45 protein-coding genes and 1 pseudogene (2 of these 46 running past the window's edge) are annotated in these 57,671 nt (G+C 66.8%); 29 read left to right on the top strand and 17 right to left on the bottom strand.

The annotated features are described in order from the left end of the window. The 12 genes and pseudogenes from IB228_RS06960 to lpxC form a co-directional block, all read left to right on the top strand. Nucleotides 1–697 (top strand): annotated as a pseudogene (locus IB228_RS06960) (penicillin-binding protein 2); its annotated part reaches 995 nt to the left of the window's first position; the annotation flags it as partial. 143 nt (nt 698–840) lie between these two features. Beyond that, nucleotides 841–2,325: a UDP-N-acetylmuramoyl-L-alanyl-D-glutamate--2,6-diaminopimelate ligase gene (locus tag IB228_RS06955; protein WP_192197965.1), complete on the top strand. Its 1,485-nt coding sequence runs from the start codon at nt 841–843 to the stop codon at nt 2,323–2,325. After that, nucleotides 2,322–3,689: a UDP-N-acetylmuramoyl-tripeptide--D-alanyl-D-alanine ligase gene (murF, locus tag IB228_RS06950; RefSeq protein ID WP_192197964.1), complete on the top strand. Its 1,368-nt coding sequence runs from the start codon at nt 2,322–2,324 to the stop codon at nt 3,687–3,689. The genes IB228_RS06955 and murF overlap by 4 nt, the downstream gene beginning before the upstream one ends. After that, a complete protein-coding gene (gene mraY / locus IB228_RS06945; protein ID WP_141455685.1) occupies nt 3,679–4,764 on the top strand; it encodes a phospho-N-acetylmuramoyl-pentapeptide-transferase in 1,086 nt (361 codons plus the stop codon). The genes murF and mraY overlap by 11 nt, the downstream gene beginning before the upstream one ends. Then, on the top strand, nt 4,764–6,074 hold the full coding sequence (gene ftsW, locus IB228_RS19770) for a putative lipid II flippase FtsW (protein WP_203323082.1): 1,311 nt from the start codon (nt 4,764–4,766) through the stop codon (nt 6,072–6,074). Before mraY ends, ftsW begins: the two co-directional genes overlap by 1 nt. Further along, nucleotides 6,071–7,156, top strand: a complete 1,086-nt coding sequence (gene murG / locus IB228_RS06940; RefSeq protein ID WP_203323083.1) for an undecaprenyldiphospho-muramoylpentapeptide beta-N-acetylglucosaminyltransferase — start codon at nt 6,071–6,073, stop codon at nt 7,154–7,156. The genes ftsW and murG overlap by 4 nt, the downstream gene beginning before the upstream one ends. Nucleotides 7,157–7,267: 111 nt before the next feature. Beyond that, nucleotides 7,268–8,737, top strand: a complete 1,470-nt coding sequence (murC, locus tag IB228_RS06935; RefSeq protein ID WP_183639027.1) for a UDP-N-acetylmuramate--L-alanine ligase — start codon at nt 7,268–7,270, stop codon at nt 8,735–8,737. After that, a complete protein-coding gene (locus IB228_RS06930) occupies nt 8,734–9,699 on the top strand; it encodes a D-alanine--D-alanine ligase (protein ID WP_183639025.1) in 966 nt (321 codons plus the stop codon). The genes murC and IB228_RS06930 overlap by 4 nt, the downstream gene beginning before the upstream one ends. Continuing rightward, nucleotides 9,699–10,529: a cell division protein FtsQ/DivIB gene (locus IB228_RS06925; RefSeq protein ID WP_183639023.1), complete on the top strand. Its 831-nt coding sequence runs from the start codon at nt 9,699–9,701 to the stop codon at nt 10,527–10,529. The genes IB228_RS06930 and IB228_RS06925 overlap by 1 nt, the downstream gene beginning before the upstream one ends. Further along, on the top strand, nt 10,526–11,761 hold the full coding sequence (ftsA, locus tag IB228_RS06920; protein ID WP_141455691.1) for a cell division protein FtsA: 1,236 nt from the start codon (nt 10,526–10,528) through the stop codon (nt 11,759–11,761). The genes IB228_RS06925 and ftsA overlap by 4 nt, the downstream gene beginning before the upstream one ends. A gap of 365 nt (nt 11,762–12,126) precedes the next feature. Continuing rightward, entirely contained in the window at nt 12,127–13,356 is a 1,230-nt protein-coding gene (gene ftsZ / locus IB228_RS06915; protein WP_141455692.1) for a cell division protein FtsZ, read from the top strand. A 234-nt stretch (nt 13,357–13,590) separates the two neighbouring features. Next, the gene (gene lpxC, locus IB228_RS06910) at nt 13,591–14,508 is read left to right on the top strand and encodes a UDP-3-O-acyl-N-acetylglucosamine deacetylase (RefSeq protein ID WP_183639022.1); all 918 of its coding nucleotides are present in this window, start codon (nt 13,591–13,593) and stop codon (nt 14,506–14,508) included. 182 nt (nt 14,509–14,690) lie between these two features. Here lpxC and IB228_RS06905 read toward each other — a convergent pair whose 3' ends face one another. After that, nucleotides 14,691–15,164: a DUF721 domain-containing protein gene (locus IB228_RS06905; RefSeq protein WP_183639020.1), complete on the bottom strand. Its 474-nt coding sequence runs from the start codon at nt 15,162–15,164 to the stop codon at nt 14,691–14,693. 8 nt (nt 15,165–15,172) lie between these two features. Here IB228_RS06905 and IB228_RS06900 point away from each other — a divergent pair, with 8 nt between their 5' ends. The 3 genes from IB228_RS06900 (at nt 15,173) to IB228_RS06890 (ending at nt 20,396) form a co-directional block, all read left to right on the top strand. Further along, nucleotides 15,173–16,123, top strand: coding sequence for a M23 family metallopeptidase (locus tag IB228_RS06900; RefSeq protein ID WP_192197962.1), 951 nt, complete (start codon nt 15,173–15,175; stop codon nt 16,121–16,123). Nucleotides 16,124–16,284: 161 nt separating this feature from the next. Continuing rightward, the gene (gene secA, locus IB228_RS06895; RefSeq protein WP_183639016.1) at nt 16,285–19,023 is read left to right on the top strand and encodes a preprotein translocase subunit SecA; all 2,739 of its coding nucleotides are present in this window, start codon (nt 16,285–16,287) and stop codon (nt 19,021–19,023) included. A 416-nt stretch (nt 19,024–19,439) separates the two neighbouring features. Beyond that, entirely contained in the window at nt 19,440–20,396 is a 957-nt protein-coding gene (locus IB228_RS06890; RefSeq protein WP_183639014.1) for a Nudix family hydrolase, read from the top strand. 30 nt (nt 20,397–20,426) lie between these two features. Here the strand turns inward: IB228_RS06890 and coaE are convergent, their stop codons facing one another. The 4 genes from coaE to pilB form a co-directional block, all read right to left on the bottom strand. Next, nucleotides 20,427–21,053: a dephospho-CoA kinase gene (coaE, locus tag IB228_RS06885; protein ID WP_192197961.1), complete on the bottom strand. Its 627-nt coding sequence runs from the start codon at nt 21,051–21,053 to the stop codon at nt 20,427–20,429. Between the two features lie 395 nt (nt 21,054–21,448). After that, complete coding sequence (locus IB228_RS06880; RefSeq protein ID WP_192197960.1) at nt 21,449–22,312, bottom strand: A24 family peptidase; 864 nt, start codon at nt 22,310–22,312, stop codon at nt 21,449–21,451. Between the two features lie 3 nt (nt 22,313–22,315). After that, nucleotides 22,316–23,584: a type II secretion system F family protein gene (locus IB228_RS06875; RefSeq protein WP_192197959.1), complete on the bottom strand. Its 1,269-nt coding sequence runs from the start codon at nt 23,582–23,584 to the stop codon at nt 22,316–22,318. Nucleotides 23,585–23,743: 159 nt separating this feature from the next. Continuing rightward, nucleotides 23,744–25,483, bottom strand: a complete 1,740-nt coding sequence (gene pilB, locus IB228_RS06870; RefSeq protein WP_192197958.1) for a type IV-A pilus assembly ATPase PilB — start codon at nt 25,481–25,483, stop codon at nt 23,744–23,746. Nucleotides 25,484–25,696: 213 nt separating this feature from the next. On the opposite strand from pilB, the gene IB228_RS06865 reads away from it, so the two are divergent. Next, nucleotides 25,697–26,548 carry a glycosyltransferase family 2 protein gene (locus IB228_RS06865; RefSeq protein WP_183639005.1) on the top strand — a complete coding sequence of 284 codons (852 nt, stop codon included), beginning with the start codon at nt 25,697–25,699 and terminating at the stop codon, nt 26,546–26,548. Nucleotides 26,549–26,561: 13 nt separating this feature from the next. Then, nucleotides 26,562–27,731 carry a DegT/DnrJ/EryC1/StrS family aminotransferase gene (locus tag IB228_RS06860; RefSeq protein WP_225562309.1) on the top strand — a complete coding sequence of 390 codons (1,170 nt, stop codon included), beginning with the start codon at nt 26,562–26,564 and terminating at the stop codon, nt 27,729–27,731. On the opposite strand, the gene IB228_RS06855 is transcribed toward IB228_RS06860, so the two are convergent. From IB228_RS06855 to IB228_RS06815, 9 genes are all read right to left on the bottom strand, one after another. After that, nucleotides 27,728–28,924, bottom strand: coding sequence for a hypothetical protein (locus tag IB228_RS06855; RefSeq protein WP_192197957.1), 1,197 nt, complete (start codon nt 28,922–28,924; stop codon nt 27,728–27,730). The two genes, IB228_RS06860 and IB228_RS06855, sit on opposite strands and share 4 nt — an antisense overlap. Continuing rightward, on the bottom strand, nt 28,924–29,622 hold the full coding sequence (locus tag IB228_RS06850; protein WP_183639001.1) for a class I SAM-dependent methyltransferase: 699 nt from the start codon (nt 29,620–29,622) through the stop codon (nt 28,924–28,926). Before IB228_RS06850 ends, IB228_RS06855 begins: the two co-directional genes overlap by 1 nt. Then, nucleotides 29,609–30,568, bottom strand: a complete 960-nt coding sequence (locus IB228_RS06845) for a lysylphosphatidylglycerol synthase domain-containing protein (protein ID WP_343205537.1) — start codon at nt 30,566–30,568, stop codon at nt 29,609–29,611. Before IB228_RS06845 ends, IB228_RS06850 begins: the two co-directional genes overlap by 14 nt. Next, nucleotides 30,565–31,707 carry a glycosyltransferase family 4 protein gene (locus IB228_RS06840; RefSeq protein WP_192197956.1) on the bottom strand — a complete coding sequence of 381 codons (1,143 nt, stop codon included), beginning with the start codon at nt 31,705–31,707 and terminating at the stop codon, nt 30,565–30,567. The genes IB228_RS06845 and IB228_RS06840 overlap by 4 nt, the downstream gene beginning before the upstream one ends. Before the next feature lie 59 nt (nt 31,708–31,766). Beyond that, nucleotides 31,767–33,716, bottom strand: a complete 1,950-nt coding sequence (locus tag IB228_RS06835; RefSeq protein ID WP_183638995.1) for a hypothetical protein — start codon at nt 33,714–33,716, stop codon at nt 31,767–31,769. Between the two features lie 98 nt (nt 33,717–33,814). Next, on the bottom strand, nt 33,815–34,192 hold the full coding sequence (locus IB228_RS20005) for a prepilin-type N-terminal cleavage/methylation domain-containing protein (RefSeq protein WP_183638993.1): 378 nt from the start codon (nt 34,190–34,192) through the stop codon (nt 33,815–33,817). An 852-nt stretch (nt 34,193–35,044) separates the two neighbouring features. Continuing rightward, nucleotides 35,045–35,488: a pilin gene (locus IB228_RS06825; protein WP_183638991.1), complete on the bottom strand. Its 444-nt coding sequence runs from the start codon at nt 35,486–35,488 to the stop codon at nt 35,045–35,047. Nucleotides 35,489–35,980: 492 nt separating this feature from the next. Next, the gene (locus IB228_RS06820; protein WP_183638989.1) at nt 35,981–37,381 is read right to left on the bottom strand and encodes a sigma-54 dependent transcriptional regulator; all 1,401 of its coding nucleotides are present in this window, start codon (nt 37,379–37,381) and stop codon (nt 35,981–35,983) included. Between the two features lie 116 nt (nt 37,382–37,497). Beyond that, nucleotides 37,498–39,120, bottom strand: a complete 1,623-nt coding sequence (locus IB228_RS06815) for an ATP-binding protein (protein ID WP_183638987.1) — start codon at nt 39,118–39,120, stop codon at nt 37,498–37,500. Nucleotides 39,121–39,310: 190 nt separating this feature from the next. On the opposite strand from IB228_RS06815, the gene sucC reads away from it, so the two are divergent. From sucC to IB228_RS06795, 4 genes are all read left to right on the top strand, one after another. Next, the gene (sucC, locus tag IB228_RS06810; protein ID WP_141455713.1) at nt 39,311–40,477 is read left to right on the top strand and encodes an ADP-forming succinate--CoA ligase subunit beta; all 1,167 of its coding nucleotides are present in this window, start codon (nt 39,311–39,313) and stop codon (nt 40,475–40,477) included. 26 nt (nt 40,478–40,503) lie between these two features. Then, nucleotides 40,504–41,376 carry a succinate--CoA ligase subunit alpha gene (gene sucD / locus IB228_RS06805; RefSeq protein WP_141455714.1) on the top strand — a complete coding sequence of 291 codons (873 nt, stop codon included), beginning with the start codon at nt 40,504–40,506 and terminating at the stop codon, nt 41,374–41,376. Between the two features lie 718 nt (nt 41,377–42,094). Then, the gene (locus IB228_RS06800; RefSeq protein ID WP_183638985.1) at nt 42,095–42,478 is read left to right on the top strand and encodes an endonuclease domain-containing protein; all 384 of its coding nucleotides are present in this window, start codon (nt 42,095–42,097) and stop codon (nt 42,476–42,478) included. Between the two features lie 8 nt (nt 42,479–42,486). Further along, complete coding sequence (locus tag IB228_RS06795; RefSeq protein WP_192197955.1) at nt 42,487–44,124, top strand: NAD+ synthase; 1,638 nt, start codon at nt 42,487–42,489, stop codon at nt 44,122–44,124. Nucleotides 44,125–44,970: 846 nt separating this feature from the next. Here the strand turns inward: IB228_RS06795 and IB228_RS06790 are convergent. Next, entirely contained in the window at nt 44,971–45,849 is an 879-nt protein-coding gene (locus IB228_RS06790) for an outer membrane protein assembly factor BamD (RefSeq protein WP_183638982.1), read from the bottom strand. A 109-nt stretch (nt 45,850–45,958) separates the two neighbouring features. On the opposite strand from IB228_RS06790, the gene rluD reads away from it, so the two are divergent. Genes rluD through IB228_RS06770 form a run of 4 tightly spaced genes read left to right on the top strand, consistent with a single transcriptional unit; the run spans nt 45,959 to nt 48,642 of the window. After that, on the top strand, nt 45,959–46,933 hold the full coding sequence (gene rluD, locus IB228_RS06785; RefSeq protein ID WP_183638980.1) for a 23S rRNA pseudouridine(1911/1915/1917) synthase RluD: 975 nt from the start codon (nt 45,959–45,961) through the stop codon (nt 46,931–46,933). Beyond that, the gene (gene pgeF / locus IB228_RS06780) at nt 46,930–47,682 is read left to right on the top strand and encodes a peptidoglycan editing factor PgeF (RefSeq protein ID WP_192197954.1); all 753 of its coding nucleotides are present in this window, start codon (nt 46,930–46,932) and stop codon (nt 47,680–47,682) included. Before rluD ends, pgeF begins: the two co-directional genes overlap by 4 nt. Next, complete coding sequence (locus IB228_RS06775; RefSeq protein ID WP_192197953.1) at nt 47,667–48,221, top strand: DUF4166 domain-containing protein; 555 nt, start codon at nt 47,667–47,669, stop codon at nt 48,219–48,221. The genes pgeF and IB228_RS06775 overlap by 16 nt, the downstream gene beginning before the upstream one ends. After that, complete coding sequence (locus tag IB228_RS06770) at nt 48,211–48,642, top strand: thiol-disulfide oxidoreductase DCC family protein (RefSeq protein ID WP_192197952.1); 432 nt, start codon at nt 48,211–48,213, stop codon at nt 48,640–48,642. The genes IB228_RS06775 and IB228_RS06770 overlap by 11 nt, the downstream gene beginning before the upstream one ends. 266 nt (nt 48,643–48,908) lie before the next feature. On the opposite strand, the gene IB228_RS06765 is transcribed toward IB228_RS06770, so the two are convergent. Further along, complete coding sequence (locus IB228_RS06765) at nt 48,909–51,344, bottom strand: TonB-dependent receptor (RefSeq protein ID WP_192197951.1); 2,436 nt, start codon at nt 51,342–51,344, stop codon at nt 48,909–48,911. 314 nt (nt 51,345–51,658) lie between these two features. On the opposite strand from IB228_RS06765, the gene IB228_RS06760 reads away from it, so the two are divergent. Together IB228_RS06760 and IB228_RS06755 are read left to right on the top strand one after the other, a co-directional pair. Further along, nucleotides 51,659–52,135 carry a DUF3574 domain-containing protein gene (locus IB228_RS06760; protein ID WP_192197950.1) on the top strand — a complete coding sequence of 159 codons (477 nt, stop codon included), beginning with the start codon at nt 51,659–51,661 and terminating at the stop codon, nt 52,133–52,135. Nucleotides 52,136–52,394: 259 nt separating this feature from the next. Then, nucleotides 52,395–53,969 carry a hypothetical protein gene (locus tag IB228_RS06755; RefSeq protein WP_192197949.1) on the top strand — a complete coding sequence of 525 codons (1,575 nt, stop codon included), beginning with the start codon at nt 52,395–52,397 and terminating at the stop codon, nt 53,967–53,969. A gap of 18 nt (nt 53,970–53,987) precedes the next feature. Here the strand turns inward: IB228_RS06755 and IB228_RS06750 are convergent, their stop codons facing one another. Beyond that, nucleotides 53,988–54,245, bottom strand: a complete 258-nt coding sequence (locus IB228_RS06750) for a GIY-YIG nuclease family protein (RefSeq protein WP_183638966.1) — start codon at nt 54,243–54,245, stop codon at nt 53,988–53,990. 116 nt (nt 54,246–54,361) lie between these two features. Between IB228_RS06750 and clpB the strand changes: the two genes are divergently transcribed. Next, nucleotides 54,362–56,953, top strand: a complete 2,592-nt coding sequence (gene clpB, locus IB228_RS06745; RefSeq protein WP_183638964.1) for an ATP-dependent chaperone ClpB — start codon at nt 54,362–54,364, stop codon at nt 56,951–56,953. Between the two features lie 139 nt (nt 56,954–57,092). Beyond that, nucleotides 57,093–57,671: the beginning of a bifunctional diguanylate cyclase/phosphodiesterase gene (locus IB228_RS20055; protein ID WP_192197948.1), read on the top strand. 1,671 nt of this gene lie beyond the right edge of the window; the window shows 579 of its 2,250 coding nt (coding positions 1–579); it begins with the start codon at nt 57,093–57,095; its stop codon lies beyond the right edge, outside the window.

Raw genomic sequence — 57,671 nt, 5'->3', positions numbered from 1 at the left:
CGTGCCCCGCAACAACGGCGTACTGACGGTCACCGGCATCATCACCAAGAGTTCCAACATCGGCTCGGTGAAGCTGGCCGAGAAGCTGCCCAACGACTATTTCTATTCGGTGGTGCGCAGCTTCGGCTACGGCAGCGCGCCCGGCAGCGGTTTCCCCGGCGAAGGCGTCGGCATCCTCGCGCCACCGGCGCGCTGGAACGGCCTGCAGAAAGCCACCATGTCCTATGGCTACGGCCTGTCGGTGACGCCGCTGCAGATCGCGCGCGCCTACGCGGCGCTGGGCAACGGCGGCCGGCTGGTGACCCCGACCTTCGTCAAGGGCGAACACCACGAGGCGCCGCAGGTGCTGGATCCGGCCATCGCCCGCGAGGTCGTGGGCATGATGGAAACCGTGGTCACCCAGGGCGGCGCCAAGCGCGCCGGCGTGCTGGGCTATCGCGTCGCCGGCAAGACCGGCACCGCGCGCCTGGCCTCGGGCGGCGGCTACGCGCGTGGCCGCTATGCCTCGCTGTTCGCCGGCCTGGTGCCGGCGAGCAATCCGCGTTTCGCCGCGGTGGTGGTGATCAGCGACTCGCAGGAAGGCGGTTACTACGGCGGCCTGGTCGCCGCGCCGGTCTTCCACAACGTCATGGATGGCGCGCTGCGCCTGATGGACGTGCCGCCGGACGACATCGAGACCTGGCTGGCCGTGCAGGCCAAGGCCGAGGCGAAGCTGGGCGGCAACAAGCCGGCGGCGCCCGCGGCGATGCCCGCCAGCCTGGACGATGCCACCGACATGACCGATTCGCCCACCTTCGACGCTCCCGCGCCGGTGGCCGTGCAGGGCACGGGAGGCGTGCGATGAGGCGCATGATGGCGCTGGCCGAACTGCTGCCCGACGTGGACGTGCCGCGCGACATCGTGGTGCGCGGACTGGTCCAGGACAGCCGCACGATCGAGCCGGGCGACGCCTTCGTGGCGATCGCCGGTTTCGGCGCGCATGGACTCAACTTCGTCGAGCAGGCCCGGCAGAAGGGCGCCAGCGCGATCCTGTACGAACCCCCCGCACCGCCCGGCATGGACGTACCGCGCGACGCCATCGCCGTGCCCGGCCTGCGCGCGCGCATGGGCGCGATGGCCGATCGCTTCCACGCCTTCCCCTCGCGCGACATGAAGCTGGTCGGCGTCACCGGCACCAATGGCAAGACCTCCACGGTGCAGTTGCTGGCGCAGGCCTGGCATATCCGCGGCACCCGCTGCGGCAGCATCGGTACGCTGGGCGCGGGCATGTACGGCGAAGTCGTGCCGACCGGCTTCACCACTCCGCTGGTGCTGCAGATGCATGCGCTGCTGGCACAGCTGCGCGATGCCGGCGCCAAGGCGGTGGCGATGGAAGTCAGCTCGCACGCGCTGGATCAGGGACGCGTGGACGGCGTGCACTTCGATGTCGGCGTGTTCACCAACCTCACCCGCGATCACCTCGATTACCACGGCGACATGGCGACCTACGGCGCGGCCAAGGCGCGCCTGTTCGCCTGGCCCGAGCTCAAGGCGGCGGTGATCAACCTCGACGACGAGTACGGCCGCGTGCTGTATCCGGATCTGCCCGGCGCGGTGCAGGGCGTGGGCGTCAGCTCGCGCGGACAGGAGTCGGCCACCCTGCGCGCGGACGCATTGCGTCTGGACGCCAGCGGCATCGCGTTCGATCTGGCCACGGGCGGCGAATCCCATCCGGTGCAGTCGCGCCTGCTCGGCCGTTTCAACGTGGACAACCTGCTGGCGGTGGCCGGCGTGCTGTACGCGCTGGGCGAGGCGCCGCAGGAAATCGCCCGCACCCTGTCGCGGCTGCAGCCGATCCACGGGCGCATGAACCGCCTCGGCGGCAGCGTCGACGAACAGGGCCGCCGGCTGCCGTTGATCGTGATCGACTATGCGCATACGCCCGACGCGCTGGAACAGGCCCTGTCCAGCCTGCGCGACCACGCCGGGGGCCGGCTGATCTGCGTATTCGGCTGCGGTGGCGAGCGCGATGCGGGCAAGCGTCCGCAGATGGCCGCGGCCGCCGAACGGTTGGCGGACCGCGTGTTCGTCACCGACGACAACCCCCGGGGCGAGGACGGCGACCGCATCGTCGCCGACATCGTGGCCGGGTTCACCCGGCCGGACGCCGTCACCGTGCTGCGTGATCGCCGCCTGGCGATCGAGCGCGCGGTCGGCGAGGCCGGCGAGAACGACATCGTGCTGATCGCCGGCAAGGGCCATGAGCCGTACCAGGAAATCAATGGCGTGAAGCATCCGTTCGACGACACCGCGGTGGCCCGCCAGGCATTGGAGGCGCGCGCATGAAGCGGCTGCCGCTCTCGCTGCTCGCGCACTGGGCCGGTGGCGAACTCCACGGCGACGATGCCGTGGTGGACGCGATGACCCAGGACACCCGCGCCCTGCAGCCGGGCAGCCTGTACGTGGCCCTGCGCGGCGAGCGCTTCGACGGACACGACTTCGCCTACGACGCGGCCATGCGTGGCGCCGCCGCGGTGCTGGTGGAGCACACCGTCAATGTCGATCTGCCGCAGATCGTGGTGCCCGACAGCCAGCTCGCATTGGCCCGGATTGCCGCGGGCATCCACCAGGATCAGTCCGGGCGCGTGGTCGCCATCACCGGCAGCAACGGCAAGACCTCGGTCAAGACGCTGGTGGTCGCGATCCTGCAGCGCGCCGGCGTGACCTATTTCAACCCGGGCAACCGCAACAACGAGATCGGCTTGCCGCTGGCGGTCATCGACGCACCGGACGACGCCGACTTCGCGGTCTACGAAATGGGCGCCGGCCAGCCGGGCGACATCGCCTACCTGACCGACATCGTCGCGCCCGACGTGGCGCTGGTGAACAACGTCGCCGCCGCCCACCTGGAGCGGATGGGATCACTGCTGGGCGTGGCCGAGACCAAGGGCGCGATCTACGACGCCCTGCCGGCGTCCGGCACCGCGGTGATCAACGCCGATGACGCGTTCGCCGAATACTTCGCCGAGCGGGTCGCCGATCGCCGGATCCTGCGCTTCGGCCTGGAGGCCAGCGCCGACGTGACGGCGCGCGATATCCGCGCCGGTGCGACCGGTTCGGGTTTCACGCTGGTCGCGCCGCAGGGCGAAGTGGCGGTCGAGCTGCACCTGCCCGGACGCCACAACGTGCTCAATGCGCTGGCCGCCGCCTCGCTGGCGCTGGCCTGCGACGTGTCGCTGGCGACGATTGCCGAGGGCCTGGGCGCGGCGCAGCCGGTCGCGGGCCGCCAGGTCGCGCGCACGCTGGGCAACGGCGCGGTGATGATCGACGACAGCTACAACGCCAACCCGGGTTCGCTGGCCGCCGCCATCGATGCGCTGGCCGCCGGCGATGGCGAAGCCTGGCTGGTGCTGGGCGACATGCGCGAACTCGGCGCCGACGCCGAGGCGCTGCACGCCGATGCCGGCCGCCGCGCGCGCACCGCCGGCATCCGCCGTCTCTACACATTGGGTCCGCTCAGCCAGCACGCCGCGCAGGCGTTCGGCGAGGGCGCCCTGCATTTTGAAACACACAAGACCCTGGCCGAAGCGCTGCGCGCCGATCTGCATGCCGGTGTGCGCTGCCTGGTGAAGGGTTCGCGCGGCAGCGCCATGGACAAGATCGTCACGGCGCTGCTGGCCGAAGGGGAGGGGAAATCGCATGTTGCTTGAGCTCGCACGCTGGCTGCAGAGCCTGGAGAATTTCTTCGGGCTGTTCGGCTACCTGACCTTCCGCGGCATCCTTGCCGCGTTGACGGCGCTGTTCCTGTCGCTGTGGTGGGGACCGGCGGTGATCCGCCGCCTGGCGCAGTTCAAGGGCGGCCAGCCGATCCGCCAGGATGGTCCGCAGACGCATTTCTCCAAGGCAGGCACGCCGACCATGGGTGGCGGCCTGATCCTGATGACCGTGCTGGCGGCGGTGCTGCTGTGGGGCGACCTGCGCAACAAGTACGTGTGGACGGTGGTGCTGGTGATGCTGGCGTTTGGCGCCATCGGCTGGTACGACGACTGGATCAAGATCGTCAAGCGCGATCCCAACGGCCTGAAGTCGCGCTGGAAGTACCTGCTGCAGTCGATTTTCGGCCTGGCCGCGGGCCTTTACCTGTACCTGTACGCCGACGTGCCGGCGGCCACGACCTTCTACGTGCCGTTCTTCAAGTCGATCGCGCTGCCGCTGGCCGGCATCGGCTTCGTCGCCATCGCCTATTTCTGGATCGTCGGCTTCTCCAACGCGGTCAACCTGACCGACGGCCTGGACGGGCTGGCGATCATGCCGACCGTGCTGGTCGCCTGCGCGCTGGGCATCTTCGCCTACGCCTCGGGCAACGCGGTGTTCTCCAACTACCTGCAGATTCCGCAGGTCCCGGGCGCCGGTGAACTGGTGATCATCTGCGCCGCCATCGCCGGCGCGGGCCTGGGCTTCCTGTGGTTCAACACCTACCCGGCGATGGTGTTCATGGGCGACATCGGCGCGCTGGCGCTGGGCGCCGTGCTCGGCACCATCGCGGTGATCGTGCGCCAGGAACTGGTGCTGGTGATCATGGGCGGCATCTTCGTCATCGAAACGCTCTCGGTCATGATCCAGGTCGCCTCGTTCAAGCTGACCGGCAAGCGCGTGTTCCGGATGGCGCCGATCCACCACCACTTCGAACTGAAGGGATGGCCGGAGCCGCGCGTGATCGTGCGCTTCTGGATCATCTCGGTGGTGCTGGTCCTGGTCGGACTGGCCACGTTGAAGGTGCGCTGATGAACGACCGCGCCCGCCAGGCGACACGACTGGAGGCCATCGGTGGCCGCTATGACCCGTGGCTGCTGGGCGCGGCGCTGGCGCTCGCCTCGCTGGGCGTGGTGATGGTTGCGTCGAGCTCGATCTCGCAGACCGCCACGCCGTTCTACTACCTGGTGCGCCACCTGATGTTCCTGGCCGGCGGCCTGGGCCTGGCGATCTGGGCGATGCGCACCGAACTGAAGACCGTCGAGCACTACAACCAGCTGCTGCTGCTGGGCTGCGTCGGCCTGCTGCTGCTGGTGTTCGTGCCCGGACTGGGCGTGAGCGTGAAGGGTGCGCACCGCTGGATCAACCTGGGCGTGTCCAACTTCCAGGTGGTCGAGGCGGTCAAGGTGTTCTTCATCGTCTGGCTGGCCAGCTATCTAGTGCGGTTCCGCGACGAGGTCAACGCGACCTGGATCGCGATGCTCAAGCCGCTGGGCGTGGTGGTGGTGCTGGTCGCGCTGCTGCTGATGCAGCCGGACTTCGGTTCGTCATCGCTGCTGCTGGCGATCACCGCAGGCATGCTGGTGCTGGGCGGCGTCAACATGCCGCGCATGTTCGGCCCGGTGCTGGTCGGCCTGCCGGTGCTGGCGGTGATTGCCATCGCCGAGCCTTACCGCATGCGCCGCCTGACCTCGTTCGCCGATCCGTGGGCGGATCCGTTCGGCTCCGGCTACCAGCTGACCAATGCGCTGATGGCGATCGGCCGAGGCGAATGGTCCGGCATCGGCCTGGGTGGTTCGGTGCTGAAGCTGAACTACCTGCCGGAAGTGCACACCGACTTCATCTTCTCCGTCATCGGCGAGGAACTCGGTTTCGCCGGCATCTGCCTGGTCATCGGCCTCTACGCGCTGCTGGTGGGCCGCGCGTTCTGGGTGGGCCTGCGCTGCGTCGAAATGCGCCGCCACTTCGCCGGCTACTGCGCGTTCGGCATCGCCCTGTGGATCGGCCTGCAGAGCTTCGTTTCGATGGGCGTGAACCTGGGCCTGCTGCCGACCAAGGGACTGACCCTGCCGCTGATCTCCTCCGGCGGCTCCAGCGTGCTGATGACCTGCGCCGCGATGGGCCTGCTGCTGCGGGTGTCCTACGAACTGGATCGCGCCCAGCGGCAGGTCGCGCTGCGCGGCGAATTGCAGGCCGGCGCGGAACCGGCACCGGCCGCGTCCGACACTCCGGCGACCGCGCCGTCCGCGACTGCGCCCGCGACGACGCCCGCGCCCGCGGCCGTGCGCGGCACCAGCCGCCTGCGCCAGCGCATCGAACCCATTTTCGGGAGGACCGCATGACCGCGTCGGTCCAGCCCGTGATGATCCTCGCCGGCGGTACCGGCGGGCATATCTTCCCCGCGCTGGCGGTGGCGAAGGTGTTGCGCGCGCGCGGCGTGCCGGTGACCTGGCTGGGCGCCGACGGCGCGATGGAAACCCGGCTGGTGCCGCCGCACGGCATTCCGCTGGATACGCTTCCGATCTCCGCCCTGCGCGGCAAGGGCAAGCTGGCGCTGCTGGGCGCCCCGCTGCGCGTGGGTCGTGCGATTGCCGGCGCAATGGGCCTGCTGCGCGCGCGCCGTCCGCGCGCGGTGGTCAGCTTCGGCGGTTTCGCCGCCGGTCCCGGCGGCATGGCCGCGCGGCTATCCGGCAAGCCCCTGCTGGTGCACGAACAGAATCGCGCGCCCGGTTTCACCAATCGCGTGCTGGCGCGCTTCTCGCGCCGCGTGCTGACCGGTTTCCCGGGCAGCTTCGCCCACGGCGAGGAATACGTCGGCAATCCGGTGCGCGAAGAGATCGCCGCGATCGCGCCGCCCGCGCAGCGCATGGGCGGGCGCGAAGGCCCGCTGCGCGTGCTGGTGCTCGGCGGCAGCCAGGGCGCGCGTGCGCTCAACCAGTCGGTGCCGCGCGCGGTGGCCATGCTGGGCGCGGAAATGCCGGTCGAGATTCGCCACCAGTGCGGCGAGAAGCTGCGCGAGGAAGCGGTCAAGGCCTATGCCGATGCCGGCGTGCCGGCCAGCGTGGAGGCTTTCATCACCGACATGGCCGCCGCGTACGGCTGGGCCGACCTGGTGGTGTGTCGCGCCGGCGCATCCACCCTGGCCGAGGTCTGCGCGGTGGGCGTGGGCAGCGTGCTGGTGCCGTTCCCGCAGGCGGTGGACGACCACCAGACCCGCAACGCCGAATTCCTGGTCGAGCGCGACGCCGCGATCCTGCTGAAGCAGGACGCCTACCTGGCCGAGCGCCTGCATGGCGTGCTGAGCGATCTCGCCCAGCACCCGGACAAACGAAAAGCCATGGCCGAGGCCGCGCGCGGCCTGGCCAAGACCGATGCGGCCGACCGCATCGCCGACATCATTCTGGAGGAAAGCCGTGATTCGTGATTGGGCAATGGAGATTCGCAACAGCAACGCCACCGGCACAGGCCGGCGGCGCGAGCAAGCGTGCACGAATCCCCAATCCCGAATCGCCAATCCCGGCCCGGGAGGCGCCGCATGATGGCCGCCGCACGCGAACGCCGCCTGCAGCACACCGGCAACCTGGCGCGCGAATTCCGTCGCGTCCACTTCGTGGGCATCGGCGGTTCCGGCATGAGCGGCATCGCCGAGGTGCTGTGCACGCTGGGCTATGAAGTCTCCGGTTCGGACAACGCCGACAATGCGGCGACCCGCCGGCTGGCCTCGCTGGGCGCGCGGGTGATGCGCGGCCACAACGCCTCCAACGTGCTCGGCACCGACTGCGTGGTCGTGTCCAGCGCGATCAAGCACGACAATCCGGAACTGATGGAAGCGCGTTCGCAGCGCATCCCGATCGTGCCGCGCGCGGCGATGTTGGCGGAACTGATGCGTTTTCGCCGTGGCATCGCGGTGGCCGGCACCCACGGCAAGACCACCACCACCAGCCTGACCGCGGCGGTGCTGAGTGAAGGCGGGCTGGATCCGACCTTCGTCATCGGCGGCCAATTGCTGGCCGCCGGCGCCAACGCCAAGCTGGGCGATGGCCAGTGGTTGGTGGCCGAGGCCGACGAGAGCGATGGCAGCTTCCTGCGCCTGAACCCGCTCATCTCGATCGTCACCAACATCGACGCCGATCACCTGGAGAACTACGGCAACGATTTCGAACGGGTCAAGGCCGCGTTCGCGGAATTCCTCCAGCGCCTGCCGTTCTACGGCCTGGCGGTGCTGTGCATCGACGACGCCGAAGTGGCCGCGCTGGCCGCGGAGACGCCGCGCCACGTGATGACCTACGGCTTCGCCGACAACGCCGACGTGCGCGCCGAGGACGTGGAGCAGGAAGCCGGGCGCATGCGTTTCACCCTGCGCCTGCCCGAGGACGTCAGCATCCCGGTGACGCTGGCACTGCCGGGTCGCCACAACGTGCAGAACGCGCTGGCCGCCGCCGCCGTTGGCTGGCAGCTCGGCGTGTCGCCGGAGAACATCGCCGCCGCGCTGGAGAAGTTCGCCGGCATCGGGCGCCGCTTCAACGATCTGGGCGAAGTCGCCACCGCCGCCGGCGCGCGCGTGCGCCTGGTGGACGACTACGGCCATCACCCGAAGGAACTGGCCGCGGTGTTCGCCGCGGCACGCGGCGGCTGGCCGGACAAGCGCCTGGTGGTCGCGTTCCAGCCGCACCGCTATAGCCGTACCCGGGACCAGTTCGATGCATTCGCCGCGGTGCTGTCGGAAGCCGACGCGCTGGTGCTGAGCGAGGTGTATCCGGCCGGCGAGGCGCCGATTGCCGGTGCCGACGCCAAGTCGCTGGCGCGCGCCATCCGCGCGCGCGGCCGCAACGAGCCGGTGGTGGTCAGCCAGGTCGCCGATCTGATTGACGTGCTGCCGGACGTGCTGCGTGACGGCGATCTGCTGCTGCTGATGGGTGCCGGCGACATCGGCCACATCTCCCAGCAGATCGCGGCGCACGGTTTCGTGGACCCCAACGGCGCGAAGGCGCAACAACACTCATGAGCAAGTTTTCGTTCCCGCCACCGCGCGTCACCGACCCGGCCCGTTTCGGCCGCGTCGCCGTGCTGCTGGGTGGTACTTCCAGCGAAGCCGAGGTTTCGCGCGACTCCGGCCGCAACGTGCTGGACGCGCTGCGTGCGCGCGGCATCGACGCCACCGCCGTGGATGGCATTCCCGCCCTGGCCGAGGCGCTGGTGCAGCGCCGCTTCGATCGCGTCTTCAACATCCTGCACGGCCACAAGGGTGGCGGCGAGGACGGCGTGGTGCAGGGCCTGATGGAAGCCTTCGGCATGCCGTACACCGGTTCGCCGGTGCTCGGCTCGGCCCTGAGCATGGACAAGGTGCGCACCAAGCAGGTCTGGCTGTCGCTGGGCCTGCCGACGCCGCGCTACGTGCGCCTGCTGAAGGGCGACGACGTGCACGCCGCAGCCCGCGAGCTGGGCCTGCCGGTGATCGTCAAGCCGGCCAACGAGGGTTCCAGCGTGGGTGTGACCCGGGTGTTCCAGGACAGCGATCTGGATGCCGCCGTGGAGCTGGCCATCCGCTACGACGGCGAACTGCTGATGGAGCAGCTGATCGAAGGTGACGAACTGACCGTGGGCATCCTTGGCGGGGTCGCGCTGCCGTCGATCCGGATCGTGCCCAAGGGGCAGTGGTACGACTACCACGCCAAGTACGTGGCCGAGGACACCCAATACCTGTGCCCCGGCCTGGAGGGCGACGACGAGAGCGAAATACGCCGCATCGCGCTGGCGGCGTTCCAGGCGGCCGGTTGCCGCGGCTGGGGCCGCGTCGACGTGATGCGCGATCGCGCCAGCGGCCGTTTCTACCTGCTGGAAGTGAACACCGCGCCGGGCATGACCAGTCATTCGCTGGTGCCCAAGGCGGCGGGGCAGGCTGGCCTTGATTTCCAGGAACTGTGCTGGCGCATCCTGGAACAGACGCTGCCGGAGGTGGTCGGCTGATGAACGCCGTGCTGCGCATCCTCGCCTGGCTGCTGGCCGTCGCGCTCGTCGCGCTGCCGGTGGTGGCGGTGGTCAACGGCTGGATCGGCGCCGATCGCTGGCCGCTGACCCGGCTGCGCGTGCACGGCGAGTTCGAGCGCGTGGATCCGGCGCAACTGCGCGCGGTGGTGCTGCCGTACGCCCAGCGCGGGTTCTTCGCGGTGCGGTTGCAGGAAGCGCAGGACGCGGTGGAACAGCTGCCCTGGGTCGAGCGCGCGGAAGTGCGCAAGCGCTGGCCCGACGTGATGGAGATCAGCATCGTCGAGCACCGGCCGTTCGCGCGCTGGGGCAAGGATCGCCTGCTGTCCGAGCACGGTCGCCTGTTCCCGACGCCGAAGGCCCTGCAGGACCTGAAACTGCCGCAGCTTGGCGGGCCGGATTCGCAGGTCAGGGAAGTAGTGTCGCTGTACAACGAAGCCCGCCAGTTGTTCGCGCCGCTCGGCTTGAACGTGGAAACGCTGACCATGGATCGGCGTGGCAGCTGGACCCTCACCCTGGGCAACGGCACCGAAGTGGTGATTGGACGCGCCGACGCCCGTCCGCGCCTGAGCCGCTTCGTGCGCATGCTCCCGCAGATCCTCGCCCGCCAGGGCCAACCGCTGCTGCGCGCCGACCTGCGTTACACGAATGGTTTCGCGCTCAGCTGGGGCGCCGTGAAGCCGGGATTGGAGATTGGTGATTCGGGATCACGCGTAGCCAATCCGCCCTTGGCGGTGCGCCGACGCGCCGGGTCGCTTTTCGCTTTCTCCAATCCCCAATCCCCAATATCAAATCTCGGTTTTCCAACATGAATCGCAAGGGCGACAAATCGCTGATCGTCGGTCTCGACATCGGCACCTCCAAGGTCACCGCACTGGTGGGCGAGTACGCCCCCGGCAATCCGATCGAGGTGATCGGCATCGGCTCGCACGAATCGCGCGGGCTGAAGCGGGGCGTGGTGGTCGACATCGAATCGACCGTGCAGTCGATCCAGCGCGCGGTCGAGGAAGCCGAGCTGATGGCCGGCTGCGAGATCCGCTCGGTCTACGCCTCGATCTCCGGCAACCACGTGCAGTGCCGCAACTCGCCCGGCATCGTGCCGATCCGCGACGGCGAGGTGACCTGGGGTGATCTGGACCGCGTGCTGGAAGCGGCCAAGGCCGTCGCCATCCCGGCCGACCAGAAAATCCTCCACGCCATCCCGCGCGAGTACAAGCTGGACAACTCGCAGGAAGGCATCCGCAATCCTGTGGGCATGACCGGCGTGCGCCTGGAAGTGGACGCGCACCTGGTGTTCTGCGCGCAGTCGGCCGCCGCCAACATCAGCAAGTGCGTGCAGCGCTGCGGCCTGCAAATCGACGACCTGATCTTTTCGTCATTGGCGTCCAGCGTCGCCGTGCTGACCAGCGACGAGCGCGAGCTCGGCGTGGTGCTGGTCGACCTGGGTGCGGGCACCACCGACCTGGCGGTGTTCATGCAGGGTGCGATCTGCCACACGGCCTCGCTGCCGATCGCCGGCGACCAGGTCACCAACGACATCGCGCACATGCTGCGCACGCCGACCCCGGAAGCCGAGCAGATCAAGGTGCGCTATGCCTGCGCGCTGGCCCAACTGGCCACCGCCGAGGAAAGCATCCAGGTGCCGAGCGTGGGCGACCGTCCGCCGCGCCGCCTGCCGCGCCATTCGCTGGCGCAGGCGGTGCAGCAGCGCTACGAGGAAATCTTCGAGATGGTCCAGGCCGAACTGCGCCGCTCCGGCTTCGAGGAGCGCGTGCGCGCGGGCATGGTCCTGACCGGCGGCGCTTCAAAGATGGAAGGCGTGGTCGAACTGGCCGAGGAAATGCTGCAGATGCCGGTGCGCGTGGGCATCCCCCAGCACGTCACCGGCCTGGGCGAAGTCGTCGGCAACCCGGTCCACGCCACCGGCGTCGGCCTGCTGCTGATGGGCAGCCAGATCGAACACCCGCGGCGGCCGTCACTGCCCACGGGCAAGGCCGGCAGCTGGTTCAAGAAGATCCAGAACTGGTATCGCGGTGAGTTCTGAAGACCGGGATTCGGGAATCGGGATTGGGGATTCGCAAAAGCGACTAAGAGCAAAGAGCGGAAAGGTGGAAAGAAAGCGGCAGGTGCGGACGGTTTGCAGTAGCGATACGAACAAGCGCAAGGGCGCAAGTGTTCGCGGGTCTGGGCAGGGCGAAGGGAAACGGAAGGCACGCTTTTCCGAATCCCCAATCCCGAAATCCCGGCAACAAGCGGCAGGTAGAGACGAATTGCGGTAGCGCGGTACGCAACAACCACTAAAACACAACAACTCGCTGGTAGAGGACGAGGGCTGAAGGAACTGGAAGGCAATGCTTTCCGAATCCCCAATCCCGAATCCCCAATCCCAGCTCAAAGAGGACAACGGACATGGCACATTTTGAACTGGTTGAAAAGATGGCTCCGAATGCGGTGATCAAGGTCATTGGCGTGGGCGGCGGCGGCGGCAACGCGGTGGCGCACATGGTCAACGGCAGCGTGGACGGCGTGGAATTCATCACCGCCAACACCGATTCGCAGGCGATCAAGAACTGCGGCGCCAAGCTGCAGCTGCAACTCGGCGGCAACGTCACCAAGGGCCTGGGCGCGGGCGCGAATCCGGAAGTCGGCCGCCAGGCCGCGCTGGAAGATCGCGAGCGCATCATCGAGGCGCTGGACGGCGCCGACATGGTGTTCATCACCGCCGGCATGGGCGGCGGCACCGGCACCGGCGCCGCGCCGGTGGTGGCGCAGCTGGCCAAGGAGATGGGCATCCTGACCGTGGCCGTGGTCACCAAGCCGTTCCCGTTCGAAGGCCGTCGCCGCATGCAGGTGGCGCTGAAGGGCATCGAGGAACTGAGCCACCACTGCGACTCGCTGATCACCATCCCGAACGAAAAGCTGATCACCGTGCTGGGCCGCAACGCGACCATGATCCAGGCGTTCCGCGCCGCCAACGACGTGCTGCTCGGCGCCGTGCAGGGCATCGCCGACTTGATCGTGCGTCCGGGCCTGATCAACGTCGACTTCGCCGACGTGCGCACCGTGATGAGCGAAATGGGCCTGGCGATGATGGGCACCGGCCACGCCCGCGGCGATGACCGCGCGCAGGCCGCCGCCGAGAGCGCCATCCAGAACCCGCTGCTGGACGACGTCAACCTGTCCGGCGCCAACGGCATCCTGGTCAACATCACCGCCGGTCCGGACTTCACCATGGCCGAGTTCGACGAAGTCGGCCGCACCATCGAAGGCTTCGCCTCCGAGGACGCGACCGTGGTGGTCGGTACCGTGCTGGATCCGGACATGCAGGACGAGGTCCGGGTGACGGTGGTCGCCACCGGCCTGAACCGCGCCGTCGCCCGCCAGCCGGTCGGCCGTGGCCTGGACCGCGAGCCGGTGCGCGCGCCGATCAAGCTGGTCCGCGACGCGACCACCGGTCTGCCGGCGTTCGACGCGATGGCCAATGTCGATCCGGTGGCCGACGCCGTCGGCGGCCTGGGCCTGCGCCGTGGTTCGGCGGCTCCGGCGAGCGCGCCGGCCGCGTCGTCCGCTCCGGCGGCGGCCGACCTGCCCGCGGACTACCTGGACATCCCGGCGTTCCTGCGCCGGCAGGCGGACTGACCTCCGCCTCCTGAAACACCCTCCCGCCGGTCCGGGGGAGGCGCGGTACCGTCATGTCTCTTCGCTGCCGGGCCTGCCCGGCCCGGCAGCCCTTTCCGTCCCCGTCGGGAAATCGGACAGGTTCGCGCGGCATTGTTTCAGCCGTGGGACAAAGCAATTCTTCCGTTAAGATTCAGCTAATTGCGTGCTATTCTCGCCGCTCTTGGTCAGCACCTTCACCTCGGTCCCCCTCCGATGGCCCAGCAACGCACCCTCAAGAACGTGATCCGCGCCACCGGCGTGGGCCTGCACAGCGGCGAAAAGGTCTACATGACGCTGCGTCCGGCCCCGGTGAACACCGGCGTCGTGTTCCGGCGCGTGGATCTGGAGCCGGTGGTGGAAATGCCGGCCAGCGCCGAACTGGTCACCGAGACTACGCTGTGCACGGGCCTGAGCTGCGACGGCGCCAAGGTGCAGACGGTCGAACACCTGATGTCCGCGCTGGCGGGTCTGGGCGTGGACAACGTCTACGTCGAGCTGTCCTCGGCCGAACTGCCGATCATGGACGGTTCCGCCGGCCCCTTCGTGTTCCTGCTGCAGTCCGCCGGCATCGCCGAGCAGAATGCGCCCAAGCGCTTCATCCGCATCAAGTCGCCGGTGGAAGTCACCGAGGGCGACAAGGTGGCGCGCTTCGATCCCTACGAGGGCTTCCGGGTGGGCTTCACGGTCAAGTTCGATCACCCGATGATTCCGGCCTCGCAGTCGCGCGCCGAAGTCGAGTTCTCCACCGGCGCCTACATCAAGGAAGTCGCGCGCGCGCGCACCTTCGGCTTCATGCGCGACCTGGAGTACATGCGCGAGCGCAACCTGGGCCTGGGCGGTTCGATGGACAACGCCATCGTGCTGGACGAGTTCCGGGTCCTCAACGACGACGGCCTGCGCTACGCCGACGAATTCGTCCGCCACAAGATCCTCGACGCCATCGGCGATCTCTATCTCGCCGGCCGCCCGATCCTGGGCGCCTACGAGGGCTACAAGTCCGGGCACGCCCTGAACAACAAGCTGGTGCGGGCCCTGCTGGCCCAGCCGGAGGCGTGGGAAGAGGTCACTTTCGAGGATGCCCGCCATCCTTCGCCGGTGCTGTACGGCACCCCCGCCACCGCGGCGGCCTGAGTCCCACCCAACTCCCTCCGATCGCTTTCCGGTGAAACCGTATTCGAAAGGATGCGGCGTCGCCGCATTGTCATTTGTGTGATTCAGGTCAAATTTCGGGCCTGAATTTAACTAATTATTAACTTTCAACTAACGACCCGGGTCGCCATGCCCGGTACCATGCCTTGCCTTCGCGTCGCGGGCTAGCGCTTCCGCCCGCCGCGCCGGTTGTCAGGAGCAGTACCTCCTCCGGCGGAGTCCGGAGATTCCAAGGATGCCAGGACAGCCGCCAGCGCCTTGCGTGAGGCTTCCGGAACAGGTGGTGCCGTTGTTTCTGCCCGAAGATTCGGGTGGAGCGGGGCGGTTGTTGTTTTGACGGTCACCTCGGTCACCGTCAGTCCGACGGATCGGGCGGCATCAAGCAGTTCGACGGAGGCGAGCCGGAGTTTGGCGCGCCACACGGGGGAGTCGACGATAAAAACGAGCCGTTCGCCGGCCACATTCGCCAAACGGCAATGGGGAGCCAGGGCGGGCGGGAGACAGGGGCGAAGTTGCTGTTCAAGGGCGTCGAGCCAGAGGGCACGACGCACCGGGTCGGCGGCAGCATCCGTCAGCGCGGCCTGGAGGGCCGGTTGCGGAGTGCTTGCGCCACGCGGCTTGGACTTCGAATCAGACATCGGTATCTATGGCTTTTCAAAACATCGTAAACAATTCGCGCGCCTGGTTGGCCAATCATCTCGCCGGCCCCGCCTACAAGGCGCGCAGTCTGGTCCACGCAAGACCGCTCACCACCGCCGCCTGTCTGCTCGCCGTTGGCCTGGTCGCCGGCCTGGCCGGACGTAGCGCGATGGGCATGGCCCAGGTCTCGCTCCTGCAGGCCAAGACCGAGCGCCAGGACACCGAACTCGAGCAGGTCCGCCGCGGCGCCCAGCAGGAAATCAACGCCATGGCCGCGCGCCTGGGCGAACTGCAGGCGCAGGCCAACCGCCTCAACGCGCTGGGCGACCGCCTGACCCGCATGGGGCAGTTGCAGGACGGCGAGTTCGATTTCGAGGAGCCGGTGGGCGTCGGCGGCAACGATGCCGTCTACGACATGTCGCCGTCCGAACTGGACAAGGGCGTCAGCCAGCTCGAACGCCAGTTCGCCGCCTCCGGCCAGCAGCTGTCGGTGCTCGAAGCGCTGCTGTTCAACCGTGAGCTGGACAAGAACGCGACGCCGTCGCGCATGCCCATCGCCAACAGCTACATCACCTCCGGCTTCGGTGGCCGCGCCGATCCGTTCGGCGGCGGTGGCCAGTACCACAAGGGCATCGACTTCAAGGCCAGCGTGGGCGACCCGGTGCTGGCCGTGGCCGACGGCGTGGTCAGCTTCGCCGGCATCAAGGGCGGCTACGGCAACGTGGTCGACGTTGATCACGGCAACGGCTACGTCACCCGTTACGCGCACAACTCCCGCCTGGTGGTGAAGTCCGGCGACCTGGTGCGGGTCGGCCAGGAAGTGGCCAAGGCCGGTTCCACCGGCCGCTCGACCGGCGCCCATGTGCACTTCGAAGTCTGGGAAAACGGCCGCGTGGTCAACCCGCGCAAGTTCCTCGGCGACGGTCCCACCCCGGTCGGCAAGATCAAGCGGGGCTGAGCTTCGGGAGGGGCTTCCGGCAGGGTTGATTCCCCCGGGGGCGCCCCAAGCTACAATACGGTGTTGCCAGACAGGGCGCAGTGCGCCCTGTTTCGTTTTGGGGTCCCGCTCGCCGGCCTGTTCGCGACGGCCCCGACGCTCATTTCCAACCGGTTCCTTACATGATCAACAACTTGCTTACCCGTGTCTTTGGCAGCCGCAACGAACGCCTGCTGAAGCAGCTCCAGCGCAGCGTCGGCAAAATCAATGCCCTGGAACCGGAGATGGAGAAGCTCTCCGACGACGAGCTCAAGGCCAAGACCCCTGAATTCCAGAAGCGCGTCGCCGACGGCGAGTCGCTGGACAAGATCCTGCCCGAAGCGTTCGCCGTCTGCCGTGAAGCCAGCCGCCGCGTGCTGGGCATGCGCCACTACGACGTGCAGCTGATCGGCGGCATGGTGCTGCACCTGGGCAAGATCGCGGAAATGCGCACCGGTGAAGGCAAGACCCTGGTCGCGACCCTGCCGGTCTACCTCAACGCGCTGGAAGGCAAGGGCGTGCACGTGGTGACCGTCAACGACTACCTGGCCCGCCGCGACTCGGCCTGGATGGGCCGCCTGTACAACTGGCTGGGCCTGTCGGTCGGCGTGGTCTACCCGGGCATGCCGCACAGCGACAAGCATTCGGCGTATGCCGCCGACATCACCTACGGCACCAACAACGAATTCGGTTTCGACTACCTGCGCGACAACATGGCGATGGCCAAGGAGGACCGCTTCCAGCGTGGCCTGCACTACGCCATCGTCGACGAAGTCGACTCCATCCTGATCGACGAGGCGCGCACCCCGCTGATCATCTCCGGCCCGGCCGACGAATCCCCCGAGCTGTACCTGCGCGTCAACCAGATCGTGCCGAAGCTGGTCAAGCAGGAAAGCGAGGAAGGCGAGGGCGACTTCTGGGTCGACGAGAAGGGCAAGCAGGTCCACCTGTCCGAGGCAGGCATGGAGCACGCCGAGGCGCTGCTGCTGCAGGCCGGCATCCTGAAGGACGAGGAAGACAGCCTGTACGGCGCCAACAACCTCACCGTGGTGCACCACCTCAACGCCGCGCTGCGCGCGCACGCGATCTACCAGCGTGACGTGGACTACATCGTGCGCGACGGTGAAGTGGTGATCGTCGACGAGTTCACCGGCCGCACCCTGCCGGGCCGCCGCTGGTCCGACGGCCTGCACCAGGCGGTGGAAGCGAAGGAAGGCGTGCCGGTCCAGCGCGAGAACCAGACGCTGGCCAGCATCACCTTCCAGAACCTGTTCCGCATGTACAAGAAGCTGTCCGGCATGACCGGTACGGCGGACACCGAAGCCTACGAATTCCAGAGCATCTACGGCCTGGAAGTGATCGTCATCCCGACCCACCGCCCGACCGTGCGCAAGGATTCGCCCGACCAGGTGTTCCTCAACCGCAAGGGCAAGTTCAACGCGGTGCTGGCCGACATCCAGGACTGCTACCAGCGCGGCCAGCCGGTGCTGGTCGGCACGACCTCGATCGAAACCTCCGAGATGCTGTCGGAGTTCCTGACCAAGTCCGGCGTCCCGCACGAAGTGCTCAACGCCAAGCAGCACGAGCGCGAAGCGCACATCGTCGCGCAGGCGGGTCGTTCCGGCGCGGTCACCATCGCCACCAACATGGCCGGCCGCGGTACCGACATCGTGCTGGGCGGTTCGCTGGAAGTGGAACTGGAGCAACTGCCGGAAGACGCCACCGACGCCGATCGCCAGCGGGTCAAGGCCGAATGGCAGCAGCGCCACGAAGCGGTCAAGGCCGCCGGCGGCCTGCACATCATCGGCACCGAGCGCCACGAATCCCGCCGCATCGACAACCAGCTGCGTGGCCGTTCCGGCCGCCAGGGCGATCCGGGTTCGTCCCGCTTCTACCTGTCGCTGGAAGACAACCTGATGCGCATCTTCGCCTCGGACTGGGTCCAGAAGGCGATGAAGCTGATCGGCATGAAGGAAGACGACGTGATCGAGGATCGCCTCGTCAGCCGCCAGATCGAAAAGGCCCAGCGCAAGGTCGAGGCGCACAACTTCGACATCCGCAAGAACCTGCTGGATTTCGACGACGTCAACAACGACCAGCGCAAGGTCATCTATTCCCAGCGCGACGAACTGCTGGAAGCCGATTCGGTGAAGGACAACATCGACGGTATCCGCGGCGACGTTGTCGCCGAGACGGTGGGCCGCTTCGTGCCGCCGAACTCGGTGGACGATCAGTGGGATCTGGCCGGCCTGCAGCGCGAGCTGGAAGAGGAAATGGCGCTGGCCCTGCCGGTCACCGCCTGGCCGAAGGAAGCCGAGGAACTGGACGCCGAAGCGATCGAGCAGCGCGTGCAGGACGCGATGAACCGCCACTTCGACGAGAAGGAAACGGTCATCGGCGGCGAGACCATGCGCGCGCTGGAAAAGCACATCATGCTGACCGTGCTGGACAAGAACTGGAAGGAACACCTGGCGCGCATGGATTACCTGCGGCAGGGCATCCACCTGCGCGGCTACGCGCAGAAGCAGCCGAAGCAGGAGTACAAGAAGGAAGCCTTCGAGCTGTTCTCGGACATGCTGGAGCGGGTCAAGCGCGAAGTCGTGACCCTGCTGGCGCGCGTGCGCATCCGCACCGAGGAGGAAGTGGCGGCGCTGGAAGCGCAGGAGCGCGCGATGGCCGAAGCGCAGGCCCGGCAGATGCAGTTCCAGCACGCCGATGCCGGCGGCTACAGCGCCGACGAGGAAGCCGAGCAGGCCCAGGCCGCGCAGGCCGGCCGCCCGGTGGCGATGCCGGCCGACGCCGGTCCCAAGGTCGGCCGCAACGATCCCTGCCCCTGCGGCAGCGGCAAGAAGTTCAAGCACTGCCACGGCCAGTTGGCCTGATACGACGGCAGTCGGTGAAGAAAAACAGGCGCCTCGAGGCGCCTGTTTTTTTTTGGGGGGTGTCGGGGTTGCCCCCATCCGCCTTCGGCACCTTCCCCCGCGTGCGGGGGAAGGGGGCAGGGGCAGATCGCGAGTGGGGAGTCGGGGAGAGGCGGGTCGGCAGGTATCGTTGGCTTCCGGCTTCCGGCTTCCGGCTTCCTCCCGACTCCCGACTCCCGACTCCCGACTCCCGACTCCCGCGACCGCTGGCCGCTGGCCGCTGGCGCTCCCGAGTGAAGTCTCCCCGCCCCCGAAGTCGTCCCAACCCCTCCTTCCCCCGCCTGCGGGGGAAGGTGCCGAAGGCGGATGGGGGCAAGCCCTGAAACCGTGACCCACCGCATTTGCATTTGCGCGGAAATACCCGGCAAGCTTCGGCCATGTCCTCCGAACCTCTGCGATCCATCCATGTCGTGGCCGGCGTCATCAGCGACGCCCGCGGCCGCATCCTGCTGGCCCGCCGCACCGAGGGCCGTGATCTGGCCGGCCGCTGGGAGTTTCCCGGCGGCAAGCGCGAGGCCGGCGAGACCGAGGCCGAGGCGCTGATTCGCGAACTGCAGGAAGAACTCGGCATCACCGCCGAAATCGGCGAACCCATCATCAACGTGCCCCAGCAGTACCCCGACAAACGCCTGCGCCTGGACGTGCGCCGAGTACTGTCCTGGAAGGGCAATCCGCGTGGACACGAGGGACAGGCGCTGGCCTGGGTGGCGCCGGAGAAACTTCCGCGCTACGTGATGCCGCCGGCCGACCGCCCGGTGGTGGCGGCGCTGCTACACCCGGATCGCTACCTGGTCACCCCGTCGCCGGCGGACGTCGACGACGAGACCTGGCTCGGCGCGTTGCAACGGGCGCTGGAGTCGGGCGTCCGCCGCCTGCAACTGAGGATGCCCGGGGTCGATGCGGAACGCCGTCGCCGACTGGCGCGCGCGGCGGTGGAGGCCAGTCAGCGGGCGGGCGTCGAGGTGCTGATCAATTCCGACATCGGCCTGGCACGCGAGCTGGGCGCGGGCGTGCACCTGCGCGCGGCGCAACTGCCGGAACTGTCGGTGCGGCCGCTGCCCGATGCGCAGCCGGTCGCCGCGTCCTGCCATACCGGCGAGGAACTGCGCCGTGCCGAGGACCTGGGCTGCGATTTCGCGGCGCTGGGCAGCGTGCGGGAAACGGCCAGCCATCCGGGCGGCAGCGTGCTGGGCTGGGAGGGATTCGCGCGCCTTCGCGAAGCGGTGTCGCTGCCGATCTACGCCATCGGCGGCCTGCAGCCGGACCATATCCTGGAAGCCCGCCAGCATGGCGCGCAGGGAATCGCCGCCATCCGCGGACTCTGGGCCGACTGAAGAAGTATCGGGGCGCGCTCGGCGCCGGCTCTAGGCAGATTCGCCGACGGCGGCGGCCAGGCGGCGGTAGCGGGCATCCAGTTCCGCCACCGCGGCCTCCAGGCGGTCGATATGACCGTCGTTGACCACGATGTCGTCGGCCAGCGCCAGACGCTGGTCGCGATGCGCCTGTGCGTCCAGCATGCGTTCGGCCAGCGCGGCATCGATGCCGTCGCGCTGCATCAGGCGCGCCTTCTGTACCGTGCGCGGCACGTCGACCACCAGGATGCGGGAAAGCCAGGGATAGGCGGCGCGGCCGCCGCCTTCAGTCAATAGCGGAATGGTGGCGATGGCGTAGGGACTCTCCGCCGCCTGGCAGAGCGCCTGCAGGCGTTGGCGGATGCGTGGGTGGAGGATGCCTTCGAGCACCCGGCGCTCGCTTTCGTTGCCGAACACGCGTGCGCGCAGGACCGCGCGATCCAGCCGGCCATCGGCCTGCAACACTTCCTTGCCGAACCGGGCCGCGACTTCGGCCAGCGCGGGCTGGCCTGGCTCGACGATTTCCCGCGCCACCCGGTCGGCATCGGCGATGCCCACGCCGCGCGCGGCGAAGGCCCGCTCCAGCGCGCTTTTCCCGGACGCCACACCGCCGGTCAGTCCGATCACGTATTCGCTCATGCGCCCATTATTGGCCGGAACCACCACGTTGTAGAGCGGAGCATGCTCCGCTGTCGTCGCCCCCCAGCCGAGCAAGCTCGGCTCTACACGCTGCGTCCTTCCCCGCCTGCGGGGGAAGGTGCCCGAAGGGCGGATGGGGGCAAGCGGGAAGGTCAGACTCGAACGCCCAGCCGAGCAAGCTCGGCTCTACACGATGCCCCCTTCCCCCGCCTGCGGGGGAAGGTGCCCGAAGGGCGGATGGGGGCAAGCGGGAAGGTCAGACTCAATCGCCCAGCCGAGCAAGCTCGGCTCTACACGCTGCGTCCTTCCCCCGCGCGCGGGGGAAGGTGCCCGAAGGGCGGATGGGGGCCAAGCGCGAAATCAGGCCGAATCGACCCAGCCGAGCAACCCCGGCTCTACCGGAAGCCGGCGAAACGCAGATAGGCGTCGATCAGATCCTGGCCCCAGAAAAACACCACCCAGCCGGCGATGGCCAGATAGGGACCAAACGGAATGGGCGTGGCGCGGTCGCGGCCCTTCGCCGCCAGCCAGACCGAACCGATGATGGCGCCCACCAGCGAGGACAGCAGGATGGTGGGCAGGACGCCCTTCAGGCCAACCCAGGCGCCGATGGCCGCCAGCAGCTTGAAATCACCATGGCCCATGCCTTCCTTGCCGGTCAGCTGCTTGAACAGCCACCACACCGACCACAGCGACACGTAGCCGGCAATCGCGCCCAGCACCGCCGCCTTGGGCACCATGTAGAGATTTTCCAGGCTGGCGATCAGGCCCAGCCACATCAGCGGCAGGGTCAGTTGATCGGGCAGCAGGCGGGTACGCAGGTCGATGCCCGACAGCGCCACCAGGAAGCAGCTCAGCAACGAGGCCCCGAATCCCTGCCAGCCAAAGCCGAAGCGCCACACCGACGCGACCACCAGCAGGGCGGTGAGCAGTTCCACCAGCGGATACTGCACGGAAATCGGCGCCTTGCAGTGGCGGCACCTGCCGCGCAGGGCGAGCCAGCTGATCAGCGGGATGTTCTCGAACCAGGCCAGCTTGTGCTTGCAGTGCGGGCAGTGCGAACTCTCGACCACGATGCCGGGTGGCGGCGGGTCGTAGATTTCCGGTTCCTCGAGGATCTCGCGCGCATCGCGCCGCCATTGCCAGTCCAGCTTGCGCGGCAGGCGCAGGATGACCACGTTGAGGAAGCTGCCCACCAGCAGGCCCAGGCCGGCCGCGACCGGAAAGCCGAGGCCGGGGTGTTGATCGAGGAATGCCACGAATTATCCGACCGTCATCGCCAGCTTGAAGATGGGCAGGTACATGCCGATCACCATGCCGCCGACCAGGACGCCGATGACCACCATGATGAAGGGCTCGATGAGGCTGGAGAGGGCATCGACGGCATTGTTCACTTCCTGCTCGTAGTATTCGGCCACCTTGAACAGCATGGTGTCCAGCGCGCCGGCCTCTTCGCCGATGGCGGTCATCTGCACCACCATGTGCGGGAACAGCGCGGTCTGCTTCATCGCCATGTTCAACGGGTAGCCCACCGCCACGTCGTCGCGCATGCGGTGCACGGCCTTCTCGTAGACCGTATTGCCGGTGGCGCCGGCCACGGTGTCCAGCGCCTCGACCAGCGGCACGCCGGCCTTGAAGGTGACCGCGGTGGTACGGGCGAAACGCGCCACCGAGGAATTGTGCATGATCTGGCCGACCACCGGCACCTTCAGGATCATGCGGTCGACGAAGTGCTGGAAGGCCGGGGACCGCTTGAAGCTGAAGACCGTCACCACGATGCCGACCAGCGCGATCAGCAGCAATGCCCACCACCAGGCCACCATGAAGCGGGACGCGGCGACGATCAGCTTGGTGAAGGCGGGCAGATCCGCGCCGAAGCTCTTGAAGGTCTCCTCGAACTGCGGTACCACGAACACCAGCAGGATGGCGCTGACCAGGATCGCCACCGCGATCACCATGGCTGGATAGAACAACGCCTTCTTGATCTTGCCCTTCAGCGCTTCCAGGTTTTCCTTGTAGCTGGCGATGGTGTCCAGCACCGTCTCCAGCACGCCGGCGCCTTCGCCGGCCCGGACCAGGTTGCGGTAGAGCTCGTCGAACTGGACCGGGTGCCTGGAGATCGCCTCGGTCATCGAGGAGCCGCCCTCGATGTCCGCTCGCACCTGATCCACCATCTTCTTCATGCGCGGGTTCTTCTGCCCGCCCGCGATGATGTCCAGCGAGGTCACGATCGGCACGCCGGACTTCATCATGGTCGCCATCTGGCGGCTGAAGAAGGCGATTTCCTTCGGGCTGATGGCCCGTCCCGCGGCGCCGAACAGCGGCTTGGGCTTGACCTTGACCACGTTGGGGGTGATGCCCTGCTTGCGCAGTTCGGCGCGCAGCATGTTGGCGTTCTTGGACGCCTGCTCGCCCTTCATCTTGACGCCGCGCTTGTCCACGCCTTCCCAGACGAACAGGCTGAGCGGGTTTTCGCGCGGGCCCGCGGACGTGATGGCGGTCTTCTTGGCAGCGGATCGGCTGATGGACATCGGCATTTCCCCGTCCGGTTTCCCCGACCGGACTTCATTCCGCATGGTAGCGGTTTACGGCCGGAAGGGAACTCCCCCGGCCTGTGACGCGGGGCAGGGTTTGGGATCCTGCCCCGCCGGGCGCATGAAAAGCGGCGGAGGTCGGGCCACCCGCGCGGGTCAGTCCTTGGTGACGCGGTTGATCTCGGCCAGGCTGGTCACGCCGTTGCGGACCTTCATCAGCGCCGACTGGCGCAGGTCCCGCACCCCCGCCTGCTGGGCGGCTTCGGCGATCTGCAGGGCGTTGCCGCCTTCCAGCACGATGGTGGCGATTTCTTCGCTCATCGGCATCACCTGGTAGATGCCGGTGCGGCCCTTGTAGCCGCCGGTGCATTCGTCGCAGCCGACCGCGTCGTAGAGGGTGAAACCCGCGCCGATCTCCTCCTCGCTGAAGCCCTCGGCCACCAGGGCATGGTGGGGCAGTTCCACCGGCACCTTGCACCGCGAGCACAGCCGGCGCGCCAGGCGCTGGGCGATGACCAGGGTCACCGAGCTTGTGATGTTGTAGGGCGCGATGCCCATGTTCATCAGGCGGGCGATGGTCTGCGGCGCGTCGTTGGTGTGCAGGGTGGACAGCACCATGTGGCCGGTCTGGGCCGCCTTGATGGCGATCTCGGCGGTTTCCAGATCGCGGATTTCGCCGACCATGATGATGTCCGGATCCTGGCGCAGGAAGCTGCGCAGCGCGGCGGCGAAGGTCATGCCGCGCTTGGTGTTCTGCTGCACCTGGTTGACGCCCGGCAGGCGGATTTCCACCGGGTCCTCGACCGTGGAGATGTTGCGGATCTCGTCGTTCAGGATGCCCAGCGCGGTGTACAGCGACACCGTCTTGCCCGAACCGGTCGGACCGGTGACCAGCACCATGCCGTAGGGCTTTTGGATGGCGTCCTCGAACAGCTTCTGCTGGTCCTTCTCGTAGCCCAGCTTGTCGATGCCCAGCTTGGCCGCGCTGCCGTCCAGGATACGCAGCACCACCTTCTCGCCGAACAGGGTGGGCAGGGTACTGACGCGGAAGTCGATCTGCTTGGTCTTGCTGAGGTTGAGCTTGATGCGGCCGTCCTGCGGCACGCGCTTTTCGGCAATGTCCAATTGCGCCATCACCTTCAGGCGGGCGGCGATGCGCTGGCTCAGCTTGACCGGCGCCTTGGCCACCTGCTTGAGGATGCCGTCGATGCGCAGGCGCACCCGATAGTCGGTTTCGTAAGGCTCGAAATGGATGTCCGAGGCGCCGCGCTTGATGGCGTCGACCAGCACCTTGTTGACGAACTTGACCACCGGGGTGTCGTCGCCCTTGGCGTCGACGCCGCTGTCGGCGCCGGCCAGCTCGTCGTCGTTGCCGACCTCCAGGTTGTCCAGGCCCTCCTCGTCGTCGCCGCCGAAGGCGCCGGAGAGGTTGCTGTTGGCGTTGATCCACTGGTCCAGAGCCCGCCGCAGCGAATCGTCGTCGACCAGGATCGGCTCCACCACCAGGTTGGTGTGGAACTTGATCTCGTCCAGCGCATGCATCTTGTTGGTGGGGTCGGAGACCCCCACGAACAGCTTGCTGCCGCGCTTGAACAGCGGCAGCACCTGGTGCTTCTGTAGCAGTTCCTCGCTGACCAGCTTGACCGCGTTGTGGGCCGGGTCGAAGCTGGCCACGTCCAGCAGCGGCATGCCGAACTCGATGGCGTTGGCCGCCGCCATCTGCGAGGCGGTGACCAGTTTCTTCTCGATGATCCACTGGGCCAGCGGCAGCCGGGCCTCGGTGGCGCTGGCCATCGCGGCGCGGGCCGCGCCTTCCTCCAGCGCGCCATCCTGGACGAGGCGGCGGGCGATACCGGTGATGCCTACCAGGTTTGCGGTGTTGACGACGGCGCTCATGTGCAGGGTTCCCGTGGTGACAAGGGGGCGCCGCAAGAAGCGGGCCAGCACGAACTTTACCGCAAGCGCCTCCGCATACGCGTGGCCGGACCTCCGGCCCGGAACGACCTGCGTCACAAGCTGACGCGATACGGCAATGGCGTGAGGGCGAGACCTGCCAGTCCCGAATGTGATTGAAGTAAGCTGGGCAGGGGAAAACAGACTGGGGCGGTAATGAGGATCAGCGTCGTATTGCCGGCCAAGAACGAGGCGGGGGGACTTCCGCGGACGCTCGAACGGTTGCGCGAGACGCTGCCGGAAGCCGAAGTCATCGTGGTGGACGACGGATCCACGGACCAGACCGCCAGCCTGGCAGCCGCCCTGGGGGCCCGCGTGCTGACCTCGCCCTATTCGATGGGCAATGGCGCGGCCATCAAGCGCGGCGCGCGGGTGGCCACCGGCGACGTCATCGTGTTCATGGATGCCGATGGCCAGCACGATCCCGCCGATGCCCGTCGCCTGCTGGAGAAACTGGGCGAGGGTTACGACATGGTGGTCGGAGCCAGGAACTGGGAGGGCCAGGCGGGGGTCAGCCGTGGCTTGGCCAATACCTTCTACAACTGGCTGGCCAGCCGGATGACCGGTTTCCAGGTCAAAGACCTGACCTCCGGGTTCCGGGCCGTACGCGCGGACAGGTTCCGGGAATTCCTGCACCTGCTGCCCAACGGATTTTCCTATCCGACCACCAGCACGATGGCTTTTTTCCGCAGTGCCTACGCCGTGGCCTATGTGCCCATCCCGGTGGCGCGTCGCATCGGGACCAGCCACATCCGTCCCATAAAGGACGGTATCCGGTTCCTGCTGATCATCTTCAAGATCGCGACCCTGTATTCGCCGCTCAAGCTTTTCGTACCGACGGCGGCGCTGTTCTTCCTCACAGGGCTGTTCTATTACCTTTTCACCTACCTGACGGTCGGCCGGTTCACCAACATGAGCATGCTGCTGTTCAGCGCATCGGTCATCATTTTCCTGATCGGATTGATCTCCGAGCAGATCACGGCACTCACTTTCCGTCGCGAGTCATAACGCGAAAGGCAGCATGCGGATGTCAGATGAACTCCCTTTCATTGTCTTCGGAGCGCCTTCCATAGGGGAGGACGAAATCGAGGAGGTTGTTGCCTGCATGCGTTCGGGCTGGCTGGGAACAGGGCCGCGCGTCGCCAGGCTGGAGAGAGAATTCGCCGACTACAAGGGCGTCGGCGCCCGCGCGGTTGCGGCAGTGAACTCCTGCACGGCGGCACTGCATGTCAGCATGGTGGCCTCCGGGCTGGAGAAGGGCGCGGAGGTCATCACCACGCCCATGACCTTCTGCGCCAGCGTCAACGCGATCATCCATGCGGGCATGAAGCCGGTATTGGCGGATGTGGATCCTGCGACCCAGTGCATATCCCCGGAAGCCATCGAGGCCGCCATCACTCCGCGCACCCAGGCGATCCTTCCGGTGCATTTCGCAGGCCGCCCCTGTGAAATGGATCGCATCATGCAGATCGCCAGGAAACATGGCCTGCTGGTCATCGAGGATTGCGCGCACGCCATCGAGACGGAATTCCATGGGCAAAAGGCCGGGACGTTCGGTGATTTCGGGTGTTTCAGCTTTTATGTCACCAAGAACGTCACGACCGGCGAAGGCGGCATGATCGTGGGCAGGGACGAAGAGTTGGTGGCCCGTGCCCGGGTGCTCGCGCTACATGGAATGAGCAAGGATGCATGGCATCGCTTCGGCGACAAGGGATATCGGCATTATCAAGTGGTCGATACCGGCTTCAAGTACAACATGATGGACATACAGGCTGCCATCGGTATTCACCAGCTCGCCCGTGTCGAGGCCAACTGGAAAAGAAGAGAGCAGATCTGGGACGCTTACATGTCCGCGTTCAAGGATCTTCCCGTTGTCCTGCCGTCCGCAATCGCACCCGATACCCGGCATGGCTATCACCTTTTCACGATGATGATCGAAGAGGCCCGTTGCGGCCTGTCGAGGGATGAGTTTCTGGACAGGATGAATGCGGCGAGGATTGGTACCGGCGTGCATTACCTGTCCATCGCGGAACATCCCGTGTACCAGGAATTGTTCGGCTGGCGGCCGGAAGCGTGGCCCAACGCCCACGCGATCGGTCAGACGACCGTCAGTCTCCCGCTGTCGGCGGCACTCACCGAAGGCGACCTGGATCGAATCGTGACCACGACCTTGGGAATGCTCGCGAACTAGCGCCCGTTCGGCAGGACCTTGCGGAGGTTCCGGGCGATCCAGCGGCTCTTCACTTTGGGAAGGCGGCTGCCATAGATGGGAATGACCATTTTGCCGCGCACGCCACGCGCCAGCGCCCGGAGGGTCTCCATCCGGGGACTGTCACCGGTGGCCAGGCTGAGGAACATGCGCTCGGGTTGAATCCAGTGGCATTCGGTGAAGGCCGGTTCCTGGATCGAGAGTGCCTGCCCATGGACGGCTTTCAACGTGTCCAGGATCAGGGGACAGCCGCTGGCCTCCACCAGTTCGAACTGCAACCAAGGGCGACAGTTGAGCTCCAGCAGCTTCGGGTTGCCCTGTTCGTCCTCCAGGAACGACATTTCGCAGACGCCACGCAGATCGATGGCTTCGGCAATGGCGAACGCCGCAGGGAGCAAGTCCGTATCACGTGAACTGCTTACCCAGGCCGCGCTTCCTCCCATGCGGGGATACTTGAGTCGCTCGACAATCTGATACCCCCGCATCTCCTTGCCGGAGCGGATGACACAGGCGCTGCGCTCAGCCTGCCGGATGGGGCGGAGGCGGGGTTGGGCGATCCAGCCGTCGCAGTTGTTCCAGGCATTTTCCAACGCGCGTTTGACATCGGTCAAAGCGGGAAGGCGGCCTCCGACCGTGATGACCTTGTTTCCCGATTCGTCGAGCGTGCGTCCCCATGGCTTGTGGATGGGCTTGATGACGAGGTCATGTCCTAGTCTGGCGGCAAGCCGGAGACTGTCTTCCGGCGAGTCCAGACGAAAAGTGGGAGCGAGTACAGACGCCATGCCGGCCTGTTCCAGATGCTCGAACAGTTCCGCCTTGTCCAGACCGCCCATGCGCAGGCTTTCTCCCCGCGAGAAACACAGGACGAGGTCATTCCGGAGGTGCAGGCGGGAAAGCAGCAGCAGGCTGTCGTCCTCGGTCGCGAAGACGGTCGTGGAACCTTCCCCACCGCCGATGCTGGCTATTGCCACGGCGAGAAGATCGCAGGCTTCCTCCAGGCCCGCACCCGCCAGGTTCAGCTCATGGAAGCTGTGGCAATGGGGCGCGTCCCTCAGCAGGCTGTCAGGGACCAAAGAAATGACCGAATAATCGATGCCCGCATCGATGAGCCGCTCGGCGACGGCCACGGATACCGTTTCCGCGCCGCCGGAGAGGATGATGACCGCGGCTGTCATCACGCGCGCTCGAAGACGAAGACGACGTTGTGATAGGACCAGCGGGGCGCGCGCTTCCGGCGAGCCATTCTGCGCAGTTCCCAGTTCGCGATACGGTCAAACCATTTTCTTGGCACCAGGCCATACCGGATGAGGTAGATGACGGGCCAGCGGCTGGAACGGATCGCGATGCGTTCGCGCAAGCGAAGTCCCTGCCGCTGGAAAAATTCCACGAACCAATCCTCGGCAACATAATCGGCGTGGTCGCGCCGGATGTTGTCGAGCACGATCAGCCTTCCTCCCTTCGAAACGACGCGCGCCGCATCGGAGCAGCAGTCGAGCAGGCCAAGCAGGTGCAGGGGCCTGGCGACATTGAGAAGAAACACCAACGGAAACGACTGGTTGCCAAAGGGCAGCTCGGGAAGCTTTCCCACGCACCAGTTGGCATCGGCTTCGGACTGATTGAGCGATGCGTACCTCAGAACGCGCAAGGAGGGATCCATGCCCGTCATTCGATAGCCCAACGTGGCGAGGCGCGAGGTCATTCTTCCATACCCGCATCCGAGGTCGAGCGCAGGGCCGCTTCCGCGACCGACGATTCGTTCCAGGGCGAGTTCCTGCAATCTCGAGATGTAATCGGTCTTCAGGCCCCGCCGGTCATGCGGGTCGGCGAGATTGATGCCAGCATCATCGAAAACAGGAAGTTCAACCTGGTTCATTCGCGGTGCCATGGAAGGGAAGGAACAATAGGCTCAAGAACAAATCGATCAACAGCAGCGAGACGCGTCCGACGAGCACTCCATAAGCCAGTTCCGAGGGACTGAAAGCGCCTCCCATGGCCATGAAAGCTCCCTCCCGCACGCCTATGCCGGAAGGGGTCACCAGGGTGATGTAGCCGACGATCCAGGCAAGGTTGTAGTGGGCGCACATCAATATTCCGTCGCCCGCCCCCATGCTGGCAACCGCGAGTCCATAGAAGGCCCATGCCAGGAAGTACACAAGCCAGCTGAGCATCATCCAGCCCATGATGCGCAGATGGTCGCGGGCTTCCAGCCGGGCCACGGAAGATGCCAGGCTCCGGGCCAGGCCAACAAATCGACCCTCGAGCCTGGATGATTTGCCTGCCAACCTGTGCAGAAGCGGACTACGCAAGACGGCGAACCAGCCAAGCACGCCGAGGACAACGACCAGCGAGGCGGTTACCGGATATCGGGACCAGAGGAGCACGCCGGCGGATACGATGCACGCCGTATAGAGAGTCAACAGGATGTGCAGTGCATTGGCCGAAATCCAGGCACTGGATGACGCTTCATTGCCCGCGCCGATCTGGTAGGCGATGCCGAATACCCGACCGGGGAGATGTTTGAGCATCTGTCCGGTGAAATGGAGATGGCCCAGCCGGCCGAACGACATGGGAGTGTCGAGCATCGGCGATAGGATTCTTGAAAAGGACAGGAACCCCGACAGGGTGGCCAGGGCCCCCAGGCCGAGGCCCGCGAACATGAATCCCATATCGATACGGGAAAGCTGCAGCAGGATCTCCTTGCCGGATCTACCCAGCAGATAGACCACGATGGCCATGCTGCCGATCGATATCAGTACCGTGGCCCAACGCGGAAACCAGCGCCGTCGTCCGCCTTGACCGGCTGTGGATGAGGTGGTCACGGCGCCTGCACCAGCAACATGAGGGCGGGAACGACGGCATGTTCGTTCGAAAAGCGGCGGGCCATCTCCTGCAGGCCCGCTTCGTAGCGCCCAGGCCCGTTTGAAAGCGCGCTAGTCATCGCCCGGGCGAAGGCTTGCGGAGTGACGTCGGCGGCGCACACGCCGGTTCCTTCCGCCACCAGTACGGGAAGGTCGCCAACCGGCATGGTGATCACCGGGCAACCGAACTTCATGGCATCGGAGAACACGACGGGTATGCTTTCGATGCGTGATGGAATCAATACGAAGTCCGCGTCCGCCAACGCCCGCTCGGACTGATCCTTGGCAAGGTATCCGTGCGCGCGGACGGGATGCAGGACAGCAAGCTCTCCCGCGCGCCGGCGGACGTCAGCTTCGAGCGGACCGCCGCCATAGATGTCGACCGATTCAATCCGCGACCAGGTTTGCACATCGAGCAAGGACAAGGCATCCAGCAGCAGATCAACACCCTTGTTCTCGTGCCAGCGTCCGATGAACACCAGCCGATATGGATCGGTATGGCGGATAGGTTCGGCTCTGCTGGTGGTGATGTTCCGCGTGCTGGGCAGGAATGTCACCGGCGCCTTGCAGATTTCCCGGGTGTCCTCCAGCAGCTTGAGGCCATCGGAAAAGCGTTGTCCGGCGTCGGCCAGGACGCTGGCCAGGACGCCGCGGACGACGGGGATTCTTCCCAGCGACCAGATATCGCTGCCAAGCGTCCAGACAGAATAGGAAACTCCCGCTTGCCTGGCGGCGCCGCGCGCCCAGTAGCCGGAGGGCAATGCCCAGAGGGCCAGCACATGCGCCGCGCCGTTCCGGACCGCATGGCGCGTGACCCTTGAGCCGGCGCGCAGCACCTTGAGAATCCGCCAGACATCCCGCGGATGCCACGGCCGCAAGGTCGATAGCGCCTGGGCAGGAGCCGGATAGCGATGAACCGATAGACTCCCGCTCCATTCCTCCACCCGCTCATCGGTGCCCGGGGCCACAACGACGACGGGTACCCGCAGGCTGAGGCTCATCGCCAGATCCGCCACGAATCCGCCCGCCGCTTCGCTGCCGTCCCGGCTGATGGGGAACGATGTGGTGACCAGGATGAAGGGACGCCCTTGTGGCTTCATTTGCGATGGCGAGCGGACGGCAGGCTTTAGGATAAGGAAAATCGCCCAAGGCATCCGGCTCAGGGCGATCGGGGTCTCGAGCCTTCGGCTTCGTAGGCGGCGCGCGCGGATTCGATTTGTTCCCGCAGCCACACCAGGCCGGACTGATCGGCGGTGTTGCCGGGCTCCGCGCGTTCCGCCGCTTCCCGCCAGGTCCGCTCGGCGCCGTCGACATCACGCGTGCCCAACTGTGCCAGGACCAGCGGCATCGCGATGCCGGCTTCCGCGCCGTCTTGCCAGGCGAGTCGCGCCGGTCGCAGTGCGTGGTCCCAAGACCTTGCGCGGACGTGGAACTGCGCCGCGAAATACCGCATGACGATTTTCGGCCGGGTGTTGTCCGGCTGGCCCGAGGCCCGATCCGCCACGGCACTCAGCGCCGCGCCAATCTGATCGTCGGTGACCGAACCGCAACGCTTGCGCTCCGACGCGGCATAAAGAAACCGGAGCGGCACCGTTTCCGCCAGTGTCAGCGGCGTTGGAGTCTCCTGGCTGAAAGCCTGCAGGTCGTCGAGGCTCGCCTCCCCGCGCATCAGGCAGGACGCATAGAAGCGATAGAGATGGCCCAGCGAACGATGCCGTGGCTGTGGCGAAGCGAGCAGGTTGTCGACTACCTGGTCGACCCGCGTCCGGTCGTTGCGGGCGATGGCCGCGGAAAGCACGGCGGCATTCGCACGAAGGGAGTGGGGATGCGCGATGAGGCTCGACTCGGCGATGAGCAATTCGCTCTGCCAGACGCGCGCGCGCCCGTGTGTTCCCGCTGCCAGGACGATCAGGATGCCCGCGAACATGGGTACACCGATGAGCGCCGGGCGCAGCTCCATCCGGGACAACCAACGGCCCGCCGCGACGGCCAACGCGACGCCCGCGACGATGATGCCCACCGAAGGAAGATAGTTCCGGTGCTCGAAATAGAGCTCAAGCGGAATCGGGCTGGCTTCCAGCGCATGCGCGGCCAGGAAGAAGAACCAGCCGAAGAAGACGGAAGGAAGTTGCGCCCGCCAGCGCCACGCCGCGATGCTCAGGGCCAACAGGAACAGGATGGCCAGGGCGGTGACCGGAGGGGTGAGCAGGCCCGTCGAGGCGATGAAATCGTCCGTGTACACGCCCATCGTGGGCGGATTGGGAACCAGAAGCTTCCACAGATAGTCGCAAAGCGCCCTGCCTTGGCTGAGCATCCGTTCCGCCATGGTGAAGTCGCGGCTGCTGTACCAGCTGACGATGGTCTGGTACTTGACGGCGAACAGGGCGAGACCCGCCACAAACGGGACGATCACATAGGCGATCAGAAAGAACCGCGCCGGCCAGGGACGCCGGCCCGTGCGGAAATAGGCCAGTTCGACGACGGTGCAGAGCAGCGGGAGCAGGATTCCATTCTCCTTGGCCAGGAAGGCCAGGAACGTCATGCAGGGAATTCCCAGCAGCAACACCCACGCCGCGCCAACCGGCTTTCCCTGCTCCAGGCGCTCGCGCTGGGACACGTAGAGCCACAATCCCAGCAGGATGACCAGCATGGAGAGCTGTGCCATGCGCTGGACCACGTAGAGCACGGTGCTCGCATGCAGCGGATGCAACAGCCAGATCGACGCCACCAGCGCCGCCCACAAAGGGGCCTCGGACGCGAGGTTGGGATCGCGTCGCAGCAGCCGCTGGACTAGGACAAAGATGATCAAGCCACACAGCAGGTGGATGATCAAATTACCGATCTTTAAGGACGTCGGTGTATAGCCGCTCAACCAAGCATTGAAGGCGAAAGAGGCCATCGACACCGGCCTGCCGAAAGTGCCAGCGCCACGTTCGAAAAGCAAAGTACTCAGTGCAAGTCGATTCTCGAGCCATGGGCCAATTGCCGCTAGATTGGCCGCGTCATCAAGCATATAGGGGCCGTTGAGACCAGCCCAATATGCGATGAGGGTGATGAAAAAAGTAGCGAAGAGCAGGATGGCAACGCCGCGCGCAATCGGAGAAATCATGGAATCGTTGTGCAGAGATAGCCAAAATAGAAAAAACCCCGGCATAGCCGGGGTTTTAGAACGTAGGCCGAGGACAGAATGTCCCGGTACGTCTGCACTTACTGGCAGGCTTCCGGAGTCTGCGAAGCGGTCGGCGCAGCGCCGTCGTAGGTTGGCGCGCAATCCCACTCAATCCGGCCGTTGGCCGTGTTCGGAGCCAAAGTGACCGAGGCGCCATCGTAGGTGCCGGTCAAAGTGCCAGTGGTGCAGGCACCCGTCTTCGTGATGCCATCACACAGTGCGGCGCCGGTCTTACCCGCACCCAAGTTCTCGCCGACCTTGATCTTCTCGCCGGCGACGGAGCCGATGGCGTTGGTGATCTTGGCCTTGACGGTGTAGTCACGGTACAGCGGCAGTGCGATGGCGGCCAGGATGGCGATGATGGCGACCACGATCATCAGTTCGATGAGGGTGAAACCCTGCATGTTCTTCTTCATGAACTTTCCCCTTTCAGGATTGGCTTGGATGGTTAAGGACACTCCAGCCCCCGCGTCCTTAAGCGTTGGACCGTGGGCGCCGTGCAAGACGACGCACGTGCTTTAAGTCACGTGCAGGATGTGTGCCAACTGTAAGCGCCCCTCTCCCCGTCCCCGATGGTTCGCGGGAAAGACCCCAGACACCTAAGTCGAGATAACTATGACATCAATCTCGTTGGACCGGTATCGGGAAAAAGGGGATCAACCGCGGGAATGATCACAATCTGACAATTTGGCCCCGCGCGGGTCGCTCTCCAGGCAAGGGGAATGAAGGTGAAAATATTGGGCATAAAGTGACAATTTGCGTCACTTTTCGAGTCGAAAGATTGACGTTGAGCGGGCGGCGTAACGGCAGATGGACAGTCCTGCCGACGGGACCAAGACGGCACCCGCCTGTGTGTCTGTCAAAGGACCGCCTTAGCAGGGGGGCTTTGTGCTCTGAGGTCACGGCGAATTGCCGTCTGAGGTCTACGGGGCGACGTTCCGCTCTGGTCGAGGCAGTACAAGGTGTTCGCCCAGCTGAAATGCCCACGCCAAGTGCCCGCTGGAAGCGCTTATTTAGATCGCTTTGCGAAGGGACGCACCTTCAACGCAGGACAGGCACTTCGATTGATAGGCTGCCCATACCATTCGGGACTGGATGGCCAGAAGCACCGTATCCGGGAAGCCGAACGGAGCCCGCGATTGTCAAATGGCCGCGACAGTCTATTCCGACAAACCCCGCTGAAGCGGGGTTTGTCGGTTCGATGCAGCTGCCGCACAAACTACAGTCCGAAGCGGCCTTGCGGGAGCGTTGTTCACTATCTGCCTGAACTACGGCGACGGACTAGGACCACCACCACCACCAGTCGGGGGTTGTTGACCACAGCCAGCAGGCGCGTACTTTTCAGCGATGTTGGTTTCGCATGTCCATTTTCCACTGTCGGAGCGGATGAGGTTGAGGTTTTTACCTGCGAACTCGGATGCACCGTTCTTGGTGACGCACTTGATGCCTCCTCCCAGCGTGACCGCGCAGTAGCGCCCTTCCTGGATATTGATGTAGCCCGCTAACTTGTCATCCATTGAAGGCGTGTGGCCATTGGTTAGAGCGAGCTCGTAGCCGGTCTTGCCAGGGGCTATCTCGGCCAACGCGGCAGTCGCCTGGGAGCGAATGGTGTAGTCCTGATAGATGGGCACGCCGATGGCGGCCAGGATGGCGATGATCGCCACGACGATCATCAGTTCGATCAGAGTGAAACCTTGCATGTTCTTTTTCATGTGACACGTCCCCGTGTTGCTTTGCTTGGTGGGCGGAGGCGCACCCGTCCGGCTCCCGCGTCAGCGGAAGGTGCTCGTCAGGGGACACTTGCCCATCGGAAACATCGAACGGATGCCGCTTTCAGCGCCGACGCCGTATCCGTGGAAAGTGAAAGGTTCGGGATACGAACGTTCGGCGCGGGGCGCACGATATCGACGGCATGCCGGCGCGATGGGCGGGCATGGTCACACTCTTTTCCAGAGTGATGGGGGTCATGCGGTTGACGACAAATTGCGTCAATCGGGGGGCGTATGCTTCGTGTAGTGGGTGGGATTGGATGGGGGGGATCTTGAGGGGGATGGGGTTCTCTCGGCATCGCGCGCGAATCCCCCGTCACCCGCTTGCGCGGGTGCCCGCCCCCTTTTTCAAAGGGGGCTATTGGATTCAAGGACTATCGGGGGCGTGAAGCATTGCGGGAATGGTTCACGCGTGGCGCGGCGGTCGGCCGTGCGCTACTCCATGCCGAGCTTTTTCAGCTTGTAGCGCAGGGCGCGGAAGGTGATGCCGAGCTGGGCGGCGGCGCGGGTCTTGTTCCAGCGGTTTTCTTCCAGCGCCTTCTGGATGGCCGCGCGTTCGAGTTGTTCGATGTAGTTGGGTAGCGGGCCGCCGGCGGGATCGATGTCGATCGGGGGCGCGCCGGCGGCGGGGGCGGCGCCGGGAACGGCGTCTGTCATCGCGCGCGGCGTGGCGGAGCCCTGGGGCAGGTAGAGATCGCCGATCTCGATGCTGTGGCCGTCGGCCATCGCCAGCGCGCGTTCGAGGATGTTCTCCAACTCGCGGACGTTGCCCGGGAACGGATACCGGCGCAGTTCGGCCATGGCGTCCGGCGACACCGAAGGAGCGTTGCGGCCGTGCTGGTCGGCCAGTCGGTCGAGGATGGCGCTGGTCAGCTGCGGCAGGTCGCTGGCGCGCTCGCGCAGCGGCGGTACCCGCAGCTCGATGACGTTGATGCGGTAATACAGGTCGTGGCGGAAGCGGCCGTCGCTGGCCAGTTCGCCGATGTCCTTGTGGGTGGCCGAGAGGATGCGAACGTCCACCTGCACTTCCTGCGAGGCGCCGACCGGGCGCACGGCTTTTTCCTGGATGGCGCGCAGCAGCTTGACCTGCATGGGCAGGGGCAGCTCGGCGACCTCGTCCAGGAACAGGGTGCCGCCATTGGCGGCCTGGAACAGGCCGGCCTTGTCGGCATGGGCGCCGGTGAAGCTGCCCTTCTTGTGGCCGAAGAATTCGCTTTCCATCAGCTCGGCGGGAATCGCGCCGCAGTTGACCGGCACGAACGGACCGCTGGCGCGGGCACCCTGTTCGTGGATGGTGCGGGCGACCAGTTCCTTGCCCACGCCGGACTCGCCGCGGATGTAGACCGGGGCCTGGCTGCGGGCGACCTTGCCGATGGTGTCGCGCAGGGTGGCCATGGCCGGGGAACTGCCCAGCAGCCGGCTGGCCTGCTCGGGCGGTGGCGGCGGGGCCGGCGCGCGCTCGGTGTTGTTGAGCTCCAGCGCGTGCTTGACCAGCCCGCGCAGCACCGTGAGGTCCACCGGCTTGCTGACGAAATCGAAGGCGCCGGCCTTCAGCGCCTCGACCGCCAGTTCGATATTGCCGAACGCGGTGATCATGGCGACCGGGGTGCGGGGGTAATTGCGGGAGATCTCGCCGACCAGTTCAATGCCGTTGCCGTCGGGCAAGCGCATGTCGGTGAAGCACAGGTCGTAGCTGTTGCGTGACAGGAGTTCACGCGCCTCGCCGAGGTTGGCCGCGGTATCGATGCGCAGGCCCATTCGGCCCAGGGTCAGTACCAGCAGTTCGCGGATGTCGCGTTCGTCGTCGACGATAAGGGCGCTACGGTTTTCGCTCATGGATCCCCCTTCAGCCCCTGTCCGTTCAGTGTACCGGCTGAACAGGAGTGGTCGCTAGTGTGAGGTCTCAAACATGAAGACTGCGGCACGGAATGGCCCGGGTCCGGTCGGATGGCTCAGGCGGGCAGCAGCGCATGCGGGCCGGGCAGGGTGATGCGGAAGCAACTGCCGCCACCGGGAACCGGGACGTACTCCAGGGTCGCCTGGTTGGCCCGGCACAGCTCGCGGGCGATGTACAGGCCCAGGCCGGTGCCGTGCTCGGACGTGGTGAAGAAGGGCCGGAACAACTGCGCGGCCACCGCTTCGGGAATGCCGGGACCCCGGTCCATGACGTCGATCATCGGGCGGTGGTCGGCCTGGAACACCCGCACCCGCACCCGCGCCGGTTCGCCCGGCAGGCGCCCGTAGTTCATCGCGTTCTGCACCAGCACGGTCACGATCTGCTGGAGATGGCGCTGATCGACCAGGGCCGGGACCGGGCGCGGACCGATCACCGCCTCCAGGGTATCGGTCTCGATCGACAGCGATTGCTGGTACTCGTCGATGAAACGACGGACGAAGGTATTGAGGTCCAGGTGCTCCGGGCTGGCGCGCTCGCGCCGGGCCAGGCCCAGCACGCTCTCGACGATGCCGTTGGTGCGCTGGCACTGCTGGTGGATGATCTGCAGCAGGCGGCGGTCGCCGTCGACGATCTGGCGGGATTCTTCCAGCAACTGCACCGCGTAGTTGATGGCCGCCAGCGGGTTGCGGATCTCGTGGGCCAGGCTGGCGGAAAAACGGCCCAGCGCGGCCAGGGTCAGCGATTCGGCGCGGCGCGAGACCACGGTGGCGTCATCGAGGAAGATCAGCGAGGTCTCGCTGTCGGCCAGCAGGCGGGCGAAGCGCGGCTGCACTTCGGGCTGGTCGGGCGACAGCTGCATCGGGGTGTCGTCGGCCTGCCAGCCGTTGCGCCAGCGCTGCAGGCGGCGGGCCAGCTCCGGCGCGGTGTGGGTCAGCAGGACGCCGAGCCCGTCGCTGGCGCCCTCGCCACCCTCGCCGTCGCCGAGCAGCAGGCTGGCGGCCTCGTTGGCCAGCTTGATGTGGTTGTCCGCGTCCACCACCAGCACGCCGGTGCGCATGCGGCGGATGATCAGTTCGTTGATTTCCACCAGGTTGGCGACTTCGGCGCCGCGCTGATCCGCCAGCGCCTCGCTGCGGCGGGCGCGCTGGCCGGCCTGGTGGGCCAGGTAGCCGACGGCCAGGTAGCTGATGGCGAACATCACCACCTCGGCGATCGAACGGTCGGTGCCGCCGTCGTGGAAGAAGGTCCAGCCGTACTCGGCAAACAGCATGGCCACGGTCAGGCCGATCATCGCCAGCGCCCAGTTGCGCGAGGGCAGCAGCAGCACCCCGGCGGCGACGTTGAACAGCAGCATCATCGCCACCCCGGCGGTGGTCGCCGGCAGGGCATGGGTGATGACCGCGGCCGCGACGATGTCCACGGCCAGGCCGACGACCACGGTGAGGGTCATCCAGCGGGGACTGCGCACCAGCAGCAACAGGACCGAGGCAACCAGGTAGGCGATGGTGACCGCCAGGCCCAGTTCCGGGTGCCGCTGGGAACCCAGCATGCCCGAAAGCGGGCTGAACACCAGCCCGGCCAGGATCGCCGCTTCCAGCGTCCGGTACAGGGCGAAGAAATACAGTTCGCGCCGCGGAGCGGATTCGATGCGTCCCAGGATCGAATGGCTTTGCGGCAAGCGCGGACTCCCCCCGTCGGCGATGGCACCAGTATAGGCAGGCCGGGCCCGGGCGGCTGATTTTGCGCCGTCCGGCCCGCTGGGCGACAATAGGGGGCTGGCTGGCGCCCGCCGGGCGGCCTTCGCACGTCCAAACGCGCTTTTCCCGGACGTCCGGCCTCGCTTACCTGTTCCCTACCCACGGTGACGCATGAATTTCCACGAATACCAGGCAAAACAACTGTTTGCCGAATATGGCATTGCAGTTCCGGCCGGGCGCGTCGCGCGCACGCCGGAAGAAGCGGTTGAAGCCGCGAAGTCCATTCCGGGCGACCTCTGGGTCGTGAAGGCCCAGATCCACGCCGGTGGCCGCGGCAAGGCCGGCGGCGTCAAGCTGGCCAAGACCCTGGATGAAGTGAAGCAGTACGCCGCCGCGATGCTGGGCACCCGCATGGCGACCTACCAGTCGGCCGGCGTGGCCCTGCCGATCGATGCGGTGCTGATCTCCGAAGGCACCGACATCGCCAAGGAACTGTACCTGTCGGTGCTGGTCGATCGCGCCACCAAGGCCGTCACCTTCATCACCTCCAGCGAAGGCGGCGTGGAGATCGAGAAGGTCGCCGCGGAAACCCCGGAACTGATCCACCAGCTGGACGTGAACTTCGTCCAGGGCCTGCAGCCGTACCAGTGCCGTGACATCGGCTTCAAGCTGGGCCTGAACGCCAAGCAGGTCAACCAGCTGACCAAGATCATGATGGGCCTGTACAAGCTGTTCAACGAGAAGGATCTGGCGCTGGTCGAACTGAACCCGCTGGCGATCCTCACCAACGGCGATCTGGCCGTGCTGGACGGCAAGGTCAACTCCGACGACAACGCCTCGTTCCGCCATCCGGACCTGGTCGCCATGCGCGACAAGGCGCAGGAAGACGAGACCGAAGTGCTGGCCTCCGAGCATGACCTGAACTACGTGACCATGGACGGCAACATCGGCTGCATGGTCAATGGCGCAGGCCTGGCGATGGCCACCATGGACGTCATCAAGCTCAACGGCGGCGAGCCGGCGAACTTCCTGGACGTCGGCGGCGGCGCCACCAAGGAGCGCGTGACCACCGCGTTCAAGCTGATCCTGTCCAGCGACAAGGTCAAGGCGATCTTCGTGAACATCTTCGGCGGCATCGTCCGCTGCGACATGATCGCCGAAGGCATCATCGCCGCGGTCAAGGACGTGGGCGTCAAGGTGCCGGTGATCGTGCGCCTGGAAGGCACCAACGTGGAAGCCGGCAAGGCGCTGCTGCGCGATTCCGGTCTGGCCATCATCCCGGCCGACGACATCAACGACGGCGCCAAGAAGGCCGTCGCTGCGGTCAAGGCCGCCTGACCCCACGACGAGACTAGGAATAATTCATGAGCGTTTTGGTCAACAAGAACACCAAGGTCCTCGTCCAGGGCTTCACCGGCCAGCAGGGCACCTTCCACGCGACCCAGATGGTCGAGTACGGCACCCAGGTGGTGGGCGGCGTGACCCCCGGCAAGGGCGGCACGACCCACATCGATCTGCCGGTCTACAACACCATGCGTGACGCGGTGCAGGACACCGGCGCCGATGCTTCGGTCATCTACGTGCCGCCGCCGTTCGCGGCCGACGCGATCCTGGAAGCGGCCGACGCCGGCATCAAGGTGATCGTGGCGATCACCGAGGGCATCCCGGTGCTGGACATGCTGCGGGTCAAGAACACCCTGAAGGGCTATCCGGGCGTCACCCTGATCGGCCCGAACTGCCCCGGCATCATCACCCCGGGCGAGTGCAAGATCGGCATCATGCCGGGCCACATCCACCAGCCGGGCAAGATCGGCATCGTCTCGCGTTCGGGCACGCTGACCTATGAAGCGGTCAAGCAGACCACCGACGTGGGCCTGGGCCAGAGCACCTGCATCGGCATCGGCGGCGATCCGATCAACGGCCTGAACTTCGTCGAGGCGCTGACCCTGTTCAACAACGATCCGCAGACCGAAGGCATCATCATGGTCGGTGAAATCGGTGGTTCGGCCGAGGAAGAAGGCGCCGAGTACATCGCCAAGCACGTCAAGAAGCCGGTCGTCGGCTTCATCGCCGGCGCCTCGGCCCCGGCCGGCAAGCGCATGGGCCACGCCGGCGCCATCGCTTCCGGTGGCAAGGGCACGGCGGAAGGCAAATTCGCGGCGATGGAAGCCGCGGGCGTGACCACGGTCCGCTCGCCGGGCGACCTGGGCGCGGCGATTGCCGCTCGCCTGAAGTAAGTCGTTTCCGCGTTTGCGGGATGGATGAAAGGCCGCCTTTGGGCGGCCTTTTGTTTTGGGTGGGTTGGCTGGCTTCGGCTTGCCTCCACCCCGGCCCTCTCCCGCGAGCGGGGGAGGGAGATTCGTGCGGCGATTGACGCAGGTTTCACGAAATGGTTTTTGCGTTTGTGGTGTGAACGGAAGCCGCCTTCGGGTGGTTTTTTGTTTTGGGTGGGTTGGATGGCTTCGGTTTGCCCCCACCCCGGCCCTCCCCCGCGAGCGGGGGAGGGAGATTCGTGCGGCGATTGACGCAGGTTTCACGAAATGGTTTTTGCGTTTGTGGTGTGAACGGAAGCCGCCTTCGGGTGGTTTTTTGTTTTGGGTGGGTTGGATGGCTTTGGTTTGCCCCCACCCCAGCCCTCCCCCGCGAGCGGGGGAGGGGGATTCGTGCGGCGATTGACGCAGGTTTCACGAAATGGTTTTTGCGTTTGTGGTGTGAACGGAAGCCGCCTTCGGGCGGTTTTTTGTTTTGGGTGGGTTGGATGGCTTTGGTTTGCCCCCACCCCAGCCCTCCCCCGCGAGCGGGGGAGGGGGCTTGAGAGCGAGGGGAAGGTATCTCAACGAATTGTCCTGATTTGTCGGTTTGCCGTCGGGTGCGGCTTCTGGCCCCTTCCCCCGCTTGCGGGGGAAGGTTGGGATGGGGGCAAGATGCCAACCCACCCAAGCACAGGACGTGCGCATGCGACAGGGACAGAAGCGGAACAGGGCGCGCGAACTTCGCAAGGACATGACACCGGCCGAACGCCGCCTGTGGACGATCCTGCAGCGACGCCAGCTCGAAGGCTTCCATTTCCGCCGGCAATGCCCCATCGGCCCCTACATCGCCGACTTCGCCTGCCTGGAGGCGCGATTGCTGATCGAAGTGGACGGCGGCCAGCACATGGACGACGCGATGGATGCGCGGCGGGGCGCCTTCCTGCGGCGGAAGGGCTTCCAGGTCCTGCGCTTCTGGAATAATGAGGTGATGACGAACCTCGAGGGTGTTCGCGCGCTGGTCGTTTCGCGGCTGCCGGGCACCGCCCACGTCCCGCTTTCCCGCGCAGCGGTGAAGGCTCGAACCTGAAGACCGACATGTCCCAGACCCTCCGCATCGCCCTGGCCCAGTTCGATTTCCCCGTGGGCGACGTCGCCCGGAATGCCGAGCGCATCGCCGCGCAGATCGCCGAGGCGCGCGACGAGTACGGCGCGGATATCGTGCTGTTCCCGGAACTGGCCATCAGTGGCTATCCGCCGGAAGACCTGCTGCTGCGGCCGCGCTTCCTGGCCGATTGCGAGACCGCGTTGCGCCAGCTGGCCGCCACCACCCACGGCATCGTCGCCGTGGTCGGCTGGCCCGAATCGGCCGGCAGCGTGGTCTACAACTCGGCCAGCGTGCTGCGCGACGGGCGCCTGGAGGCGACCTACCGCAAGCGCGAGCTGCCGAACTACGCGGTGTTCGACGAGCGCCGTTATTTCGATGTGGATCCGAACGGCGAGACCTGCGTGTTCGAGGTCAAGGGCGTGCCGGTCGGGCTGATTATCTGCGAAGACCTGTGGTTTCCCGAGCCGCTGGCCGCGACCGCGCGCGCCGGTGCGCGGATGGCGCTGGTGCCGAACGCCTCGCCGTTCGATCGCGACAAGCATGCCCAGCGCGACGCGCTGCTGGCCGAGCGCACCCGCGATACCGGCCTGGCGCTGGCCTATCTGAACGTGGTCGGCGGGCAGGATGCGCTGGTGTTCGATGGCGCTTCCGTGGTGGCCGACGGCGACGGCACCGTGCATCCGGCCGCGGCGGCGTTCACCGATCAATGGCTGGTGGTGGATTACGACCCGGAGGGACGCCGCTTCAGCCCGGTGCAGTGGATGGACGACGGCGACGAGAGCCGCGACGCGCTGGCCTGGCGCGCGATCGTGCGCGGACTGCGCGACTACTGCGGCAAGAACGGCTTCCAGAAGGTCTGGCTGGGCCTGTCCGGCGGCATCGACTCGGCACTGGTGCTGGCGCTGGCAGTGGACGCGCTGGGGGCGGAGAACGTCACCGCCGTGCGTTTGCCGTCGCGCTACACCGCCGGGCTTTCCAACGATCTGGCGGCCGAGCAGTGCCAGGCGCTGGGCGTGCGGCTGGAGACGATTCCGATCGAGGCGCCGTTCAAGGGTTTCCTGGAGACGCTGGGACCGCTGTTCGCTGGATTGCCGGCCGACACCACCGAGGAAAACCTGCAGTCGCGCAGCCGCGGCGTGATCATGATGGCGCTGAGCAACAAGTTCGGCGGCCTGCTGCTGACCACCGGCAACAAGAGCGAATATGCGGTCGGTTACGCGACCATCTATGGCGACATGTGCGGCGGCTATGCACCGATCAAGGATCTGTACAAGACCGAGGTGTTCTCGCTGGCGCGCTGGCGCAACACCGTTGGCGGCGCGCCGGTGATCCCGCCGGCCGTCATCAGCCGCCCGCCGTCGGCGGAACTGCGCGAGAACCAGACCGACCAGGATTCGCTGCCGCCGTACGACGTGCTGGACGCCATCCTGTTCCGCTACGTGGATCTGGAACAGTCGCGCGACGAGATCGTCGCCGCCGGTTTCGACGCTGCCACCGTGGACCGGATGCTGCGGCTGGTCCGGATCAACGAGTGGAAGCGCCACCAGGCCGCGCCGGGCCCAAAGATCTCGCGCCGTGCGTTCGGCCGTGAACGGCGCTATCCGATCACGAACAAGTACGGTAGTTGAGCGATACGGGGAGCGTTGGTCCGGTCGGGCGCTCTGGTTTTGTTTCTTCCCGGTTGGATGGGGCTGGCTGGCTTCGGCTTGCCCCCACCCCGGCCCTCCCCCGCAGGCGGGGGAGGGAGCCATGTGGTCTCCTGACGATCCGTGCTTCCGCCCCTCCCCCCGCTTGCGGGGGAAGGTTGGGATGGGGGCGGGAAGTCGGTTTCGCGAGACAAATGAAATGCCGTCTTTGGTGGCGGCGCTTTGATTGAAGCTGGTTGGCTTCGGTTTGCCCCCACCCCAGCCCTCCCCCGCAAGCGGGGGAGGGAGCTGTGCCTGTCGCCTGACGGCCCCGTGCTTCCCCCCTTCCCCCGCTTGCGGGGGAAGGTTGGGATGGGGGCGGGAAGTCGGTTTCGCGAGACAAATGAAATGCCGTCTTTGGTGGCGGCGCTTTGATTGAGGCTGGTTGGCTTCGGTTTGCCCCCACCCCGGCCCTCCCCCGCAAGCGGAGGAGGGAGCTGTGCCTGTCGCCTGACGGCCCCGTGCTTCCGCCCCTTCCCCCGCTTGCGGGGGAAGGTTGGGATGGGGGCGGGAAGTCGGTTTCGCGAGATAAATGAAATGCCGTCTTTGGTGGCGGCGCTTTGATTGAGGCTGGTTGGCTTCGGTTTGCCCCCACCCCAGCCCTCCCCCGCAGGCGGGGGAGGGAGCCAAGCATTCATCAGGCGGGAGAGGGAGCCCGGTGGTCGCTGATGATCTGTGCTTCTGCCCCTTCCCCCGCTTGCGGGGGAAGGCTGGGATGGGGGCGCCTTTCAAAACGCCCAACAAAAAAAAGGGCCTTGCGGCCCTTTTTTCATGCGCGATGCGCGCGGCTCAGTCCTTCTTGCGGACCGCGGCGCCGCTGGCCGGCGATTTCTCGCCCGCGAACGGGTTGAGCTTGCGGATCGCCCAGGGATACTTGGGCCACTCGCCGGTCAGCCAGGGGTGCTGCGGCTCGTTCAACTGCAGTACGCGGCGGGCATCGTCGGCCAGGGACTTGTTGCCCAGCTGCGTGTAGGCCTCGCCGAGCACGGCCACGGCGTCGTACTGGTACTCGCTCTGCGGATAGGTTTCCAGCAGGTAGCGGGCGCGGGTGGCGGCGGAAACCCAGGCGTCGCGGCGCAGGTAGTACAGCGCGGTGTCCATTTCGTGGCGGGCGAACTGGTTGCGCAGGTAGACCATGCGCTGGCGCGCGTCGGCCGCGTAGCGGCTGTTCGGGTAGCGCTCGGCGACGATGCTGAAATCGTTGTAGCCCTGCATCGGCGTGGACAGGTCGCGGCGGCTGGCATCCAGCTTCCACACCCGCTGCAGGAACACCGCGTCGCGGGTCGAGTTGGACAGGCCGCGCAGGTAATACATGTACGGCACGTTGCGGTGGGTCGGATAGGTGCGCAGGAACTTGTCGATCGAGGAGACCGCGTCGTCCAGCTTGCCGGCCTTGTACTGGGCGTAGGCCGATTCCATCAGCGCCTGCTCGGTGTACGGGCCGTACGGATACTGGGCCACCAGCGCGCGGAAGTTGGTCTGGGCGCGTTCCCAGTTCTCGTTCATCATCGCCTGGTGGGCGGTCTCGTACATCTGCTCGACCGGCTGGACTTCCACTTCCTTCTTGCGCTTGAACATGCCGCAGCCGGTACCGGTGGCGACGATGACGAGCAACAGCAGGCCGGTGCGGGCGACGGCGGTGAAACGGGTGGAAGCACGCTGGGTCATGGGCTGGCGGCAATGCCGCGGCAGGGAAACAGGCTGTCGATGATAGCCTAGGCGGTGCCCAAGCCATGAACAATCGGCGAACATCCCCGGTTTCCGCCGCCTCACCCCGATGACCGATACCCTGCCTACCGAGGCGCCGCGCACCGCGCGGGTGCCTGAATCCGCTGCCGGACGCCGTTTCGACGCCGTGCTGGCCGAGCTTTTCCCCGAATTCTCCCGTTCCCGCCTGGCCGAGTGGATCAAGTCCGGCGACGCCCGCCTGGACGGCCAGGCGGTCAAGCCGCGCGACCCGGTGCGCGGCGGCGAACTGGCCAGCCTGGCCGTGGTGCTGGAGACCCAGACCCACGCCGAGCCCGAAGACATCCCGCTGGACATCCTTTACGAGGACGAGCACGTCTTCGTGCTGGACAAGCCGGCCGGGCTGGTGGTCCACCCCGGTGCCGGCAACCCGACCGGCACCCTGGTCAACGCGCTGTTGCACCGGGATGCATCGCTGCACACCCTGCCGCGCGCCGGCATCGTCCATCGCCTGGACAAGGACACCTCCGGGGTCATGGTGGTGGCGCGCACCCTGCCGGCGCAGACCGCGCTGGTCGAGCAGCTCTCCTCGCGCGAGGTACATCGCCAGTACCTGGCGGTGGTGGTCGGCGCGATGGTGTCCGGTGGCACCGCCAATGCGCCGATCGACCGCCACCCGCGCGACCGCCTGAAGATGGCCGTGCGCGACGATGGCCGCGACGCGGTCACCCATTACCGCCTGCGCGAGCGCTTCCGCGCCCACACCGCGCTGGAGTGCCGCCTGGAAACCGGCCGCACCCACCAGATCCGCGTGCACATGGCGCACATCCGCTATCCGATCGTCGGCGACCCGCTGTACGGCGGCCCGCTGAAGCTGCCCAAGGGCGCCAGCGAGGAACTGGTGGCGGCGCTGCGCGGCTTCCGCCGCCAGGCGCTGCACGCCGAGACGCTGGAGTTCCGCCATCCGGTCGGCGGCGAGCCGATCCGGGTGTCCGCGCCGGTGCCGGCGGACATGCGGGAGCTGATGGCCGCGCTGCGCGCCGATACCGAGGCGCAGCGCGGATGAGCGCGACCCTTCCGGCCGACTGGCCGGCCCCGCCCGACGTGCGCGCGTTCACCACGCTGCGCCATGGCGCGGGCCGCTCGCGGGCGCCGTTCGACAGCTTCAATCTCGGTACCCGCTACGGCCAGTACCGCGATGACCCCGCCGTGGTCGAGGCCAACCGGGCCGAACTGATCGAACGATTCGAACTGCCGTCGCCGCCGCGCTGGCTGCACCAGGTCCACGGGACCGGTGTGGTGCGGTTCGGGCAGGAAGCGGCGGGGGACGAGCCGGATGGCGACGCCGCCGTCACCGCCGAGCCCGGCGTGGTCCTGGCCATCCTCACCGCCGATTGCCTGCCGGTGGTGTTCGCCAGCGATGATGGCCGGGTGATCGGCGCGGCCCACGCCGGCTGGCGCGGGCTGGCCGGCGGTGTGCTGGAGCGGACGGTGGAAAGCATGCGGGTGGCACCGGAACGGCTGCTGGCCTGGCTGGGCCCCGCCGCCGGGCCACAGGCCTACGAGATCGGCGAGGAAGTGCACGAGGCCTTTGTCGGCACCGACCCGCGCGCCGCGTCCGCATTCGAGCCGACCCGTCCCGGCCACTGGCGCGTGGATCTGTACGCGCTCGCGCGGTTGCGGCTGGAGGATGCCGGGGTGACCCGGATCCACGGCGGCGGCCTGTGCACGATCACCGACGCGCAGCGGTTCTATTCGCATCGCCGCGACGCGCAGACCGGGCGGATGGCGACCCTGGTATGGATGCAGCCGTAACGGCTGGCGCGGAGACGGCCCGGCCCCTGTTCGCCCGGTTGCTGGGAGAGGATTTCGCGGCGCTGCCCGACGTGGTGCGCCGGTTGCACCTGCGCGCCGGCCCGGCGCGATACCTGGGCGAGGTGGACGTGCGTCGCGGCCATGGCCTGCTGTCGCGCCTGTGCGCGGCGGCGACGCGACTGCCGCCGGCGGGAAATGGCGCCATCGCGGTCGACATCGACATCCAGCCGAATGCCGAGCGCTGGATCCGCCACGTGCGGGGACACGCGATGGCCTCGCGGCTGTGGCGCGAGGACGGCCTGCTGTGCGAGCAACTGGGACTGGTGCGGTTCGGATTCCGTCTGCGCGTGCGCGATGGCGGCATCGAATGGACGGTGGAGCGCGTGCGCGCGCTGGGCGTTCCGTTGCCGGCGCGCTGGTTCAGCGGGGTCCGCGCGCGCGAGTCGGCGCAGGGGGAACGCTATGCGTTCGACGTGCAGGCCGCGTTGCCGGTGATCGGCCCGCTGGTGCATTACCGGGGCTGGCTGGATGTCGCCTGAGGTGGATGTGGACACGGGCGCCGATGCCGGCGAGGCCGTCGTCGTGTTCGACGGCACCTGCGTGCTCTGCAATGGCTGGGTGGATTTCCTGCTTCGCCATGATCGACGCCGCCGCTATCGATTCGCCGCGATGCAGGGAACCGCGGGACGCGCGCTGCTGGCGCGGCATGGCCTGGATCCGGACGACCCGGCGTCGTTCCTGTTGCTGGAAGGCGCGCATGCGTGGACGGACACGGATGGCATCCGCCGCGTCCTGGCCGGACTGGGAGGGGGCTGGACGCTAGCGCACCTGATGGTGCTGGTGCCGCGCCGCCTGCGCGATGCGATCTATCGGAGGCTCGCGCTCAACCGATATCGCTGGTTCGGCACCACCGCATGCCGGATTCCCGATGAAACCGAGCGCACGCGATTCCTGGATTGAGGATTCCCTGTCGTCATCATTCCAGCGAAAGCCGGAATCCATGGGATGCCCGATGCGGGAACGTCGGGCAGGAGCACGACGGGTCCCGGCGTTCGCCGGGACGACGCAAGGTCGTGAGGCACAAGGGCTGATCGGGCGGACGCCCCGTCCGCGACTCCGGCCAGCCAGCTTTCGTCGCGGACGTGCGGTTGCCGCGCGGTCCCGTACCGCGGCGCCCGCCCGGTCAGTGGGTGGGCCTCCCGCGTTGCAGCGGGAGGCCGGCGGCTTCAGAAGCTGTAACGCACGCGCGTGTAGTAGTACGCGCCGTTGCTGCCGATCGGGGACAGCACGTCGTAGGGCAGGTTGCCGAAGTAGTAGATGTCCTGGTTCGACAGGTCCGGATACTCGTCGGTCAGGTTGAGGCCGCCCAGCGCCACGCTCCACTTCGGGCTGAAGCGGTACTCGACTTCCGCGTCCAGCTGCCACTTGGCCGAATAGGTCTGCTCCGGCTCGAAGCCGCCGCCGAAGTTGAAGATGCGCTTGGCGCTGCCGTGCCGGGTCGCCCGGCCCAGCAGCGACCACCTGTCGTTGTTCCAGTTGGCGCTGAGCACGCTGCGCGTGCGCGGCGCGGCGTCGGTCAGGGTGTTGCTCTCCTCGATGCCGAACAGCACGTAGGAGGGATCGATCGCCAGCAACTGCTCGGGCGTGGCGGTGATGCGCTTGATTTCGGTCTTGGCGTAGCTCCAGGTGCCGGTCAACTGCAGTTGTCCGCCGCCCAGGCCCTGGCGCCAGTTGGCGACCAGTTCGCCGCCCTCGGTGCGGGTGTCGGCGGCGTTGATGAAGAAATTGACGCTCTGCACGCCGGGCACCCCGAAGTTGTCCTGGACGAATTCGGTCAACGCGTCGCCGCTGATGCGTTCGGTCAGCGCCACGCGGTCGTCGATGTCGATGCGGAACACATCGAAGGACAGATCGAAATGATCGCCGATGCGGCTGGTGAAGCCCAGGCTCAGGTTGACCGACTTCTCCGGCTGCAGATCCTGCGCGCCGAGCGCGCGCGCGATCGGGTTGTTGACCGACAGCAGGCGGCCCTGCAGCAGCTGGCCGGAGGCGTCGTAGCCGGTGGAGGTGGATTCGAAGCCGATCTGGCTCAGCGACGGGGCGCGGAAGTTGTTCGACACCGAGCCGCGCAGCGCGAAGGCAGGCACGAACTCGTAGCGCGCGGCCAGCTTGCCGGTCAGTTCGCCGCCGAAGTCGTCGTAGTGCTCGTAGCGGGCCGACACGTCGGTGAAGAACTTCTCGCCGAACTGGCTGCTCAGGCTGGCGTACACGCTGGCCACGTCGCGGCTCAGGTCGGCGGTGTCCTGCGGGGTCAGGCCGCCGCCGGCCTGCGAGCCGGTCGGGCGATCGGTGTACGGGCCGGCCGCGTAGGAGGCCGGATCACCGGCGCCGGTTTCGTAGTCCTCCCGGCGGAACTCCACGCCGGTGGCGAAGGTGTGCGCGCCGAACACGCGGCTGACGTCGAAATTGAACAGCGCCTGCCGGAACTCGTAGTCGCCGGTGCGGAAACGGGTCGGGCTGGTCGGGCCCAGCGAGGCGTTGAGCGAATTGCGCAGCCGATAGGTGAAAGCGTTGCGGCCGTAGTTCAGGCTGGCGTCGTAGTCCCATTCGCCCCATTGGCCGCGCAGGCCGGCGACCACGGCGGTGTCGCGGTTCTCGCCCAGCGACAGCGGGCGATAGCCGTTCGGGTAGACCTCCTTCCAGTTGGCCACGCCGTCCGGGTAGCGGAAGTAGTTGGCGCCTTCGGTATCGCTCTGGTGGAAGGTGCCGAACGCATAGAGTTCGGCGGTGTCGCCGATCGGCAGTTCCGCGTTGAACCAGCCGTTGATGTCCTTGGATTCACCGTCGCCCAGCCAGTAGTTGCGCTTGCCGGCCAGGGCCAGGTTGTCCGGGGTCTGCTCCTCGAAGAACGGGATCTGATCAAAACCGGCGCGGTTGGTGCCGTTGCGCTGCTTGTACTCCAGGCCCACGCGCAGGAAGCCGCCTTCGCTGCCCAGCGCGGTGCCGACCTGGCCGCTGAAGAAACCGGCCTGGCCGTCGGTGACGGTGCGGCGGATCGGTTCGACGTCGGTGTGGTGCGCGCCGTAGCTCACCTCCAGCGCGCCGCCTTCCGGAGCGTCATTGAGGATCACGTTGATCACGCCGGCCACGGCATCGGAACCGTACTGCGCGCCGGCGCCGTCGCGCAGCACCTCGATGCGCTTGATCGCGCTGACCGGGATGGCATTGAAATCGACCGGCGTATTGCCCTTGCCGATCTTGCTGTCGGTATTGACCAGCGCGCTGGTGTGGCGGCGCTTGCCGTTGATCAGCACCAGTACCTGGTTCGGGCTGAGGCCGCGCAGCTGCGCGGCGCGCACATGGTCGGCGCCGCCTGAGTTGGACTGGCGCGGGAAGTTGAACGACGGCAGCAGTGCCTGCAGGGCGCTGCCGAGCTCGCCATTGAGCACGCCGGCCTTGCGGATGTCCTCGGCGGTCAACACGTCGACCGGCGCGGTGGATTCCAGCACCGTGCGGTCCCGCGCGCGGGTGCCGGTGACGATGACGGTGTCCAGATCGGTGGTGCCGGCGTCACTGGCGGTACCGGCCTCCTGGCCGAAGGCGGGAGTGGAGAGGACGAGGGCGATGGCGACGCCGAGCGGCGCCACGAGGGGGCGGGACATGGAAACTCCTGGAGCGATACGGGAAATCGGGGGGAGGGTGCGGCGGGTCTGGGGCCGGCGACACGGGTCAACGGCGATTGCGGACAGCCATCAACAGGAACAGCGGATCTGGCGGGAATGCATGCGTGGGGCCCTGGGAAGCGGCGGGACAGTCTAGATCTAACTATCCATCCGGATAAAGCGATATATTAACGCCCCGGCCGGGGAACCGGCCGCGTCGCGGTCATGGCCGCTGCCCATCTGCTCATGCCAATGGGTTATTTCGACGCGGAACGCCCCGGGCCGACAGTACCGTTCCCCCACGGAGTCGTTCCATGCGCCTGCGCCACACCCTGTTCCTGTCCCTGATCCTGGCGCTCGGCGCCTGCGCTACCGCGCCGCCCGGCGGCACCGCGGGTTCCGCCCCGGACACGGCGATCACCGCCACGATGCAGGGCGATGCGGCCCGGCCGGCGCAGGCGCAGCACTGGATCCGCAGCGAACTGTATTTCGGCGTGGGCACGGAAGGCGACGCGGCCAGCAACATCAGCGAGGCGCAGTGGCGCGCGTTCCTGGACAAGGAAGTGACCCCGCGCTTTCCCGACGGCCTGACCGTGTTCGACGCCTACGGCCAATGGCTGTTCCGCGGCAAGGACGGCCCGGAGCGGCTGAACTCGAAAGTACTGGTGATCCTGCACGAGGACAGCCCGCAGCGGCGCGCCGACATCGAAGCCATCCGCCTGGCCTGGAAGCAGGCGACCCACCACCAGTCGGTGCTGTGGTCGCGCCAGCCGGCGGAAGTTTCGTTCTGAGGGCATCCTCGCCATTCCTTTCCATGTGGGAGCGACGTGAGTCGCGATTGTGGAATTGGGCCCGTCGCGGAATTCGACGCGGCAGGGTTCCCGCCGCAACGGCGCTTTTCATGCGTGCGTAGTCGCAATCCGTGCCTCCAGGCGTCTGCGCATCGGGCTGGCAATCGCGACTTACGTCGCTCCCACAAGTCCGAACCGGCGCCGACACTCCGGCAATCCGTTCTGACACTATGACTTCCTCTCCCGCCCCCGAATCCCCATGACCGCTCAAACCCGCCCCCGCTGGTTCGTTCCCGGCGACCTCAACGGCTTCTTCGGCCTGGTCGTGGACAACCTGTCCATCCTCGGCTTCATCTCGGCCGCGCTGATCGGCATCTTCCAGTTTCCCGCCGAGGTGGTGTTCACCCGGATGTTCCCGGGCACCGCGCTGGGCGTGCTGGTGGGCAACCTCATCTACACCTGGATGGCGCACCGGCTGGCCGCGCGCACCGGCCGCGACGACGTCACCGCGATGCCGCTGGGCCTGGACGCGCCGACCAGCATCGGCATGGCGCTGCTGGTGCTGGGTCCATCCTTCGTCGCCTTCAAGCAACAGGGCCTGGATCCGCAGGCGGCCGCGATCGCCACCTGGCAGCTGGGCATGGCGTCGCTGGTGGTGATGGGCGTGCTGAAGCTGGTGCTGTCGTTCTGCGGTGACGCGATCACCCGCGCGGTGCCGCGCGCGGCGCTGCTGGGCTCGATTGGCGGCGCGGCGCTGACCCTGTTGGGCTTCCTGCCGCTGATCGAAACCCTGCGCTCGCCGGTGGTGGGATTCGTCACCTTCGGCCTGCTGCTGTACGTGCTGATCGCCAAGGGCAAGCTGCCGGTGAAGATTCCGGGCGTGCTGCTGGCCTTCATCGTCGGCACCATCCTGTACTACGGACTCGGCCTGGCCGGCCTGGGAACGCCCGGCTTCAAGCTGCCGGACGCGGTGCCGTTGACGTTCACCCTGCCGCTGCCGACGCTGGGTTTCCTCGACGGCCTGCCGCACACCGTGCCGTACCTGCCGCTGCTGCTGCCGTTCGGTTTGCTGATGGTGGTGGGCGGCATCAACGTCAGCGAAAGCGCGCGCGCGGCCGGCGACGATTACCGCACCCGCGACGTGCTGCTGGCCGAAGCGATCTCCACGCTGGTCGCCGGCTTCTGCGGCGGCGTGGCGCAGACCACGCCCTACATCGGCCAGCCCGCCTACAAGCACATGGGCGCGCGGCTGGGCTACACGCTGCTGACCGGATTGTTCATCGGCCTGGGCGGCATCCTCGGCTACGTGTCGGGGCTGGTGCAGTGGCTGCCGATCGCGGTGCTGGCGCCGATCATCGTCTACGTCGGCCTGGACATCACCGTGCAGGCCTTCCACGAAAGCCCGCGCCCGCACGCGCCGGCGGTGGCGCTGGCGTTCCTGCCGTCGATCGCCTACCTGCTGGTGATCAAGGTCGGCAATCCGGCGTGGATCGCGCCGGACAACTTCGCCGCGCTCTACAACGGAGTGGACGGGCACGGCCTGCCGGACCTGGCCGCGATCGTCACGCTCGGCAACGGCTTCATCATCACCGCGATGATCTGGTCGACCGCGCTGGTGGCGATGATCGACCAGCGCTTCCGCCGCGCGGCGGTGGTGTTGCTGATTGGCGCGGTGCTGACCCTGTTCGGTTTCATCCACTCGGTGGATCCGCGCGGCAGCATCTACCTGCCGTGGGACGTGCAGGGTTTGCCGAAGGCGATCCTGTGGCAGTTCTTCGGCGCATATGTCGCGCTGGCGACGCTGCTGGGGCTGCTGTCGCTGCAGAAACGATAGGACGGACCGAGACCCGTCCTACGACCGCAGCCAGGCCAGCTTGCGGGCCTTGGGCAGGCGCTTGATCTCCCACTCCGCGCGCGAGGCGCTGGCGCGGTCGGGGTAGGCACGGCTGGCGAGGATCCGTTCGGGCGGGTGCGCGCGGGTGTAGCGGGCGCCCTTGCCGGCCACGTGGGCCTGGAAACGGGCGTCCAGATCGTTGGTGATGCCGGCGTAGTAGCTGCCGTCCCGGCACAGCAGCAGGTAGAGATGCCAGACAGGGGACGGGGCGGCCATGGACGGGATTATGGCGACTGAACTTCCGTCTCAACAGACCTTGAAACAGCTCCCGCGAACCGCATCTGGGTACCATTGCCGGCGCTGCCCGGCCTCTTCTTCCCGAGGTATTCCCGATGCGGATGGACAAGCTCACCTCGCGCTTCCAGCAGGCGCTGGCGGACGCGCAGTCGCTGGCCGTGGGCCGCGACAACACCATGATCGAACCGGTCCACGTGCTGACCGCGTTGCTCGACCAGAACGGCGGCAGCACCCGTCCGCTGCTGGCCCAGGCCGGCGCCAACATTCCCCTGCTGCGCGAGCGGTTGGGCGAGGCGCTGGACAAGCTGCCCAAGGTCAGCGGCCAGCCCGGCAACCTGTCGATCGGCAACGATCTGGGGCGCCTGCTCAACGTCACCGACAAGCTGGCGCAGGAAAACGGTGATCAGTACATCGCCAGCGAGTGGTTCCTGCTCGCGGTGATGGACGATACCGGTGCGGCCGGCCAGGAGCTGAAGTCCGCCGGCGCCAACAAGCAGAAGCTGCGCGCGGCCATCGACAAGCTGCGCGGCGGCGAGAAGGTGCAGGCGGAGAACGCCGAGGACCAGCGCCAGGCGCTGGAGAAGTACACCATCGATCTGACCGAGCGCGCCGAGAGCGGCAAGCTGGATCCGGTGATCGGACGCGACGAGGAAATCCGCCGCACCATCCAGGTCCTGCAACGCCGCACCAAGAACAATCCGGTGCTGATCGGCGAGCCCGGCGTGGGCAAGACCGCGATCGTGGAGGGCCTGGCCCAGCGCATCGTCAACGGCGAGGTACCCGAGGGCCTGCGCGGCAAGCGCGTGCTGTCACTGGACATGGGTGCGCTGATCGCCGGCGCCAAGTTCCGCGGTGAGTTCGAGGAGCGCCTGAAGGCGGTGCTCAACGACCTGTCGAAGAACGAAGGCCAGATCATCCTGTTCATCGATGAGCTGCACACCATGGTCGGTGCCGGCAAGGCCGAGGGCGCGATGGATGCCGGCAACATGCTCAAGCCGGCGCTGGCGCGTGGCGAACTGCACTGCATCGGCGCGACCACCCTGGACGAATACCGCAAGTACGTGGAAAAGGACGCCGCGCTGGAGCGCCGCTTCCAGAAGGTGTTCGTCGGCGAGCCCAGCGTCGAGGACACCATCGCCATCCTGCGCGGGCTGAAGGAAAAGTACGCCGTGCACCATGGCGTGGAGATCACCGATCCAGCGATCGTCGCCGCGGCCACGCTGTCGCACCGCTACATCGCCGACCGCCAGTTGCCGGACAAGGCCATCGATCTGATGGACGAGGCCGCCAGCCGCATCCGCATGGAAATCGACTCCAAGCCGGAGGAAATGGACCGGATGGAGCGCCGCCTGATCCAGCTGAAGATCCAGCGCGAGGCGCTGAAGAAGGAAAAGGACGCGCAGTCGAAGCAGCGCCTGGCCGATCTGGAAAGCGAGATCGAAACCCTGCAGAAGCAGTTCAGCGATCTGGAGGAAATCTGGAAGGCCGAGAAGGCCACGCTCACCGGCGCCACCAAGATCAAGGAGCAGATCGAGCGCGCCAAGCTGGACCTGGAAGCCGCGCAGCGCCGGCAGGACTACGCGCGCATGAGCGAAATCCAGTACGGCCAGCTGCCGGCGCTGGAGAAGCAGCTCACCGCCGCGCAGGAAGCCGAGCAGAAAGGTTTCAGGCTGTTGCAGGACAAGGTCACCGACGAGGAGATTGCCGAAGTGGTCTCGCGCTGGACCGGCATTCCGGTCAGCAAGATGCTGGAAGGCGAGCGCGAGAAGCTGCTGAAGATGGAGGACGTCCTGCGCCATCGCGTGATCGGCCAGGAGGAGGCGATCAAGGTGGTGTCCGACGCGGTGCGCCGTTCGCGCGCCGGCCTGTCCGATCCCAACCGGCCTTCGGGCAGCTTCCTGTTCCTCGGCCCGACCGGCGTCGGCAAGACCGAGCTGTGCAAGGCGCTGGCCGAGTTCCTGTTCGATTCGGCCGACGCGATGGTCCGCATCGACATGAGCGAGTTCATGGAGAAGCACGCGGTCAGCCGCCTGATCGGCGCGCCCCCGGGCTATGTGGGCTATGAAGAGGGCGGCTATCTGACCGAGGCCGTACGTCGTCGCCCGTACAGCGTGATCCTGCTGGACGAGGTGGAGAAGGCGCATCCGGACGTGTTCAACATCCTGCTGCAGGTGCTGGACGACGGTCGCCTGACCGACGGCCAGGGCCGCACGGTGGACTTCCGCAACACCGTCATCGTGATGACCTCGAACCTGGGATCGAACCTGATCCAGGACATGTCCGACGGCGGCGACAGCCCGGAGAGCTATACCCAGATGAAGGCGGCGGTGATGGGCGTGGTGCAGGCGCACTTCCGGCCCGAATTCATCAACCGGCTGGACGACATCGTGGTGTTCCATCCGCTGGACAAGGCGCAGATCCGCGAGATCGCCCGCATCCAGACCCGCTACCTGGCCAAGCGCCTGGCCGAGCGCCAGATCGGGCTGGAGATCGACGATTCGGCGCTGATGCTGCTGGGCAACGTCGGTTTCGATCCGGTCTATGGCGCGCGACCGCTCAAGCGGGCCATCCAGACCCAGCTGGAGAATCCGCTGGCGCAGAAGATCCTGTCCGGCGAGTTCGGCGCGGGGGACACGGTGCGGATCGCCGCCGAGGGCGGCCACCTGGTCTTCCACAAGCGCGGCTGAGGCACCGGCCCGGAAAGGACAACGCGCCATGGGCATGCGTCCCATGGCCGCGCGCAGCGGTCGTGGCCGCTTCCCGGGCCCGATTGCGTTCCGGAGGTAGTGGACGTGCCCGATGCGCGTCCCTCGACCAGGGAAGCAAGTGAGCCCACAGCCAACGACAGGATGGTGGCGAAGCCGGACCGGCAAGATCCTCCTGTGGTGCCTGCTGTGCGTGCTCGCTCAGCAGATCGCCATCGGTTACCGGATCGACTTCTTCGGCCAGACCGCCGACGCCTCCCTGATCCACCTGCACTTCGGCCTGCTGCTGGCGCTGGCGCTGCTGGAACCCGACCGTCGGGTGGTGATCGCGACCCTCGCCATCACCGCCGCGGGCTGGGCGGCCCGGCAATGGTCGATGGAACCGGGGCAGATCGCGCCGCTGGCGTGGGGCGCGTCGATGTGGGTGCTGGTGGGCGTGTGGACCCTGGCCTGCGCGCGCTGGGCGGGCGCACAGGGGCGGCTGGACCGGCATGGCCTGGGCCGGCTGGCCTTGTACGGCCTGCTCGTCTATCCCGCCGGTTGCGCCTTGCTGGGCGGCACCATGGCGGTGATCGCGCCGCCGACCGAAGCGCTCAGCGCGGCATTCCAGATGTTCTTCGCCAAGCAGTTCGGGGTGGCCGTGATCACCCTGCCGCTGGTGGTGGCGTGGCGCGAGGGCAGGCAGTCCCCGCGTCGTTCC

The sequence above is a fragment of the Pseudoxanthomonas sp. PXM04 genome, assembly GCF_014851695.1.
Classification (GTDB): Bacteria; Pseudomonadota; Gammaproteobacteria; order Xanthomonadales; family Xanthomonadaceae; genus Pseudoxanthomonas_A; species Pseudoxanthomonas_A beigongshangi.
Note: the sequence above shows the minus strand (reverse complement) of the source record. Positions and strands in the feature narration are given on the sequence as shown.

Bases quoted from the DNA above. Each gene is read 5' to 3' on its own strand.
- IB228_RS06820 (WP_183638989.1), bottom strand. From the start codon at position 37,381: ATGAGCGAAAACCGTAGCGCCCTTATCGTCGACGACGAACGCGACATC.
- pgeF (WP_192197954.1), top strand. From the start codon at position 46,930: ATGAGCGCGACCCTTCCGGCCGACTGGCCGGCCCCGCCCGACGTGCGC.
- rluD (WP_183638980.1), top strand. From the start codon at position 45,959: ATGACCGATACCCTGCCTACCGAGGCGCCGCGCACCGCGCGGGTGCCT.
- IB228_RS06855 (WP_192197957.1), bottom strand. From the start codon at position 28,924: ATGACAGCCGCGGTCATCATCCTCTCCGGCGGCGCGGAAACGGTATCC.
- ftsA (WP_141455691.1), top strand. From the start codon at position 10,526: ATGAATCGCAAGGGCGACAAATCGCTGATCGTCGGTCTCGACATCGGC.
- IB228_RS06760 (WP_192197950.1), top strand. From the start codon at position 51,659: ATGCGCCTGCGCCACACCCTGTTCCTGTCCCTGATCCTGGCGCTCGGC.
- IB228_RS06770 (WP_192197952.1), top strand. From the start codon at position 48,211: ATGTCGCCTGAGGTGGATGTGGACACGGGCGCCGATGCCGGCGAGGCC.
- IB228_RS06840 (WP_192197956.1), bottom strand. From the start codon at position 31,707: ATGAAGCCACAAGGGCGTCCCTTCATCCTGGTCACCACATCGTTCCCC.
- IB228_RS06795 (WP_192197955.1), top strand. From the start codon at position 42,487: ATGTCCCAGACCCTCCGCATCGCCCTGGCCCAGTTCGATTTCCCCGTG.
- IB228_RS06890 (WP_183639014.1), top strand. From the start codon at position 19,440: ATGTCCTCCGAACCTCTGCGATCCATCCATGTCGTGGCCGGCGTCATC.
- clpB (WP_183638964.1), top strand. From the start codon at position 54,362: ATGCGGATGGACAAGCTCACCTCGCGCTTCCAGCAGGCGCTGGCGGAC.
- IB228_RS06835 (WP_183638995.1), bottom strand. From the start codon at position 33,716: ATGATTTCTCCGATTGCGCGCGGCGTTGCCATCCTGCTCTTCGCTACT.
- mraY (WP_141455685.1), top strand. From the start codon at position 3,679: ATGTTGCTTGAGCTCGCACGCTGGCTGCAGAGCCTGGAGAATTTCTTC.
- murF (WP_192197964.1), top strand. From the start codon at position 2,322: ATGAAGCGGCTGCCGCTCTCGCTGCTCGCGCACTGGGCCGGTGGCGAA.
- IB228_RS06930 (WP_183639025.1), top strand. From the start codon at position 8,734: ATGAGCAAGTTTTCGTTCCCGCCACCGCGCGTCACCGACCCGGCCCGT.
- IB228_RS06850 (WP_183639001.1), bottom strand. From the start codon at position 29,622: ATGAACCAGGTTGAACTTCCTGTTTTCGATGATGCTGGCATCAATCTC.
- sucC (WP_141455713.1), top strand. From the start codon at position 39,311: ATGAATTTCCACGAATACCAGGCAAAACAACTGTTTGCCGAATATGGC.
- pilB (WP_192197958.1), bottom strand. From the start codon at position 25,483: ATGAGCGCCGTCGTCAACACCGCAAACCTGGTAGGCATCACCGGTATC.
- IB228_RS06875 (WP_192197959.1), bottom strand. From the start codon at position 23,584: ATGTCCATCAGCCGATCCGCTGCCAAGAAGACCGCCATCACGTCCGCG.
- IB228_RS06790 (WP_183638982.1), bottom strand. From the start codon at position 45,849: ATGACCCAGCGTGCTTCCACCCGTTTCACCGCCGTCGCCCGCACCGGC.
- IB228_RS20005 (WP_183638993.1), bottom strand. From the start codon at position 34,192: ATGAAGAAGAACATGCAGGGTTTCACCCTCATCGAACTGATGATCGTG.
- IB228_RS06860 (WP_225562309.1), top strand. From the start codon at position 26,562: ATGCGGATGTCAGATGAACTCCCTTTCATTGTCTTCGGAGCGCCTTCC.
- IB228_RS06765 (WP_192197951.1), bottom strand. From the start codon at position 51,344: ATGTCCCGCCCCCTCGTGGCGCCGCTCGGCGTCGCCATCGCCCTCGTC.
- IB228_RS06825 (WP_183638991.1), bottom strand. From the start codon at position 35,488: ATGAAAAAGAACATGCAAGGTTTCACTCTGATCGAACTGATGATCGTC.
- ftsZ (WP_141455692.1), top strand. From the start codon at position 12,127: ATGGCACATTTTGAACTGGTTGAAAAGATGGCTCCGAATGCGGTGATC.
- IB228_RS06900 (WP_192197962.1), top strand. From the start codon at position 15,173: ATGGCTTTTCAAAACATCGTAAACAATTCGCGCGCCTGGTTGGCCAAT.
- murG (WP_203323083.1), top strand. From the start codon at position 6,071: ATGACCGCGTCGGTCCAGCCCGTGATGATCCTCGCCGGCGGTACCGGC.
- IB228_RS06865 (WP_183639005.1), top strand. From the start codon at position 25,697: ATGAGGATCAGCGTCGTATTGCCGGCCAAGAACGAGGCGGGGGGACTT.
- lpxC (WP_183639022.1), top strand. From the start codon at position 13,591: ATGGCCCAGCAACGCACCCTCAAGAACGTGATCCGCGCCACCGGCGTG.
- murC (WP_183639027.1), top strand. From the start codon at position 7,268: ATGATGGCCGCCGCACGCGAACGCCGCCTGCAGCACACCGGCAACCTG.
- coaE (WP_192197961.1), bottom strand. From the start codon at position 21,053: ATGAGCGAATACGTGATCGGACTGACCGGCGGTGTGGCGTCCGGGAAA.
- IB228_RS06750 (WP_183638966.1), bottom strand. From the start codon at position 54,245: ATGGCCGCCCCGTCCCCTGTCTGGCATCTCTACCTGCTGCTGTGCCGG.
- IB228_RS06755 (WP_192197949.1), top strand. From the start codon at position 52,395: ATGACCGCTCAAACCCGCCCCCGCTGGTTCGTTCCCGGCGACCTCAAC.
- IB228_RS06955 (WP_192197965.1), top strand. From the start codon at position 841: ATGAGGCGCATGATGGCGCTGGCCGAACTGCTGCCCGACGTGGACGTG.
- ftsW (WP_203323082.1), top strand. From the start codon at position 4,764: ATGAACGACCGCGCCCGCCAGGCGACACGACTGGAGGCCATCGGTGGC.
- IB228_RS06905 (WP_183639020.1), bottom strand. From the start codon at position 15,164: ATGTCTGATTCGAAGTCCAAGCCGCGTGGCGCAAGCACTCCGCAACCG.
- sucD (WP_141455714.1), top strand. From the start codon at position 40,504: ATGAGCGTTTTGGTCAACAAGAACACCAAGGTCCTCGTCCAGGGCTTC.
- IB228_RS06800 (WP_183638985.1), top strand. From the start codon at position 42,095: ATGCGACAGGGACAGAAGCGGAACAGGGCGCGCGAACTTCGCAAGGAC.
- IB228_RS06925 (WP_183639023.1), top strand. From the start codon at position 9,699: ATGAACGCCGTGCTGCGCATCCTCGCCTGGCTGCTGGCCGTCGCGCTC.
- IB228_RS06775 (WP_192197953.1), top strand. From the start codon at position 47,667: ATGGATGCAGCCGTAACGGCTGGCGCGGAGACGGCCCGGCCCCTGTTC.
- secA (WP_183639016.1), top strand. From the start codon at position 16,285: ATGATCAACAACTTGCTTACCCGTGTCTTTGGCAGCCGCAACGAACGC.